The 57,671-nt window shown below is 61.0% G+C and carries 43 protein-coding genes (1 of these 43 cut by a window edge); 21 read left to right on the top strand and 22 right to left on the bottom strand.

The genetic code is table 11. The features are described from left to right. Positions 1-1,448, bottom strand: partial view of an ABC-F family ATPase gene (locus tag BLQ55_RS23935; RefSeq protein WP_092257560.1) — the 5' portion only. It extends 142 nt beyond the left edge of the window; the window shows 1,448 of its 1,590 coding nt (coding positions 1-1,448); it begins with the start codon at positions 1,446-1,448; its stop codon lies beyond the left edge, outside the window. A gap of 404 nt (positions 1,449-1,852) precedes the next feature. On the opposite strand from BLQ55_RS23935, the gene lpxO reads away from it, so the two are divergent. After that, positions 1,853-2,752, top strand: a complete 900-nt coding sequence (gene lpxO / locus BLQ55_RS23930; protein WP_092257557.1) for a lipid A hydroxylase LpxO — start codon at positions 1,853-1,855, stop codon at positions 2,750-2,752. Between the two features lie 14 nt (positions 2,753-2,766). Here lpxO and ligD read toward each other — a convergent pair whose 3' ends face one another. Continuing rightward, on the bottom strand, positions 2,767-4,755 hold the full coding sequence (ligD, locus tag BLQ55_RS23925) for a DNA ligase D (protein WP_092257554.1): 1,989 nt from the start codon (positions 4,753-4,755) through the stop codon (positions 2,767-2,769). A gap of 33 nt (positions 4,756-4,788) precedes the next feature. Then, a complete protein-coding gene (locus BLQ55_RS23920; protein ID WP_092257551.1) occupies positions 4,789-5,679 on the bottom strand; it encodes a non-homologous end joining protein Ku in 891 nt (296 codons plus the stop codon). A 199-nt stretch (positions 5,680-5,878) separates the two neighbouring features. On the opposite strand from BLQ55_RS23920, the gene BLQ55_RS23915 reads away from it, so the two are divergent. The 4 genes from BLQ55_RS23915 to BLQ55_RS23900 all read left to right on the top strand — a co-directional run bounded on the left by BLQ55_RS23915 (position 5,879) and on the right by BLQ55_RS23900 (position 9,431). Further along, positions 5,879-6,220 carry a hypothetical protein gene (locus BLQ55_RS23915; RefSeq protein WP_092257548.1) on the top strand — a complete coding sequence of 114 codons (342 nt, stop codon included), beginning with the start codon at positions 5,879-5,881 and terminating at the stop codon, positions 6,218-6,220. Positions 6,221-6,267: 47 nt separating this feature from the next. Then, complete coding sequence (locus tag BLQ55_RS23910) at positions 6,268-7,416, top strand: PQQ-dependent sugar dehydrogenase (RefSeq protein WP_092200795.1); 1,149 nt, start codon at positions 6,268-6,270, stop codon at positions 7,414-7,416. A gap of 342 nt (positions 7,417-7,758) precedes the next feature. Further along, entirely contained in the window at positions 7,759-8,766 is a 1,008-nt protein-coding gene (gene ilvA, locus BLQ55_RS23905) for a threonine ammonia-lyase, biosynthetic (protein WP_092257545.1), read from the top strand. 383 nt (positions 8,767-9,149) lie between these two features. Further along, the gene (locus BLQ55_RS23900) at positions 9,150-9,431 is read left to right on the top strand and encodes a DUF1652 domain-containing protein (protein ID WP_060742536.1); all 282 of its coding nucleotides are present in this window, start codon (positions 9,150-9,152) and stop codon (positions 9,429-9,431) included. An 84-nt stretch (positions 9,432-9,515) separates the two neighbouring features. Here the strand turns inward: BLQ55_RS23900 and BLQ55_RS23895 are convergent, their stop codons facing one another. The 10 genes from BLQ55_RS23895 to BLQ55_RS23850 all read right to left on the bottom strand — a co-directional run bounded on the left by BLQ55_RS23895 (position 9,516) and on the right by BLQ55_RS23850 (position 21,096). Continuing rightward, positions 9,516-10,454, bottom strand: coding sequence for a carbohydrate kinase family protein (locus tag BLQ55_RS23895; protein ID WP_092257542.1), 939 nt, complete (start codon positions 10,452-10,454; stop codon positions 9,516-9,518). 12 nt (positions 10,455-10,466) lie between these two features. Continuing rightward, a complete protein-coding gene (gene xylB / locus BLQ55_RS23890; protein ID WP_092257539.1) occupies positions 10,467-11,954 on the bottom strand; it encodes a xylulokinase in 1,488 nt (495 codons plus the stop codon). Positions 11,955-12,172: 218 nt separating this feature from the next. Continuing rightward, complete coding sequence (locus BLQ55_RS23885) at positions 12,173-13,654, bottom strand: mannitol dehydrogenase family protein (RefSeq protein ID WP_092257536.1); 1,482 nt, start codon at positions 13,652-13,654, stop codon at positions 12,173-12,175. A gap of 15 nt (positions 13,655-13,669) precedes the next feature. Then, entirely contained in the window at positions 13,670-14,773 is a 1,104-nt protein-coding gene (locus BLQ55_RS23880) for an ABC transporter ATP-binding protein (protein WP_092200806.1), read from the bottom strand. Positions 14,774-14,911: 138 nt separating this feature from the next. Further along, positions 14,912-15,742, bottom strand: coding sequence for a carbohydrate ABC transporter permease (locus BLQ55_RS23875; RefSeq protein ID WP_092257533.1), 831 nt, complete (start codon positions 15,740-15,742; stop codon positions 14,912-14,914). A gap of 10 nt (positions 15,743-15,752) precedes the next feature. Further along, a complete protein-coding gene (locus tag BLQ55_RS23870; protein ID WP_092257530.1) occupies positions 15,753-16,688 on the bottom strand; it encodes a carbohydrate ABC transporter permease in 936 nt (311 codons plus the stop codon). Positions 16,689-16,845: 157 nt separating this feature from the next. Further along, a complete protein-coding gene (locus BLQ55_RS23865; protein WP_092200812.1) occupies positions 16,846-18,156 on the bottom strand; it encodes an ABC transporter substrate-binding protein in 1,311 nt (436 codons plus the stop codon). 212 nt (positions 18,157-18,368) lie between these two features. Further along, on the bottom strand, positions 18,369-19,274 hold the full coding sequence (locus BLQ55_RS23860) for an AraC family transcriptional regulator (protein WP_060742529.1): 906 nt from the start codon (positions 19,272-19,274) through the stop codon (positions 18,369-18,371). Between the two features lie 70 nt (positions 19,275-19,344). Further along, positions 19,345-20,637 (bottom strand): glycosyltransferase, encoded by a 1,293-nt coding sequence (locus BLQ55_RS23855; protein ID WP_092200815.1) that lies wholly within the window; start codon positions 20,635-20,637, stop codon positions 19,345-19,347. 78 nt (positions 20,638-20,715) lie between these two features. Then, positions 20,716-21,096 (bottom strand): response regulator, encoded by a 381-nt coding sequence (locus BLQ55_RS23850; protein WP_081015440.1) that lies wholly within the window; start codon positions 21,094-21,096, stop codon positions 20,716-20,718. Between the two features lie 253 nt (positions 21,097-21,349). Here BLQ55_RS23850 and BLQ55_RS23845 point away from each other — a divergent pair, with 253 nt between their 5' ends. The 5 genes from BLQ55_RS23845 to BLQ55_RS23825 are packed head-to-tail and all read left to right on the top strand — an operon-like array spanning position 21,350 to position 27,887. Then, complete coding sequence (locus tag BLQ55_RS23845) at positions 21,350-24,832, top strand: response regulator (RefSeq protein WP_092257527.1); 3,483 nt, start codon at positions 21,350-21,352, stop codon at positions 24,830-24,832. Then, positions 24,832-25,647, top strand: coding sequence for a CheR family methyltransferase (locus tag BLQ55_RS23840; protein WP_092200821.1), 816 nt, complete (start codon positions 24,832-24,834; stop codon positions 25,645-25,647). The genes BLQ55_RS23845 and BLQ55_RS23840 overlap by 1 nt, the downstream gene beginning before the upstream one ends. Next, complete coding sequence (locus tag BLQ55_RS23835; protein ID WP_092200824.1) at positions 25,644-26,231, top strand: chemotaxis protein CheB; 588 nt, start codon at positions 25,644-25,646, stop codon at positions 26,229-26,231. The genes BLQ55_RS23840 and BLQ55_RS23835 overlap by 4 nt, the downstream gene beginning before the upstream one ends. Before the next feature lie 5 nt (positions 26,232-26,236). Beyond that, positions 26,237-27,517 (top strand): hybrid sensor histidine kinase/response regulator, encoded by a 1,281-nt coding sequence (locus BLQ55_RS23830; protein WP_092257524.1) that lies wholly within the window; start codon positions 26,237-26,239, stop codon positions 27,515-27,517. Next, on the top strand, positions 27,510-27,887 hold the full coding sequence (locus tag BLQ55_RS23825) for a response regulator (protein WP_060742522.1): 378 nt from the start codon (positions 27,510-27,512) through the stop codon (positions 27,885-27,887). Before BLQ55_RS23830 ends, BLQ55_RS23825 begins: the two co-directional genes overlap by 8 nt. A gap of 223 nt (positions 27,888-28,110) precedes the next feature. Here the strand turns inward: BLQ55_RS23825 and BLQ55_RS23820 are convergent, their stop codons facing one another. The 7 genes from BLQ55_RS23820 to BLQ55_RS23785 all read right to left on the bottom strand — a co-directional run bounded on the left by BLQ55_RS23820 (position 28,111) and on the right by BLQ55_RS23785 (position 39,734). Continuing rightward, the gene (locus BLQ55_RS23820) at positions 28,111-29,781 is read right to left on the bottom strand and encodes a response regulator (protein ID WP_092257521.1); all 1,671 of its coding nucleotides are present in this window, start codon (positions 29,779-29,781) and stop codon (positions 28,111-28,113) included. Then, entirely contained in the window at positions 29,778-31,280 is a 1,503-nt protein-coding gene (locus BLQ55_RS23815; protein WP_092200833.1) for an ATPase domain-containing protein, read from the bottom strand. The genes BLQ55_RS23820 and BLQ55_RS23815 overlap by 4 nt, the downstream gene beginning before the upstream one ends. Before the next feature lie 182 nt (positions 31,281-31,462). Further along, entirely contained in the window at positions 31,463-32,521 is a 1,059-nt protein-coding gene (locus BLQ55_RS23810) for a tetratricopeptide repeat protein (protein ID WP_092257518.1), read from the bottom strand. A 433-nt stretch (positions 32,522-32,954) separates the two neighbouring features. Beyond that, positions 32,955-34,379 carry an efflux transporter outer membrane subunit gene (locus BLQ55_RS23800; protein WP_092257515.1) on the bottom strand — a complete coding sequence of 475 codons (1,425 nt, stop codon included), beginning with the start codon at positions 34,377-34,379 and terminating at the stop codon, positions 32,955-32,957. After that, on the bottom strand, positions 34,376-37,555 hold the full coding sequence (locus BLQ55_RS23795) for an efflux RND transporter permease subunit (RefSeq protein ID WP_092200845.1): 3,180 nt from the start codon (positions 37,553-37,555) through the stop codon (positions 34,376-34,378). Before BLQ55_RS23795 ends, BLQ55_RS23800 begins: the two co-directional genes overlap by 4 nt. Positions 37,556-37,570: 15 nt before the next feature. Beyond that, positions 37,571-38,824 (bottom strand): multidrug efflux RND transporter periplasmic adaptor subunit MexE, encoded by a 1,254-nt coding sequence (gene mexE, locus BLQ55_RS23790; RefSeq protein ID WP_092200848.1) that lies wholly within the window; start codon positions 38,822-38,824, stop codon positions 37,571-37,573. A 145-nt stretch (positions 38,825-38,969) separates the two neighbouring features. After that, positions 38,970-39,734, bottom strand: coding sequence for a substrate-binding periplasmic protein (locus tag BLQ55_RS23785; RefSeq protein WP_092257512.1), 765 nt, complete (start codon positions 39,732-39,734; stop codon positions 38,970-38,972). 356 nt (positions 39,735-40,090) lie between these two features. Between BLQ55_RS23785 and BLQ55_RS23780 the strand changes: the two genes are divergently transcribed. The 4 genes from BLQ55_RS23780 (at position 40,091) to BLQ55_RS23765 (ending at position 43,568) form a co-directional block, all read left to right on the top strand. Then, positions 40,091-40,516 (top strand): VOC family protein, encoded by a 426-nt coding sequence (locus BLQ55_RS23780; RefSeq protein ID WP_092200854.1) that lies wholly within the window; start codon positions 40,091-40,093, stop codon positions 40,514-40,516. A gap of 128 nt (positions 40,517-40,644) precedes the next feature. Further along, on the top strand, positions 40,645-41,265 hold the full coding sequence (locus BLQ55_RS23775; RefSeq protein WP_092200857.1) for a TetR/AcrR family transcriptional regulator: 621 nt from the start codon (positions 40,645-40,647) through the stop codon (positions 41,263-41,265). A gap of 202 nt (positions 41,266-41,467) precedes the next feature. Next, on the top strand, positions 41,468-42,247 hold the full coding sequence (locus BLQ55_RS23770; RefSeq protein WP_092200860.1) for a thioesterase family protein: 780 nt from the start codon (positions 41,468-41,470) through the stop codon (positions 42,245-42,247). Positions 42,248-42,296: 49 nt separating this feature from the next. After that, positions 42,297-43,568 carry an OmpP1/FadL family transporter gene (locus BLQ55_RS23765; RefSeq protein WP_092200863.1) on the top strand — a complete coding sequence of 424 codons (1,272 nt, stop codon included), beginning with the start codon at positions 42,297-42,299 and terminating at the stop codon, positions 43,566-43,568. Positions 43,569-43,625: 57 nt separating this feature from the next. Here the strand turns inward: BLQ55_RS23765 and BLQ55_RS23760 are convergent, their stop codons facing one another. Together BLQ55_RS23760 and BLQ55_RS23755 are read right to left on the bottom strand one after the other, a co-directional pair. Then, positions 43,626-44,411, bottom strand: coding sequence for an SDR family NAD(P)-dependent oxidoreductase (locus BLQ55_RS23760; protein WP_092200866.1), 786 nt, complete (start codon positions 44,409-44,411; stop codon positions 43,626-43,628). A 136-nt stretch (positions 44,412-44,547) separates the two neighbouring features. Further along, complete coding sequence (locus BLQ55_RS23755; protein WP_092257509.1) at positions 44,548-46,011, bottom strand: efflux transporter outer membrane subunit; 1,464 nt, start codon at positions 46,009-46,011, stop codon at positions 44,548-44,550. 218 nt (positions 46,012-46,229) lie between these two features. Here BLQ55_RS23755 and BLQ55_RS23750 point away from each other — a divergent pair, with 218 nt between their 5' ends. The 7 genes from BLQ55_RS23750 to BLQ55_RS23720 all read left to right on the top strand — a co-directional run. Continuing rightward, the gene (locus tag BLQ55_RS23750; RefSeq protein WP_092200872.1) at positions 46,230-47,339 is read left to right on the top strand and encodes an efflux RND transporter periplasmic adaptor subunit; all 1,110 of its coding nucleotides are present in this window, start codon (positions 46,230-46,232) and stop codon (positions 47,337-47,339) included. Then, on the top strand, positions 47,336-50,416 hold the full coding sequence (locus BLQ55_RS23745; RefSeq protein WP_092200875.1) for an efflux RND transporter permease subunit: 3,081 nt from the start codon (positions 47,336-47,338) through the stop codon (positions 50,414-50,416). The genes BLQ55_RS23750 and BLQ55_RS23745 overlap by 4 nt, the downstream gene beginning before the upstream one ends. 56 nt (positions 50,417-50,472) lie before the next feature. Next, complete coding sequence (fabF, locus tag BLQ55_RS23740) at positions 50,473-51,765, top strand: beta-ketoacyl-ACP synthase II (RefSeq protein WP_092257506.1); 1,293 nt, start codon at positions 50,473-50,475, stop codon at positions 51,763-51,765. 230 nt (positions 51,766-51,995) lie between these two features. After that, positions 51,996-53,711 carry a type I secretion system permease/ATPase gene (locus tag BLQ55_RS23735; RefSeq protein ID WP_092257502.1) on the top strand — a complete coding sequence of 572 codons (1,716 nt, stop codon included), beginning with the start codon at positions 51,996-51,998 and terminating at the stop codon, positions 53,709-53,711. Positions 53,712-53,729: 18 nt separating this feature from the next. Continuing rightward, positions 53,730-55,040 (top strand): HlyD family type I secretion periplasmic adaptor subunit, encoded by a 1,311-nt coding sequence (locus BLQ55_RS23730; RefSeq protein WP_256326644.1) that lies wholly within the window; start codon positions 53,730-53,732, stop codon positions 55,038-55,040. 1 nt (position 55,041) lies between these two features. Then, positions 55,042-56,349: a TolC family protein gene (locus tag BLQ55_RS23725; RefSeq protein WP_092257497.1), complete on the top strand. Its 1,308-nt coding sequence runs from the start codon at positions 55,042-55,044 to the stop codon at positions 56,347-56,349. Between the two features lie 123 nt (positions 56,350-56,472). After that, a partial coding sequence (locus BLQ55_RS23720; RefSeq protein ID WP_143011776.1) for a M10 family metallopeptidase occupies positions 56,473-57,671 on the top strand: 1,199 nt, incomplete at its 3' end.

The following is a 57,671-nucleotide window of genomic DNA, read 5'->3' as shown; positions in this document are numbered from 1 at the left end:
GGGTAGTTTTCCAGCGCCAGGTTCAGCGCTTCGATGGATTCCATGTCCAAGTGGTTGGTCGGTTCGTCCATGACCAGCACGTTTGGCTTCTGCAGGATCAACTTGCCGAACAGCATGCGACCCTGTTCTCCACCGGAAATGACCTTGACCGACTTGAGGATCTCGTCGTTGGAAAACAGCATGCGGCCCAAGGTGCCACGCACCAGTTGTTCGCCGCCCTGGGTCCACTGGCCCATCCAGTCGAACAGGTTGACGTCGTCTTCGAAGTCATGGGCATGGTCCTGGGCGTAGTAGCCCAGTTCCGCGGCGTCGGTCCACTTCACGGTACCGGCATCCGGTTCCAGTTCATTGACCAGGGTACGCAGCAAGGTGGTCTTGCCGATACCGTTCGGGCCGATGATCGCTACGCGCTCACCAGCTTCGACAGTGAAGCTGAAGTCCTTGAACAGCGGCTTGCCGTCGAAGCCCTTGGCCATGCGTTCGACAATGACCGCCTGGCGGTGCAGTTTCTTGGTCTGCTCGAAACGGATGAAGGGGCTGACGCGGCTTGATGGCTTGACCTCGGCCAGCTGGATCTTGTCGATCTGCTTGGCGCGGGAGGTGGCCTGCTTGGCTTTCGAGGCGTTGGCCGAGAAGCGGCTGACGAACGACTGCAATTCGGAAATCTGTGCTTTCTTCTTGGCGTTGTCCGACAGCAACTGCTCGCGAGACTGGGTCGCCACGGTCATGTACTCGTCATAGTTGCCCGGGAACAGGCGCAGTTCGCCGTAGTCCAGGTCCGCCATGTGGGTGCAGACACTGTTCAGGAAGTGACGGTCGTGAGAGATGATGATCATCAGGCTCGAACGCTGGGTCAGCACGTTTTCCAGCCAGCGGATGGTGTTGATATCCAAGTGGTTGGTCGGCTCGTCGAGCAGCAGCACTTCCGGGTCGGAGAACAGCGCCTGGGCCAGCAGCACACGCAGTTTCCAGCCTGGCGACACTTCGCTCATCGGGCCGAAATGCTGCTCGATGCCAATCCCCAGGCCCAACAGCAGTTCACCGGCGCGGGATTCGGCGGTGTAGCCGTCCATCTCGGCAAATTCGGTTTCCAGCTCGGCCACGGCCATGCCGTCTTCTTCGGTCATTTCCGGCAGCGAATAGATGCGGTCGCGCTCGGCCTTGACCTTCCACAGCTCTTCGTGCCCCATGATCACGGTGTCGATCACGGTGAGTTCTTCGTAGGCGAACTGATCCTGGCGAAGTTTACCCAGGCGCACGTTCGGTTCGAGCATGACCTGGCCGCCGGAGGGCTCGAGGTCGCCGCCGAGGATTTTCATGAAGGTCGACTTGCCGCAACCGTTGGCACCGATCAGGCCGTAGCGGTTACCCGCGCCGAACTTGACAGAGACGTTTTCGAACAGTGGCTTGGCGCCGAACTGCATCGTGATGTTAGCTGTAGAGATCAAAGGTTTATCCTGCGGAACATTCAGAGTAGCTAAGGGTGCGGCAGTACCTGTTCAGTACCTGTTTGCGCACGTTCCGACCGCGCAAAGGCGTCGTGGTCGCAAGCGCAAGGGTCCATCCGGCATAAGAGGACAGCAGCATACGGAGCGCCTGGCCCGGCAGACGTACGCCGAAGCCGCGATTTGCGGTATCGGCCAAAGGGGGCGCGTGATATTTGGCGGCGATTGTACTGATCTGGCCGCATAAACGATAGGGGATTGCCCGGGCAAGACAGTTTTTCACAACTTTGGGATAACTTTTGCTTACAACCTGTGGCTAAAATGCCATCTCACCCGATGCCATCTCCCTTGCCGCTTGGCTGGCCTGGAGACGCAGCCTGTTCACTCCTGCATTGTGACGGACTTTCGTGAAGCTCATCATTGTCGCGATTTACCTCCTCTCCATTGGCTACGTTCACCTGCGCGGACGCGTGCGGCATAAGATCGGGCGCCAGTTGAGCGATCATTCGTCTTTTCTGGCGCCGATCAATTGCCTGCTTTACCTGTGCTCGAAACTGCCGAACAAGCCTTTCCTGAGCCCGGCGCAATTCCCCGACCTGAGCCCGTTGCAGGCCCATTGGGAAGAGATCCGGGCCGAAGGCCAAAGCCTGCTGCGCGCCGGGGAGATCAAGCGCTCCAATCAGTATGACGACGTGGGCTTCAATTCATTCTTCAAGACCGGCTGGAAGCGTTTCTACCTGAAGTGGTACGGCGACAGCCATCCCTCGGCCATGAAGCTGTGCCCACGCACCACGGAACTGGTGCAAAGCATCGGTTCGATCAAGGCAGCGATGTTTGCCGAGTTGCCGCCGGGATCGAAGCTGGTCCGCCACCGCGACCCGTATGCCGGGTCCTATCGGTATCACTTGGGCCTGGAAACGCCCAACGATGCCGGCTGCTACATCAATGTCGATGGCGAGCCCTATCATTGGCGTGATGGCGAAGCGGTGATTTTCGACGAAACGTTCATCCATTACGCCGAGAACACCACCGCCCAAAACCGCATTATCCTGTTCTGCGACGTGGAACGGCCGATGAGGTTTCGCTGGGCCACCGCCTTCAACCGCTGGTTCAGTCGTACCGTGATGGCGGCGGCCGGTGCGCCCAACGACGCGGGTGACAGGACGGGCGGCCTGAACCGGGCGTTCTCCAGGCTCTACAAGATCCGGTTGCAAGGCAAGGCCCTGAAGAAGCGCAACCGCACGCTGTATTACCTGCAGAAGTGGGCTTTTTTCGTTGGTTTACTAGCGATCTTCGTCTGGATTTGAACGCTGGATTGTCCTCATGCCTCGGGTTTTTGCGCATCCAGTTGCTCCCACATCCTGGCGGTAATCCGCTGGCGGTGGTTGTAGCCCTCCCAAGGATCGGCGCCCAAGCTTTTGGCCCGTTCCAGCGCGGTATACATGTCCCATTGCTGGGCATTGCGCAGGGTCGACAGCTCGGCCCGGGAAATTGGCACCGAGACCGGCAGGCCTGGCCTGGCACGTACCGAATAGGCGGCTACTGTGCTGGCTCCACGGGCGTTGCGCAGGTAATCGACGAATATTTTCCCGACGCGGTTCTTCGGTCCCATGGTGGCGGTGATGCGCTCGGGCATTTGCCGGGTCAGGAACTGAGAGATGGCTTTGGCGAACGCCTTGGTGGTGTCCCAGTCTTCATTTCTCGCCAATGGCACGATCACATGCATGCCTTTGCCACCGCTGGTCTTGAGGAAGGCCTGCAAGCCCAGCTCGTCGAGCACCGCCAAGGTCATGCGGGTCGCCTCGATCATGGCGCTCCAAGGCAGTGACGGGTCCGGGTCCAAGTCCAGGACAAACAGGTCAGGTGTCTCGATCCGATCATGGGTCGCGGCCCAGGTGTGCAATTCCACCGTGCCCATCTGCGCCGCGCCGACCAGCGCGTGGATATCATCGATCTCCATCAGGGCGGCATGGCCCGGGTCCAGTTGCGGATCCAGCTGCTTGATGTGGGGAATCTCCAGGCGATCGGCGTGTTTTTGAAAGCACAGTTCTTCGCCGATACCGTCCGGTGCCCGCAGCAGCGCTACCGGGCGCAACTTGAGGTGCGGCAGGATCCAAGGGGCGATGTCCAGGTAATACTGCGCCAGCTCGGCCTTTTGCACGCCGCTGACGCTATCGATGACCCGCTCGGGGTGGGTGATCGTTACCCCGTCGACTTTGGCGGTGCTGGCTTTTTTGCGACGCTGGGGTTTTGGCGTGGAGGGCTTTATCGGCAGGGGCTGCTCCCGAACCACTGTGCTGGCGAGTGTATGGGGCGGCAAGCCCAGAAAAATAGCTTGCCGCACCTGGTTATCGCGGGTCCACTCGGTGAATTCCACTTCACAGGTCAGGGTCGGCTCGACCCATTGCACGCCGCGTCCCTGGGTACCGTTGAGCGGCTCAGCCAGTGGCGAGGTCTCGCGCTGCTGGGTACACAGTTGCTCATGCAATTGCTTGATCTGTACCTGGCTGAACCCTGTGCCGACCCGGCCGGCATACACCAGCCCCGTTGCTCCGTTGACGGCCAGCAGCAGCGCGCCGAAACCGCTGCGCTTGCCTTGGGGGCGGGTGAACCCGACGATCACGAAGGCTTGGCGCAGGCGGCACTTGAGCTTTACCCAGTCGGCGCTTCGGCGGGACATATAAGGGCTGCCCAAGCGCTTGCCGACCACGCTGTCCAGTGAGAGCGCGATGGCGCTTTCGAACATGTCGTGTTGGCTGGCGGAAAACGACTCGGAAAAGCGCAGGCGCTTGCTGGCGTTGTTGCCGAGGGTTTTTTTCAGCGCCGCACGGCGTTCCTCCACCGGCGCCTGGCGCAGGTCGACGCCATTGAGAAAGGGCGCATCGAACAGGAAATACACCATGTCAACGGTGCGGCTGATTTCGAAGGCCTCGCGCAGGGCGGCGAAATCGCAGTGGCCCGTTTCATCGAGAAGGACCAGTTCGCCGTCCAGCCAACTGTCCCCCAGGCCCAACCCGGCCAGGGCGTCGGCATGCAGCTTTAGCCGATCGGTCCAATCCTGGTGATTGCGGTTGTATAAACGCACTTCACCGTGTTCGATGCGGGTCAGCAGGCGATAACCGTGGAACTGGACTTCATAGCGCCATTCACCGGTGGGTGGCTCGTCCACGGGCGTGGCCAGCTGCGGCGACAGACGCTCGGGCAGACGGGGGCCCGGGGCTGTCTTGCCCCCTCGGCCAGGGTTGCGGGGCGTCGTTGCGTCCGACTCGGTATTGGACAAACGAGCAGATTCACTCTCGGCGTTGGCCATGACAGATTCCCTTGTATTGCACACGCCAGGGTTTTAGCCCCGGGAGGCCTTGGTGGCTTTTTTGGCAGGAGCGGATTTACTGGTTTTCGCGGATTTTGCCGGGGGCTTGCCGGCGGATTTGTCGGTGCCCTTGCCCTTGCCGCCCAGGCTGCGCTTGAGCAACTCGGTCAGGTCGATGACATCGGCGGTCTTGCGTTGTTCTTCGCCCGGATCGGTCTCCACGGCTTCGAGGCGGCCTTCGTTGGCCTTTTTCTCCACCAGTTCCATGATCTTGTCTGCAAAACTGTCCCGGTATTCTTGCGGCTCCCAGTCGGCGCTCATGTCTTCCACAAGACGCTTGGCCATTTCCAGCTCGCCCTTGGCCAGGGTCGGATTCGTGACCTCGTCGCCCAATTCCAGGACATCCAGCTCGCGCACCTCCGCGGGCCAGCGCAGCATCACCAGCACCAGGGCCGATTCAAGGGGCATGAGGGCGGCCAGGTGCTGGCGGGTATGCAGCACGACGTAGGCCAGGGCTACCTTGTGGGTCTTGACCAGGGTTTCGCGCAGCAGGGCGTAGACTTTGCCGCCACGTTTGTCGGGGGCGAGAAAGTAGGGCGTGTCGATGTTTTGCAGGGGGATCTTCTCGCTGGCGACAAAAGAAAAGATATCGATGGTCTGGGTGGACTTGGGGTGGGCGGAGCGGATTTCCTCTTCGCTGAGCAGCACGTACTGGCCTTTCTGGTACTGGACGCCCTTGACAATGTTTTCCTTGTTCACTTCCTTGCCCGTAGCCTTGTTGACCCGCTTGTAGCCCACCGGGTCCATGCTGCGTTTATCCAGCCAGTCAAAATCCACGCCCTGTGAAGAGGTGGCCGACACCAGCGCGACGGGGATGTGAACCAGCCCGAAACTGATTGCGCCTTTCCAGATTGCCCGAGCCATGGTGGTGTTTTCCTTGCCGGTGGATGTCTTTCTGGTGACCTTCGCGCCTCGGGAAAAGTTTCCATTGCGGGGCGAGCAAGCTTGCTCACACCGGTGTTTGGAGACGCTTCGTTACATCTTCACCGGGTTATTTCGCTTAACAAGGGCGAACCTGCGGCGTAGCGTGCTTTCGATATGCCTGAACCCAAGAGGTGTCCCCATGAACAGGCTGATGCTCGTCATCATGACGCTATTACTGACTGCCGCTGCCCAGGCCGCCACGCCCAGCACAGGCCCAACGGTCCTGGCCCAAAACCTGCCGGGTAACGACAATCCCTATAACAGCCCGACGCGCCGGGCCAACCCCAATAGCATGCAGGGCACCCGGCCCAACGTGCCGACGATTCATCACAACCCGACAGTGCCGGTACCACGGCCACCGACCCTGGAAAATGGCGGCATTGGCAATGGCTATCCGCGTTCCGGCCAGCCGTCGGGTTCGCCGCGACCGACCATCGAGTCTCCTGCGCCACAGCGCAACAGCCAGAATGGCAACCGCTAGGCGCTGGTACCCGTTGTTCTCTTTCAACACCGCAGAAGGAAATGTGCATGTTGCGTAAAACACTCCTGGCCGCATTCTGCGCCAGCGCTGTCCTGACCCTCGCCACCCCGGCCAGTGCCGCGCCAACCCAGTCATTCAAGAGCGAGGAGGGCACGCTGGAAGTGACCACCGTGGTCAAGGGGCTGGAGCACCCGTGGTCCGTTGCGTTCCTGCCTGGCCAACAGGGCATGCTGGTGACGGAGCGAGGGGGCAACCTGCGCGTGGTCAGCCCCGACGGCCAATTGTCCGCCCCCTTGAGCGGCGTGCCCGAAGTGTGGGCCAAGGGCCAGGGCGGCCTGCTGGACGTGGTGCTGTCACCGGACTTCAAGCAGGATCGTACCGTCTATCTGTCTTATGCCGAGGCGGGCGCAGACGGCAAGGCCGGTACCGCCGTGGGGCGGGGGCAACTGGCCGAAGACCTCAAGAGCCTGAAGAACTTCGATGTGGTCTTCCGCCAGCAACCCAAGCTGTCCACGGGCAACCACTTTGGCTCGCGACTGGTCTTCGACCGCGACGGCTATCTGTTTATTACCCTGGGGGAAAACAACGACCGGCCCACCGCCCAGGACCTGGACAAACTGCAAGGCAAGATCGTGCGCATCTACCCAGATGGCAAGGTGCCCGACGACAACCCATTCGTCGGCCAGAAAGGCGTGCGTCCCGAGATCTGGTCCTACGGCATGCGTAACCCCCAGGGCGCCGCACTCAACCCTTGGAGTGGCACCCTCTGGGAGAACGAGCACGGGCCCCGGGGCGGCGATGAATTGAACATCATCGAGCGCGGCAAGAACTACGGTTGGCCACTGGCGACCCACGGCATCAACTACTCCGGCGCCCCGATTCCCGAGGCCCAGGGCAAGACCGTCGAAGGCGCCCTTGACCCTCACCACGTCTGGCAGGTCTCACCGGGGCTCAGCGGCATGGCGTTCTACGACCAGGGGCGTTTCAAGGCCTGGCAACACAGCGTGTTCATCGGTGCCTTGGTGTCGGGGGAACTGATCCGCCTGCAATTGCAAGGCGACAAGGTCGTCCATGAAGAGCGCCTGTTGGGCGAGCTCAAGGCGCGAATCCGGGATGTCCGCCAGGGCCCGGATGGGTATCTCTATGTGTTGACGGATGAGGACGACGGAGCCTTGTACAAAGTCGGCCTCAAATAATTGGAGAAAACTGTGGGAGCGAGCTTGCTCGCGATAGCGGTGCGTCAGTCAGCGCTCATGTTGGCTGACCCATAGCAATCGCGAGCAAGCTCGCTCCCACAGGTGATGCTGTTCACTTGAGGTCAATGCAGCGAATATCGGCTGGCACTTGATATTGCCCATTGACTTGCCGCCGCAGCACCGCTAATTTCCAGGCATGAACTCACCCGTATTGCGCAGCCAGCCAAGCATTATTACCGCCATTCCTTATTTGGCGGGCTAGCTGACGGCTGCACCGAACCCGCCCTCGAGGCGGGTTTTTTCTTTCTGTCTCCTGGGCTCCGAGCGAACCAGGAGATCGCCATGACCGCTGCCCACACCGAGCAAACCCTGCTTGAGCACTATGTAAAGAAAATCCTCGCCGCGCCGGTCTACGCATTGGCCGTGCGCACGCCATTGCAAGCGGCGCCCGCGTTGTCCGAGGCCTTGGGCAACCGGATCCTGCTCAAGCGCGAAGACTTGCAACCGACTTTTTCCTTCAAGATCCGCGGTGCCTACAACAAGCTCGTGCACCTGACCCCGGAGCAGCGGGCACGGGGCGTCATCACCGCGTCAGCCGGCAATCACGCCCAGGGCGTCGCGCTGGCGGCACGGGAGCTGGGTATTTCGGCCAGCATCGTCATGCCCGTGACCACCCCGCAACTGAAGGTGCTAGGCGTGCGCAACCGCGGCGCCGAGGCGCTGCTGTACGGCGACAGTTTTCCGTTTGCCTTGGCTCATGCGCTGGAGTTGGCCGAGCAGACCGGGCGGGAGTTCGTCTCGCCATTCGACGATCCGGAGGTGATTGCCGGGCAAGGCACCGTCGCCATGGAAATCCTGCGCCAGCATCCCGGCCGGCTGGACGCGATTTTCGTTCCGGTCGGAGGCGGGGGGTTGATCGCCGGGATCGCGGCCTACGTCAAGTACCTGCGCCCCGAAGTTCGCATCATTGGCGTCGAGTCGCAGCACTCTGCCTGTCTCCAGGCTGCACTGATCGCCGGGGAGCGAGTGACCTTGCCCGAGGTGGGAACCTTCGCCGACGGCGTGGCCGTGGCGCAGATCGGCGCCCATGGCCTGGATATCTGCCGTTTCTGTGTCGATGAGGTGATGACCGTGAGCAACGACCAACTGTGCGCCGCGATCAAGGACATCTATGACGACACCCGTTCGATCACCGAACCGTCGGGGGCGTTGGCGGTGGCGGGCATCAAGCAATACGTGGCGAACACGGGCGCGCGAGGCGAGACCTTGGTCGCGATCGATTCGGGTGCCAACATCAATTTCGACAGTTTAGGCCATGTGGCGGAGCGGGCGGCGGCAGGAGCTCTTTGAGTTTTTTACGCTACGTCACACTTTTTTTATAGCAGGCGACGGATGCCCACTTTCTTCTTCGCAATAGGGACTAATCTAGGTTGCGAACAGGATAAAAGTGATTGCAGTTTGCATGGAAAAAACAGCCTTTCCTTGCACTTTGCACGAGCTCTCTGGCGCGGGACGAAGCTAAGCGCTTGATTCATATCAATCCGGAAGGTCGTCAATACAGGCATATTTTTTGCGGGATGGTTCAGGAGTTCGCTTGAGTGAACTCGTTAACTGAAAACGCCAAGAAAGAACGAACGGCACGGTATCCAGAGTCCCAGTCCGCAGGGAAGAAAACGGACGAAAGTACCGCCGTCGTGAACATAAATTGGCCGCCTCAACAGGAGAGAGTCGCCATGTTTTTATCTGCCCTCGAAATGCGAAACATCATTGAAAGCAGCTTGCTGCCCAAGCGCTCGCAATGCACGTTGTCACCTGAGCTGACGATGACGATCAAGATCTTCGATGACCACAGGACCGACCATGTGGCCTTGCTCAAAACGAATATCGATGCCAGGAAACTCACCGGGTGCCGAGCCATCAACGACCTGATTGCCGAGTTGCGTACGGAGCTTGACCACAACCCCGCCGCAGGCAATCACTTTCATCAGCAACACCATCGAATGACCGGGCGCTGATTACGGCCTTGTCATTTTTCCCCTGACGCTCGGGTCCGGTGATGTCCGAACCCGGCGTCCAGCTTTTCAGTTATAACGCGCAAGTCAGGCCAGTTGCTGCCGATAGGGCAGGTCCGGCCCGGTTTTGCCGCACGTCAGTGCTGCGGCGCGAATGGCGAACTCAAGCATGGCGCTGACCTGCTCGCGGGTCAGTGTCTGCAAGCCCTCGATCGAATCCAATTGTTGTTCAGTCAGCCACGCAATCAGCGCGGCCTGGAAGGTATCGCCCGCACCCACGGTGTCGGCGATCTTCACCGGGCAGGCAGGCAGCGACCATGTGCCGTGCTGGCGACTGAAAACCGTAGCCCCCTGGCCGCCACGGGTCAGGAAGACCATTTGGCAACGGTGCTTCAACCAACCTTCGATGACCGCCTGGGGCTCGATTGCTGGGTAGAGCAGGCCCAGGTCCTCGTCACTGACCTTGATCAGGTCGGCATATTGCACCAGTGTCGCGATCCGCGAACGCCATAGTTCGATGTCCGGCTGAGGGTTGAGCCGCACGTTCGGGTCGAGACTGATCAGGCGCCGGCCGCTTTCCCGTTGCACCAGGGCCAGGAGCGTGTCGGCAATGGGCTGGACCACCAGCGAGAACGAGCCGACATGCAAGCCACGCACTTCAGGACCCAGTTCCGGTAAATGGGCCAGGCTCGGTTGCCGGTCGGCACACCCTTCGCCGCGAAAGCTGTAGTGGGGCGACCCATCGGCGCCTACGGCGACCATCGCCAGGGTGGTCGGCGCGTCGAAGTCCAGCAGGTATCGGGTGCTGACCCCTTCGTTGAGCAGCACCTGCTGCAAGCGACGGCCCAGGTAGTCGGTGGACAATCCGGTGAACAGCGCCGATTCAATACCCAGGCGGCGCAACCCCACCGCCACATTGAACGGCGAGCCACCGGCAATCGCCTTGTAGTTCACCTGCGAGGCAGGGCCATCCGCCTCGGTTTCACTGAAAAAATCAAACAGCGCTTCACCACACACCAGATACATAATTGCCCGCTCTCAAAGGGTTGCGACGTGTTGTCGATAACGTTCATAGGCCTGCTGGGACGCCGTGACATGGGCGGTGACTGGCCGGGTTTCGCTGGCCGCGTCGAGCTTGACGCAGCGCTCGCACAGTTCGGCGAGGCTGTCTTGCGCGCCTGAATGGCACCACGCCGCCTGGATCGCCGCACCCAACGCAGCCGCTTCGCTTTGTTCGGTGCAAATGACTGTGGTGTCCATGATGTCGGCGACGATCTGCCGCCACACCGGGCTCTTCGAGCCTCCACCGATCAGGCGAATGCTCTGGGCCTTGAGCCCGTTGGCCCGTAACAGGTCCAAGCCATAGCGCAAACCGAAGGTCGTGCCTTCGACTACGGCGCGGCACAGGTTGGCCCGGGTCAGGTTGGTGGTGGTCAGGCCCAGCAGGCTAGCGGTGGCATGGGGCAGGGCAGGTACCCGCTCGCCGTTGAGGAACGGCAGCATGCAGACACCCTCGGCACCAATCGGGGCCTGGACGACCAGGGCGTTGAAGGCGTCGATGTCCAGGTCCAGCAGCTCGCGAATCGCCCCGGTGGCGTTGGTCAGGTTCATGGTGCAAATCAATGGCAGCCAGCCACCGCTGGAGGAGCAGAACGTTGCCACTGACGGTTGCGGGCTGATCGCGGGTTCGGCGGCATAGGCATAGACCGTGCCGGAGGAACCGAGACTCATGGTGATCACGCCGGGCTGGATGTTGCCGGTGCCAATGGCGCCCATCATGTTGTCGCCGCCACCACTGGCCACCACTGCGTCGGGGTTGATGCCCAGGTGCGCGGCAATAGCCGGCAGGATGCGTCCGACCGGCTGATGGGCCTCGATCAGCTCCGGCAGCGCCGCTTGCAAACGTGCGCTGGGGTCGATGTGTTGCAACAATTGCACGTCCCATTGGCGGGTGCGCACGTTGAAATAGCCGGTCCCCGAGGCATCGCCATATTCGCTGCAATGGCGGCCGGTGAGCCAGTAGTTGAGGAAGTCGTGGGGCAGCAGGACGCTGGCGATGCGTTCGAATACCTGGGGATGCTGCTCCTGCGTCCAGAGCAGTTTGGAAACCGTGTAGCCCGGCGCGATCACCACGCCGAGGCGTTCGAGGCTGCCGTCTTCACCGCCCAGGTACGCCAGGAGCCGATCGTTTTCCGGCGTCGTCTCGGTGTCGCACCACAGCTTGGCCGGGCGCAAGACCTGCCCCTGGTCGTCAAGCAGCACCAAGCCATGCTGCTGGCCGGACACGCCGATGCCGAGGATCGCCTGGCCATCGACCCCGGCGGCGGCCAACGCCTGATGAGTCGCCTGGGTGAATGCGTCGAGCCATTGCCGGGTGTCTTGTTCACGACGACCGTTGGCCCCGCTGATCATGCTGTGGGCAGCGGCGCCCTGGCCAAGTACCTGGCCGCTGATCGCATCCAGGATCAGCGCCTTGGTGCCTTGGGTGCCACAGTCGATGCCCAGGAACAGTTGTTGGTTTGCCATAGAAATCCTTGATATCAATGAACCGTCAGCACAGAACTGTTTGGGCCGGGACATGGTGGAGCCTGTGGCGAGGGGATTTATCCCCGCTGGGCTGCGAAGCAGCCCTGACACTGACGACTCGGTGTGTCAGATTCACTGAGTTGTTCGTGTCTTGGGGACGCTTCGCGTCCCAGCGGGGATAAATCCCCTCGCCACAAAAAGCGACCGCATCCGCAGGCTTATTCTGCGTCAGCCAATACCCGCTCAAGTGTTCGTGTTACCCCGTGCTCGCGCAAGCTGTTGCAGCACCATTCGAATGCTGCCACGAACTCCGGCGAGCGGGGGATCGCCGTGCCAAAGATTTCTTCCACCTCCAGCATCCGCTGGGTCACCAGCGCATCGTCAGCCACCAATGCCTGGCAGAACGCTGCCCGCGGGTCCGGGATCGAATACGTCACGCCGTTCTCGTCCACGCCCTTCAGGTACATGGCCCAGGCCGCCACGACCAGTGCCGCACGGCGGGTTTCGCCGCCATCGGCAATCAAGCGGTTGAGGGTCGGGACGGTGAATTTTGGAAACTTCGACGAGCCGTCCGAACAGACCCGCTCCAACTGATCGGCAATCGCCTGGTTGGAAAAACGTTCCACCAGGGTGTTCTTGTAGGCGGTCAGGTCGATGCCCGGTACCGGTGCCAGTTGGGGCGTCACGTCCAGGTCCATGTAGGCGCGTATGTAACGCACGAACAGCGGGTCGTTCATGGTTTCGTGGACGAAGCGATAACCCTTGAGAAAGCCCAGGTAGGTCAACGCCAGGTGACTGCCGTTGAGCAACTTGATTTTCATCTCTTCATAGGGAGAAACGTCATCGGTAAACTGTACGCCGACCTTTTCCCAGGCCGGGCGACCGTTGACGAATTTATCTTCCAGCACCCACTGCACGAATGGTTCGCAGACCACCGGCCAAGCGTCGTCGATGCCATGTTCGTCATGCAGTTGCAGGCGATGGGCGACGCTGGTCATGGGTGTGATGCGATCGACCATGGCGTTGGGGAAGCTGACATTGCGGTCGATCCACTGCCCCAACTCCGCGTCGCGCAACACGGCGAAGGCCAGCAACGCCTTGCGGGTCACGGCGCCGTTGTGGGGCAGGTTATCGCAAGACATCAACGTGAACGCCGGGATACCGGCCGCGCGACGCTTGGCCAGGGCGGCGCAGAGAAAGCCGAAGACGGTTTTCGGTGCTTCGGGATGGGTCAGGTCGTGCTGGATCTGCGGCAGATGGGCCATGAATTCGCCATTGCTGTCGTCGATGCAGTAGCCACCTTCGGTAATGGTCAGCGAAACGATGCGGATCTGCGGCTCGGCCAGCTTGTCGATCAGCGCCTGGGCGCCATCTTCGGCCAGCAACATGTCATTGATCGCGCCAATCACCCGGACTTCGGTGTCATCGGTATCGCCCAGCTCGTACAGGGTGAACAGGTAATCCTGGCTGGCCAAGTCATCCCGGGCGCGGCGATCCTCGGTCCGCAGGCCCACGCCGCAGATGGCCCAGTCCAGGTCGGCACCGGTGTTCATCAGCGCATCGGTGTAGTAGGCCTGGTGAGCCCGGTGGAAACCGCCGACACCGATATGGGCGATGCCCTGGCGGATGTCGCCCAAGGGGTAGGCGGGCAGGGCTACGTCGGGGTTGAGGTTGTGCAGGTTTTGTCGGTTGAGTTTCATCGCAATTCTCGGCAATCAGGCGGCGGCGCGCAGCGCGCGGCTCACCGCCACGCCCTCGGCATCGAATAAGTGGCAGTGTTCGGCGTCCAGGTGCAGGCTCAGTTGCTCGCCGAAACGGCTCGCCAGGTCGCCGCGAACCCGCATGGTCAAGGCTTCGCCGGATGTCGTGACGACGTGACAGAAGGTGTCGCTGCCCAGTCGCTCGCTGACGTCGGCGGTGACTTGCAACGTGCAATCGCCCGGTTGCGCCAGGTTCAGGTGTTCCGGACGAATCCCCAGGGTCACCGCGCCGCCAACGCTCAGGCTGGCACCGCTGCGCGGCAGGTTGATACGCGTGCCGGCGTCCAGCAGCACCTCACAGCCCTGGCTGTCCAGGGCGGTGACCTTGCCTTTGAGGAAGCCCATTTTCGGCGTGCCGAGGAACCCGGCGACAAACAGGTTGGCAGGCTGGTGATACAGCTCCAGCGGTGAGCCGACCTGTTCGATGCGCCCGCCATTGAGCACTACCACCTTGTCGGCCAGGGTCATGGCTTCGACCTGGTCGTGAGTCACATAGATCATGGTCGCCTGCAGCTCCTTGTGCAGGCGTGCCAGTTCCAGGCGCATCTGCACCCGCAGGGCGGCGTCGAGGTTGGACAGCGGTTCGTCGAACAGGAAGATTTTCGGGTTGCGCACGATGGCCCGACCGATCGCCACGCGCTGGCGCTGGCCGCCGGACAGTTGCTTGGGCTTGCGCTCGAGCATCGGCCCCAGTTCGAGGATGCGCGCCGCTTCGTTGACCTTCTTCTCGACTTCGGCCTTGGGCACACCGGCCAGGTCGAGGGCGAAGGACATGTTCTTGCGCACGCTCATGTGCGGATACAAGGCGTAGGTCTGGAACACCATGGCCAGGTCGCGCTTGGCCGGGCTGACTTCGGTAATGTCCCGGCCATCCAGTTCGATGGTGCCGTCGCTGACCTCTTCCAGACCGGCGATCAGCCGTAGCAGCGTGGATTTGCCACAGCCCGACGGGCCGACGAAGACCACGAACTCGCGGTCGTTCACCTCAAGGTCGATGCCCTTGATGATGGAGAAGCCTTCGAAACCCTTTTGCAAATTCTTGATTTTCAGGTTGGCCATGATGATGGGCCTCCACTTGTCATTTATTCAGTTGACTGGGAAAGATCGCAGCCTCGTTGCACTCGACAGCTCCTACAGGGCTCGTGAAGGCTGTGGGCTGTGTGTAGGAGCTGGCGAAGCCTGCGATCTTTTGACGGTTCATTTCACCGCGCCGAAGGACAAACCGCGCACCAGCTGTTTCTGGCTGATCCAGCCAAAGATCAGGATCGGTGCGCAGGCCAGGGTCGAGACGGCCGACAATTTGGCCCAGAACAAACCTTCCGGGCTGGAATAGGAAGCGATCAATGCCGTCAGGGGCGCGGCCTTGGAAGAGGTGAGGTTCAGCGACCAGAACGCCTCGTTCCAGCACAGGATCAGCGACAGCAGCACGGTGGACGCCAGGCCGCCCTTGGCAATCGGCAGCAGCACGCGGACCATTTCCTGCCAGAGCGTGGCGCCATCCAGGCGTGCGGCCTCGAGGATGTCGCGGGGAATGTCCTTGAAGTAGGTGTAAATCATCCAGACCACGATGGGCAGGTTGATCAGCGTGTAGATGATGATCAGCGCGACACGCGTGTCCAGCAGGCCAAATTGCTTGGCCAGCAGGTAGATCGGCATCAGCACCCCCACCGGTGGCAGCATTTTGGTGGAGAGCATCCACAACAACGTGCCTTTGGTGCGCTGGGTTTCATAGAACGCCATGGAGTAGGCCGCCGGTACCGCGATCAGCAGGCAAAGGGCGGTGGCGCTGAAGGAAATCACCACGGAGTTCCAGGCGAAGCTGAAGTAGTTGCTGCGCTCGTTGATGTGCAGGTAGTTCTCCAGGGTCGGCGTGAAGATGAACTGCGGCGGCGTGGCGAACGCGTCGATTTCAGTCTTGAAGCTGGTCAGCACCATCCAGAAGATCGGGAAAAAGATCAGGATCGCGATGGCCCAGGCCAGCGTGCCCAGCAGCAGGCTTTGCAGGCGACGGGATTGTTGAAGAGTCATGGCGACGGCCTCATTGCTTGTCGGTGAGGTTTTTGCCGATCATCCGGACCAGGATGATGGCGGCGATGTTGGCAATGACCACGGCAATCAGGCCACCGGCCGAAGCCATGCCGACGTCGAACTGCACCAGCGCCTGGTTGTAGATCAGGTAGGCAAGGTTGGTGGAGGCATAGCCGGGGCCACCGTTGGTGGTGGTGAAGATCTCGGCGAACACCGACAGCAGGAAGATGGTTTCGATCATCAGCACCACGGCAATCGGGCGGGCCAGGTGCGGCAGGGTCAGGTGCCAGAAGATCGCAATGGGGCCGGCACCGTCCAGGCGGGCGGCTTCTTTCTGTTCCTGGTCCAGCGACTGCATGGCGGTCATCAGGATCAGAATCGCAAAGGGCAGCCATTGCCAGCTCACGATGATGATGATCGACAGCAGCGGGTAATGGGCCAGCCAGTCCACCGGCTGGGCGCCGAACAGCTTCCACACCGAGGCGAGGATGCCCGAGACCGGGTGGAAGATCAGGTTCTTCCAGATCAGCGCACCGACGGTGGGCATGATGAAGAACGGCGAGATCAGCAGCACGCGGACGATGCCGCGACCGAAAAACTCACTGGCCTCCAGCAGCGCGCTGATCAATACCCCGAGGACGATACTGATAAACAGCACGCTGCCCACCAGCAACAAGGTATTGGTGGCGCCGGGCATGAAACCCGAGTCGGTCAGGAAATAGGTGAAGTTCTCCAGCCCGACGAATTCGTTTTCGCCGGGGTAGAGCAGGTTGTAGCGGATCATCGAGAAGTAGACGGTCATGCCCAGCGGCACGATCATCCACAGCAGCAACAAGGCCACCGAAGGGCTGACCAGGAACCAGCCGGGGTTGGCCAGGCGGATCTTGCGCGCCGGCGGCGGGGCAATCTCGATGGGGGCTTTGGCGGTTGTAGTTGAGCTATTCATGGCATTGAACCGATTTTTGCGGGCCTATGAAGATCCACTGTGGGAGCGAGCTTGCTCGCGATGGCGTCGTGTCAGTCACTCGTGATATTGGCCGGAAGGCCCTCATCGCGAGCGAGCTCGCTCCCACAGGTATCGGGAGCGGGCCTCAATAAGCTGACTACTTGGGATACCCAGCGCGTTTCATCTCGCGTTCGGTGGTGGACTGCGCGGCGGTCAACGCCTGGTCCACGGTCTGCTGGCCGGTCAGCGCGCCCGAAAAGAACTTGCCCACCTGGGTGCCGATGGCCTGGAATTCGGGAATGGTCACCAGCTGGATGCCGATGTAGGGCACCGGTTTGAGGGTTGGCGCTTTCGGATCGGCGACTTTCAACGATTCCAGGGTCACCTTGGCAAACGGCGCGGCCTTCATGTACTCGTCGCTGTAGGTCGAGGTGCGGGTGCCTGGCGGTACGTTGGCAATGCCGTCGGTCTTGGCGACCAATTGGCTGTACTCCTTGGACGTCGCCCAAGTGGTAAAGACCGTGGCGGCTTCCTTGGCTTTGGAGCTGGTCGGGATGGCCAGCGACCAGGAGTACATCCACGAGGTGCCTTTGTCGGTTTTTTCGTGGGGAGCGAAGGTGAATCCAACGTGATCGGATACCTTGCTCTGGGTCTTGTCGGTGACGAACGAGCCGGCGACGCTGGCATCCACCCAGATCGCGCATTTGCCGCTGTTGAACAGCGCCAGGTTTTCGTTGAAACCGTTGCTGGAGGCACCCGGCGGGCCGGATTTCTTCATGTTGTCGACATAGAAGTTGAGTGCGTCTTTCCACTCGGGGCCATTGAATTGCGGTTGCCACTTCTCGTCGAACCAGCGCGCGCCATAACCGTTGGCCAGGGTGGTGATGAGCGCCATGTTCTCGCCCCAACCGGCCTTGCCTCGCAGGCACAGGCCATATTGCTCCTTGGATTTGTCGGTGAGTTTTTCTGCGAACTCACCGATCTGGGTCCAGGTCGGGTGTTCGGGCATGGTCAGCCCGGCGTCCTTGAACAGGTCCGTGCGGTAATAGGTGATCGAGCTTTCGGCATAGAACGGCAGGGCGTATAGAGAGCCTTTAACCGACAAACCATCACGCACGGAAGGGAAAACGTCGTCCAGGTCGTAGGAGGCCGGCAAATCCTTCATCGGCTCCAGCCAACCCTTGGCGCCCCAGAGTGCAGCTTCGTACATGCCAATGGTCAGCACGTCGAACTGTCCGCCTTGGGTGGCGATGTCGGTGGTCAGGCGCTGGCGCAGGACGTTTTCTTCGAGCACCACCCAGTTGAGCTTGATGTCCGGGTGCTCGGCCTCGAAGGTTTTCGAGAGCTTTTGCATGCGGATCATGTCGCTGTTGTTGACAGTGGCAATGGTGAGGGTCTGTGCGCCGAAGCTGACGCTACTGAGGGTCATGCAGGTGGAGACAAGCAGAGCTTTTACCGAAGGTTTCATCGCGCACTCCTTTTCCGCGCCCGAAAGCTGCGGAAGGACAGTTATTGTTTTTGTGTCTTCCGGATGAAGGGAAGAATGTGCGCTGATTACAGCCTTCAATGGACGGTGTGACAAATCATCCGTCGCACTTGTACTGATACTTTTTTGCACTCAAGAAAATTTCTGGTGGGGAGTTCATCTGTGGCGAGGGGATAAATCCCCTCGCCACAGGGTCAGCCCTGGTTCTGCTCGGTCAACCGCTGCACCGCCAGCCGCCGGTAGTGGGAAGGCGTCATGCCCTTGAGCTGCTGGAAGCGCCGATTGAAATTGGAGATGTTGTTGAAGCCGGACTCAAAACACACGTCCGTCACCGGTTTGTCGCCGTCGGCCAGCAATTCGCAGGATTTGCTGATGCGCAGGCGATTGACGAATTCGATGAAGCAGCGGCCAGTGGCCTGTTTGAACACCCGGCTGAAGTAGGTGGGTTTCATGCCCAGGTGTTCGGCGACTTCTTCCAGGGGCAGCTCCCGGGCGTAATGGGCAAAGATGTAGTCCACCGCGCGGTTGGTGCGGTCGATGCTGTGTTCGTCCGCCGTTTGCGGGGCGGTCGCGCCGGACAGCAGTTGGTAGTCATCCGTGGCGGCCAGCAGCTCCATCAGGATGAAAAAGTGCCCCAGGCGGCTCATGCCCTGGGAATCGGCGATGCGCTGCATCAGGCTCATGGCCTGGCGGATGGTGCGCTTGCAACGGAACTCGATGCCGTATTGGGCGCGTTCGAGCAGCGGTGCGACCGTCTTGAGTTCGGCGAATACCTGGTGGCCGCTTTCGAACAACTCGTCGGTGAAGTTCACCAACATGTCGCGCTTGGGCACCACTTCGTCCTCGGCCACCTGGCTGATCCAGTTGTGGGGCAGGTTGGGTCCGGTGAGAAACAGCGACTGGGGGTAGAAGTTGCCGATGTAGTCGCCAATGAACACCTTGCCGGAACTGGCGACGATCAAGTGCAGCTCGTATTCCTTGTGGAAATGCCAGCGCACCAGCGGGCAGGGAAAGCCGTGCTGGCGGTAGATGATGGACAGCCCGTTATGGTCGTCCATCAACTCGTAGGAGGGGTCGGTGACTCTGGCTGTTCGGGTCATGGGCCTGGCGCTTTTATTGTTATCGCCACTGGATAATGCCCCCTTCGCCAGGCAGGTGCCACCCTGGTGTCTAACCGTTGCGGTTTTTTTCTTCGATCCATTGGGACATGTATTGGGTGCTTTTGTGCTGGTGGTGACGCAGCATGCTACCGGTGAAATTGTCCCGGCGTCGTTGTGCCAGGTCCGCTCGGCAGGCGTTGATGCTGTCGATCAGCGCCGGCCCATGCACCTGTTGCCGGTAGCGGCTCGCCAGCAGCGCCAGGCCTGCGTGCTGGGCCTGGGTCCAGCGCGCCTGGTCGCTATACAACTGTACCGCCGCGCCGGCGATGCCTTCGGCGCTCTGGGCAATCGATCCGGGCCAGGGCATGTCGCCATGCATGGCTTCGGCTCCCACGGGCGTGGTGACGTTTGGGGTGCCGCAGAGCATGGCGTCGATCAGCTTGCCCTTGATCCCGGCGCCGAAACGCAACGGCGCCAGGCAGATGCGCGCCGCCGACATGACCTGCAAGGCGTCCTCGGCCCAGTTCATGATGTGAAAGCCCTGGGCCGGATTGTGCAGTGCGGCGGCTTTGGGCGGGGTATAGGCGCCGTACAGGTGCAGTTGCGCGCCGGGCAATTGCTGGCGGATCAGCGGCCAGATGGCGTTTTTCATCCAGAGCACGGCGTCCCAGTTCGGCGCGTGGCGAAAGTTGCCGATACTCAGGAAATGCGCCCGGTCCTCGAACGGTACCGACGGTTCACCGGGCAGGTCCAGCATCAACGGGCACCAGTGCAGCAGGTTGCGGGGCAGTTTGAAGTGCTCCACCAGCAGTTCGATTTCAACCTCGGACACCATCAGGTTGAGGTCGCAGCGGTACAGGGCGGCGATTTCCCGCTTGGCCAGGTCGGTGTCGGCCATCCGTTGGAATTCCTCGCCCAGGGCCGGGGCGAAGAGGTCGCTGAAGTCCTCGCTCGCCTCATCGCGCTTCAGGCGCTCTTTCAGACGTTGATGCCGGGCGTGACGCAGGCTTTGCAGGTCGGAGGTTTCCAGCACCCGCAGGGCGCCGGGGCAGTGCTTTTCGACGCGCCAGCCGAACTGTTCTTCCATCATGAACTGGTCGAACAGCACGATGTCCGGCGCAAGTGTCTGGATGAACGCGTCGAAGCTGCTGTTATTGAGTTCGATGGGCACTTCGCGGATACCCAGCGCGACCAGGTCGGCGCGCTGCTCGCCCGGGCCGGCCGGGCTGCTGAAGGTGATGTCCCAGCCTTGGCCGAGGAAGGTGTCGAGGATCTGCATGACGTGCCCACTGGCAGCCGATGAGCGCGGCTCGGGCCAGACATAGCCGATAACCAGGACTTTGGTGGCAGTGGGGTGATGCATGGGCAGGGGGTTCCTCGGAGCGAATCAGGCGCCATCGGCGCGCGGGGGCGCCGATAGTGACCAAGAATACGATCCGGCTCAAGCAAGAATGCTTTTGACCTTGTCCCGTAATTGATCGATGGAGAAGGGTTTGCCGATCACCGACATGCCTTCAGGCACATCAATGCTTTCGGCATATCCGCTGGCAAACAGCACCGGCAGCTGTGGCCGCTCGAGTCGAGCCTGCTTGGCCAATTCGCGTCCGTCCATTACCGGCAGGCCGACGTCGGTCATCATCAGGGCGATGTCCTGTTGGTGGTCGCGCAAAAAACTCAGCGCCTGCTCACAACCGTCCGCCTCCAGCACCTGGTACTCCAGTTCCTCCAGCACGTCGACGATCAACATCCGCACGATGTCATCGTCTTCGACTACCAGGATGGTGGGCTGGGTGGCGGCAGGGGTGGTGGGCATAGTCGACATTCTCGAAAGATGGGAGCGGGAGGGGCACGAAAAAAAATGGCCTCATTCATGAGTAAGTGCCAAGGCGGCACAAGTTCCCTGGGTTGTACAAGAAAGGATCTATAGTACAAGAGCTGACAAGGATAGTCGCTTCCCTGCTACAAGACGGATTGTCGTGGGATTTGCTTCTTTGACTTTGTCAGAAAATGTGGATCCAAGCGCGGTTTTTCGGGCAAACTCCACCGATTTCAACTGTCCACCAAGGCCCCTTTCCATGACTCCTTCGTCTTCGGTCGACGAGCAAAGCTTTCGCAAGCTCCTGAGCCGCAATATCAGCCTGCCGTTGGGCATGGGCGCCCTCAGCGCGGTGTTTTTCATCATCCTCATCACGTACCTGCTGTCGGTGATCCAGTGGGTCGGCCATACCGACAGGGTGATCAATAACGCCAACGAAGCGTTCAAGCTGAGTGTGGACCTGGAAACCGGCATGCGCGGTTTCCTGTTGAGTGGTGACGAGCACTTCCTCGACCCCTATGAGGTGGCCAAGCCAAGGATTGCCGTGGCGTTGGACACATTGCTGGAATTGACAGCCGACAACCCCGTCCAGACCGACCGTCTGCACAAGATCCAAGCGCTCCAGACGGAGTGGGCCAATTACGCCCAAAGCATGATCGACCTGCAACGCAGCAGCGGCGATTACCGGGGGGCGTTGAAGGCCGGGCGCGGCAAGCGCCTGACCGACGAAATCCGTCAGTCCTTCGAAGAAGTCGTCGAGACCGAGCAACAATTGCGTGCGGCGCGCAACCAGGATGTGCGCACCACGACCGTCTGGAGCATTGTCCTTTACCTGTTGTTCGTCGCAGCGGTCAGCGGGCTCCTGGCCTACGTCGGTCGCCGGGATCTGTTGAGTCTGTCCAAAAGCTACAGCGCCAGCCTGAAAGTCCAGCAACGCAGCGCTTTGCACTTGGAGAAGCAGGCCTGGCTGCGAAGCGGCCAGACGCAACTGGCCGAGCAGGTCCTGGGACAACTGTCGCTGAACCTGTTGGGCCGCAATATCCTGCAGTTCTGTGCGAAATACCTGGGCGTCGCTGTCGCTGCGCTTTATGCGCGGGAAGAAAGTGGTGTCTTGAGGCGTGTCGCCACCTACGGCCTGTCACGGGAGGATGAAGAACAACAGCAGGTGATCGTCGCCGGCGAAGGCATCGTTGGCCAGGCCGCGCAGCAAGGGCGTCTTATCCGTCTGGACGACGTACCGGACGATTACCTGAAAGTCAGCTCCGGATTGGGGCAAGGCCTGCCCAACAGCGTGCTGGTGGTGCCCACCAGTGACGATGACCGGATCAACGGTGTCATCGAACTGGGTTTCCTGCGGCCACTGACCGAGCGTGACATCGAGTTGCTGGAGCTGATCGCCGGCAATATCGGCACCTCCATCGAAGCCGCCCGTTATCGCCAGCGTCTGCAGGAAGTACTGGCCGAAACCCAGCAGTTGAACGAAGAGCTGCAAGTCCAGCAGGAAGAACTCAAGACCGCCAACGAAGAGCTGGAAGAACAGTCGCGCATCCTCAAGGAATCCCAGGTCCACCTGGAAGCCCAGCAACAGGAACTGGAGCAGACCAACGAGCAATTGGCCGAGCAGCGCGACGCCATGGACCAGAAGAACAGCGAATTGAACCTGGCCCAGATCCAGTTGCAGGAGCGCGCCGAAGAGCTGCAGCGCTCGAGCAAGTACAAGTCCGAGTTCCTGGCCAATATGTCCCACGAGTTGCGCACGCCGCTCAACAGCTCGCTGATCCTGTCCAAGCTGCTGGCGGAGAACCCGCAGCACAACCTCAGCGAGGAGCAGGTCAAGTTTGCCGAGTCGATCTACTCCGCCGGCAACGACCTGCTGAACCTGATCAACGACATTCTCGACATCTCCAAGGTCGAGGCCGGAAAGCTGGAAGTGCGTCCGGAAAACACCAGCGTGCAGCGCCTGGTGGAAGGGTTGCAGGATATGTTCAAGCCGTTGGCTGCTGACAAGGGCCTGAATTTCGAGGTCCAGGTGCTGCCCGATGCGCCGGCGATGCTCTACACCGACCGCCAGCGCCTGGAGCAGGTGATCAAGAACCTGCTGTCCAACGCCGTGAAATTCACCGAGCAAGGTTCCGTCAGCCTGTCCGTGGCCGGCCAGCCAGGCTCGGGCATCGCGTTCATCGTACGGGACTCCGGGATCGGCATCGCCGTCGATCAACAGCAAAGCATTTTCGAAGCGTTCCGCCAGGCCGATGGCACCACCAACCGTCGCTACGGTGGCACTGGCCTGGGATTGTCGATTTCCCGGGACCTGGCCATGTTGCTGGGCGGCTCGATTTCGGTCTCCAGCGAGCCGGGGCAGGGCAGTGTGTTTACGCTGGTAATGCCTGAGCGTTATGTCGAACCCGGTGACACGCCGATAACGCCGATGACCTTCACCCCGACGGCCACCGCGCCGGCGCCTGTCGCGCCCAAAGCCGCACCGGCGCCGCTGGTCGCTGACGTGGACACGTCGATTGCGCGGTTCGCCGACGACCGCGACAAGGCGCCGTTCGACACCCGGTGCATCCTGGTGATCGAGGACGAGCCCAAGTTCGCCCGGATTCTGTTCGACCTCGCTCACGAGCTCGGTTACCAGTGCCTGGTGGCCCACGGTGCCGACGAAGGCTTCGACCTGGCTTTGCAACTGGCTCCCGACGCGATCCTGCTGGACATGCGCCTGCCGGACCATTCCGGGCTGACGGTGTTGCAGCGACTCAAGGAGCAGGCCGAAACCCGGCACATCCCGGTGCACGTGATTTCCGTCGAAGACCGTGTCGAAGCCGCCATGCACATGGGCGCCATCGGCTATGCCGTCAAGCCGACCACCCGTGAAGAACTCAAGGACGTGTTCGCCCGCCTGGAGGCCAAGCTGACCCAGAAGGTCAAGCGGGTGCTGCTGGTGGAAGACGATGATCTGCAGCGCGACAGTATTACCCGCCTGATCGGCGACGATGACATAGAGATCACCGCCGTTGGCTTGGCCCAGCAGGCCCTGGACCTGCTGCGGACCAATGTCTACGACTGCATGATCATCGACCTGAAGTTGCCGGACATGCTCGGCAATGACCTGCTCAAGCGCATGTCCAGCGAAGACATCTGTTCCTTTCCTCCGGTGATCGTCTACACCGGGCGCAACCTGACACGGGACGAAGAAGCCGAACTGCGCAAATATTCACGCTCGATCATCATCAAGGGCGCCCGTTCGCCAGAGCGCCTGCTGGACGAGGTGACACTCTTTCTGCACAAAGTCGAATCCCGGTTGTCCCATGAACGACAGCGGATGCTCAAGACCGCCCGCAGCCGCGACAAGGTGTTCGAAGGCCGCAAGGTGCTGTTGGTGGACGACGATGTACGCAACATCTTTGCCCTGACCAGCGCCCTGGAGGCGAAGGGGGCGATCGTGGTCATTGGCCGTAATGGCTTGGAGGCGATCGATCGCCTGAATGAATTCGACGACATCGACCTGGTGCTGATGGATGTGATGATGCCGGAGATGGACGGTTTCGAAGCCACCACGCTGATCCGCAAGGATCCGCGCTGGCGCAAGCTGCCTATCATCGCCGTGACGGCCAAGGCCATGAAGGACGATCAGGAACGCTGCCTGGCGGCGGGTTCCAATGACTACCTGGCCAAGCCGATCGATCTGGATCGTCTGTTCTCGCTGATTCGCGTGTGGTTGCCGAATATGGAAAGAATTTAGTGGAACGTGACACTGACATTGAACTTCGTTTGTTGATCGAAGCGATTTACCTCAAGTACAGCTACGATTTTCGCGATTATTCCGGCGCCTCCATCAAGCGCCGGGTCCACCATGCGTTGAGCCAGTTCGAGTGCAAGACCATCTCGGCCTTGCAGGAGCGCGTGCTGCACGACCCGGGTGCATTCATGCAGTTGCTGCAACTGCTGACGATCCCCGTCAGCGAAATGTTTCGCGACCCTTCGCATTTCCTGGCGATCCGCGAGGAAGTCGTGCCGCTGCTCAGGACGTACCCTTCGATCAAGATCTGGATCGCCGGTTGCAGCACGGGGGAGGAGGTCTACTCCATGGCGATCCTGCTGCGAGAAGAAGGCCTGCTGGACCGCACATTGATCTACGCCACCGATATCAATCCGCGCTCGTTGGAAAAAGCCAAACAGGGTATTTTCTCCCTGGAAAACGTGCGCACCTATACGCAGAACTACCAGAGCGCTGGAGGACGGCGATCGTTTGCCGATTACTACACCGCCGCCTACGATTATGCGATGTTCGATAAAAGCCTGTGCGAGAACGTGACCTTTGCCGATCACAGCCTGGCGACCGACAGTGTTTTTTCAGAAACACAATTAATTTCATGCCGTAATGTATTGATATACTTCAATAAAAAACTGCAAGATCGTGCGTTTGGACTGTTCCATGAGTCCCTTTGCCACCGTGGTTTCCTGGTATTGGGCAGCAAGGAGACCTTGGATTTTTCGGCTTACGGTCATCGATTCGAGCCGTTGGTCAAACAGGAACGGATCTATCGCAAGCTATGAACCAGACGAAGGACAGATCCAACCCGCCCATCGAGGCCATTGTCGTCGGTGCATCGGCCGGCGGCGTCGAAGCGTTGCTCAGGGTATTCGGACACCTGCGCCAAGGTTTCGGCCTGCCCATCCTGGCGGTACTGCATTTGCCGGATGAGCGCGACAGCCAACTGGCCTCCGTGCTCGGCCATCGCCTGGCGGTGCCGGTAGAGGAAGCCCGGGACAAGCAGGACATCGCACCGGGCACCTTGTACGTCGCCACGCCCGGCTATCACCTGTCGGTCGAGGCCGACCGTTGCCTGTCGTTGAGCCTGGAGGAACCCGTACATCATTCGCGACCGTCCATCGACGTGCTGTTCGAGTCGGCCGCCGATGTCTACGGCGAGAAGTTGCTGGCCGTGGTGTTGACCGGCGCCAATAGCGATGGCGCCCGGGGCCTGGCGAAGGTCAGGGCGCTGGGCGGAATCACCGTGGTCCAGGACCCCGCTGAAGCCCAGGTCGCCACCATGCCCGAAGCGGCGCTGGCCCTGCATGAGCCCGACCATATCCTTACTTTGCAAGGCATCGGCCAATTACTGGCCGGGCTGGAATGAACCACATGCCAAGAGATGTTCAAGCCAAACTGCTGATCGTCGACGATCTGCCTGAGAATCTGTTGGCCCTGGAAGCGCTGATCAGGGGCCCCGACCGCGAGGTCTTCAAGGCCTTGTCGGCGGACGAAGCACTGTCCCTGCTGCTGCAACACGACTTTGCCCTGGCCATCATCGATGTGCAGATGCCCGATATGAACGGCTTCGGCCTTGCCGAGCTGATGCGCGGCACGGAGAAGACCCGCAGCATCCCGATCATTTTCGTCAGCGCCGCCGGTCGTGAGCGCAACTACGCCTTCACCGGTTATGAAACCGGCGCGGTGGACTTCCTGCACAAGCCGCTGGACACCCAGGCCGTCAAGAGCAAGGTCAATGTGTTCGTCGAGCTGTATCGCCAGCGAAAGGCCATAAAGGAACAAGTCGTGGCCCTCGAGCAGAGCCGGCGGGAGCAGGAGGTCCTGTTGCAGCAACTGGAGGCCACCCGTGGCGAGCTGGAGCAAGCGGTGCGTATGCGCGACGACTTCATGTCCATTGTCGCCCACGAGGTGCGCACCCCCCTCAATGGCCTGATTCTCGAGACCCAACTGCGCAAGATGCACCTGGCCCGGGACAATGCCGCGGCCTTCAGCCTGGACAAGGTGCGGGCGATGGTCGAGCGTGACGAGCGCCAGATCAAGAGCCTGATCCGGCTGATCGAGGACATGCTGGATGTGTCGCGGATTCGTACCGGCAAGCTGTCGATCCGTCCGACCCGCTTCAATTTGACGGCACTGGTGGAAAATCTGCTGCGCAACTTCCAGCCGCAGTTTGCCATCGCCGAGTGCTCATTGACCTGCCTGGCCGAGCCGGTGGTGGAAGGGCTGTGGGATGAGTTTCGCATCGAACAAGTGGTGTCGAACCTGTTGACCAATGCGCTGCGCTACGGTGGCAAGAACCCGATCGAAGTGCGTGTCTACAAGACGCCCGAGCATGCCTGCGTCGAGGTCCGGGACCACGGCATCGGCATCAGCGAGGAGAACCAGAAACGTATCTTCCAGCAGTTCGAGCGCGTATCGTCCAAGGCGGCCGCTTCAGGGCTGGGGCTGGGGCTGTTCATTTCCGAGCAGATTGTCACGGCCCATGGCGGGACGATCACGGTCGACAGTCGTCTCCATGAAGGGTCGTTGTTTCGGGTTTGCCTGCCCTTGCAGAAAACTGTCTTAGACAAAACCGCCGAACAGACGCAACCTCTGAGAGACCCTAAGGTCGTATCAGCAGCTATTGATCGAACAAAGGCTTCTCATGAGTGAAGATGCGCAAGATGTTGTATTGATCGTCGAGGATGACCCGTCGATCCTGATGGTGCTGTCGGCCTACCTGTCGGGCGAGGGATACCGGGTGTTGCAGGCCGAAAACGGTGACCAGGCGTTCGAGATCCTGGCGAGCAAGCCGCATCTGGACATGATGATTACCGACTTTCGCCTGCCGGGCGGTATTTCCGGCGTACAGATCGCCGAGCCTGCGGTCAAGTTGCGACCTGAACTGAAGGTCATCTTCATCAGTGGCTACGCACAGGAAGTGCGCGATACCGATAGCCCCATCACCCGCAAGGCCCCGATCCTGGATAAGCCGTTCGACTTGGATGAGTTACAGCGCATCATGCAGTCGATGTTGTCGTAGTAGGCCGGGTGAGGGGGCATGTCCCGGCAGATCAGGCAAAACGCTGCGGCGAGGGAGCTTGCTCCCGCTGGGCTATGTAGGAGCTGGCGAAGCCTGCGATCTTTTGATCTTTCGCTGGAGATTCAAGTGTCTGGGGAAAGATCGCAGCCTCGCTCCGCTCGACAGCTGCTACCGCGCCCGCTTGCGGGAGCCAGCGGGCTCGCCACAATGCCTGCCCATCGCCTCAAACCTTAATCATCTCCCGTACCTTGGCCGTCAACAGATCAAACGTGAACGGTTTGGTGATCATCTGCATCCCAGGGTCAAGGAAGCCGCCACGTACCGCCGCATGCTCGGCGTAGCCGGTGATGAACAGCACCCGCAGGTCCGGACGCACCTGCCTGCCGATTTCCGCCAGTTGCCGACCATTCATGCCGGGCAGGCCTACGTCGCTGATCAGCAGGTCGATGCGTTGGCCTGACTGGAGGATCGGGACCGCGCCATTGGCGTCAGCCGCTTCCACAAAGGCATAACCCAGTTCGCTCAACACCGCGCTCACCAACACCCGCACCGCCGGATCGTCCTCGACGATCAGCACGGTTTCGCCGTCCTGCGCATGGGCGGCGTGCTGGGTGGTGACCTGGGGTTCGTGGACTTCTTCACCGCGGAAGCGCGGCAGGTACAGGTTCACGGTGGTGCCTTTGTCGACTTCGCTGTCGATGGTCACGTGGCCACGCGACTGCTTGCTGAAGCCATAGATCATCGACAGGCCCAGCCCGGTGCCCTGGCCGATCGGCTTGGTGGTGAAAAACGGGTCGAAAGCGCGGCCGATCACCGCTTCGGGCATGCCACAACCGGTGTCCTGCACGCTCAGCACCACATAGTCGCCGGGCTCCAGGTTGGTGTAGGCATCGGTGAAGTCGGCGTCCAGGTGTCGGTTGCAGGTCTGTACCACCAGGTTTCCACCGTTGGGCATGGCATCCCGGGCATTGAGCACCAGGTTGAGCAGGGCGCTTTCCAGTTGGTTGGGGTCGGCCTCGGCGACCCAGAGCTGTTCGTCCAATCGCATGTCCAGGTGAATGCTTTCGTTGAGGCTGCGTTGCAGCAGCTCGCCCATGGACAGCACCAGCGTATTCATCTGGACGGCCTTGGAATCCAGCGATTGCCGTCGGGAAAAAGCCAGCAGGCGATGGGTCAGGCCAGCGGCGCGGTTGGCCGAGGTCACGCCCAGGTCGATCAGGCTGTCCAGGTCCTCGGTACGGCCGCGGGCCAGGCGCCGACGCAGCAGTTCGAGGCTGCCGATGATCCCGGTGAGCATGTTGTTGAAGTCGTGGGCGATACCGCCGGTCAACTGTCCGACCGCTTCCATTTTTTGCGACTGGCGCAGGGCCTCTTCGTTGTGGCGCAACTGGGCGGTACGTTCTTCTACCTGCTGCTCGAGGGTTTCAAGGGTAGTCTGCAAGCGCAGTTCGCTGTTGCTGAGGTCGATCAGGCGGTCGCGGGCTTCGTACTGCCTTCGACGCCCCCGCAGGGCGGTGGTTACCAGGCTGATCAGGGTCACAGGATGGAAAGGGCGCTCGAGAAAGGTCACGTTACCCAATTGCGTACCGATACGGGCCGCCGGGTTCTGTTCCGGCCCGCCGTGATGGGTCAGCAAGACAATGGGCAGGTCGGACCAGGCCGGCTGCTGTTCGATTTGCTGGAACAGCGTTTCCAGGTCGGGCCCGACCAAGGCCTCCGAAGAAATCACCAGCAGGCCGGCACCGCTTTCCAACTCTTCGCACAAATGGCCCAGGTGGCGGCAGATGAGGCCGGCAAAACCGGCCTCATTGAGAATCATCAAGGCGATCTGGCTGTCCCGTCCCAGCGGCGCGAGGATCAGCGCCCGCTCGGACAGGGGCTCGGCCGGCGTCACCGGTGTTCATCCTTGAGCAGCGGGTTGCTCTCGCCCATGTAGGTGGGGACTCCGCGCAAGACACCTTGGAACGCCTCCAGTGGCTCGCCGATGGTCATGCCCTGGCGGCTGATGCGGTATTCGCGGATGGTCGACTCGTGGCTGCCGGTGCGTTTCTTGATGATGGAGATCGCCCGGCGAACCTTGCCCAGTGCTTCGAAATAACGCAACAGAATCACCGTGTCGGCCAAATAAGTAATGTCCACAGGCGCCTGCATGTCGCCGACCAGGCCGTGCTGGGCGACGGTCATGAAGGTCGCCGCGCCCTTGCGGTTGAGATAGAGCAGCAATTCATGCATGTGCAGCACCAGGGCGTTCTCTTCCGGCATCGCCGCCTGATAGCCGTTGATACTGTCGATGACCACGGTCTTGATGTTGCCCTCATCGACGCAACGGCGTACGCGGTGGGAGAACTCGCCGGGGGACAACTCGGCGGCGTCGACCTGTTCGATCAGCAGGTTGCCGGTTTCCAGCAGGGCCTGCAGATCGATGCCGATGTTTTTCATGCGCTCGAACAGCAAGCCCAGCTCTTCATCGAAGATGAACAGTGCGGCTTTCTCGCCGCGATGCACGGCGGCTGCGGCAAAAATCAGCGCGATCAGCGACTTGCCGGTACCCGCCGGGCCCAGGATCAAGGTACTGGACCCTGTCTCGATACCGCCGCCCAGCAGCGCATCCATTTCGCCGATGCCGCTGGAGAGTTGCTGGCGCAGGTACTGCCCACGGTGCTCGGCGGCCACCAGGCGCGGGAAGACGTGCACGCCGTCGCCCATGATGGTGAAATCGTGGTAACCGCCGCGGTATTTCTGCCCGCGATACTTGACCACCCGGATCCGCCGCCGTTCGGCGCCGTAGTTGGGGGTCAGTTCTTCCAGGCGCACCACCCCGTGGGCAACGCTGTGCACGGTCTTGTCCAGGGACTCGGTGGTCAGGTCGTCGAGCAACAGGACCGTGGCGTCGTAGCGCACAAAGTAATGCTTGATCGCCAGGATCTGGCGCCGGTAGCGCAGGGAGCTTTGCGCCAGCAGACGGATTTCCGACAGGCTGTCGAGCACGACCCGGGTCGGCTTGACCCGTTCGACCACTTCGAAAATCTGCCGCGTCGCTTCACCCAGTTCCAGGTCCGAGGAGTACAGCAGGCTCTGCTGGTGCTCGGCATTGAGCAGGCTTTCGGGCGGGGTCAGCTCGAAAATATGAATATTGTCATCCAGCGTCCAGCCGTGGGAGGCCGCGCCCTGACGCAGTTCACGCTCGGTTTCCGATAGCGTGATGTACAACGAGCGCTCGCCAGCCTTGGCGCCGGCTAACAGAAAATGCAACGCGACCGTGGTCTTACCAGTCCCGGGTTCCCCCTCTAGCAGGAACACATGGCCGCGGGACAAACCACCGGAAAGGACATCATCCAGTCCTTCGATGCCGGTGGCGGCTTTTGCACTGATCAACTCGTTAGATGTAGACAAAAATAGCCCTCTCATGACTAGGGAAGTGGGCAGCAGGCGGGGTAACGCCTGAAATCGACTGCCTGAACACTTGACCTTTGGCAGTGATGGCGGTTCCGCTTGAATCGACAAAACGCGGCGTACTGCACAAACTTTGTAGGCGCTGTCGAGCGAAGCGAGGCGGCAGGCAATTGAGTGAATGCCTACAGGCCCTGTTGCAGCGCCGGGTCATCGGGGTTCAACTGTTCCAGTTGCGCCAACAGGACTTGAACGTTCTGCAACTGACCGGTTTCCTTCCAATAGTTGATCAGCAACACCCGTGCCTTGCGGTCGGCAGGGTAGCGCTGGACGATTTCCTGCAACTGTTTCTGCGCCGCTTCCACTTCCTGTTCGGCATGCAGGGTGGTCGCCAGGTCATAGCGGTAATGCCGGTTCTCGGGTTCCAGTTCCACGGCTTTTGCCAGACCGAGCACCGCATACTCGCTCTGGCCGTGTTGCAGCAGCCACATGCCCAGCGCATGTTGCAGATAAGCCGACGTTGGCTGGGTTTGCAACTGTCGGGCAAGCAGTTGCCGTGCGGCTTCGCTCTGGCCTTGTTTGTCCAGCACTTCGATCTGCATGACCAGCGCCGGGAGATTGTCCGGTTGCAGGCGCAAGGCCTGTTCGAGAGCCAATTGGGCTTTCTTCAATTCGGCGTTGTGCAGGTGCAGCCGGGCGAGCTGGTAGTGGGCGTCCGCGGTTTTCGGACCATCATCGAGCACCTGCTCCCAGGTATCGATGGCGATCTGCATCGCGCCGAAATACAAACCGAGGTCATCCGGCGATAGACCCAGCAGCGCATTCACGGCAGCGAACCGGACATTGGGGTCGTCATCATCCAGGAGTGGGCCGAGCAAGAGGCTGCGCTGGCCCGTCGGAACCAGCCCGACGATGCTGCCGATGGCGGCCCGACGCACGTCCGGTGATTCGTTGTGCAGGTCTGCGTCGGCCAGTTTCAGGGCTTGCGGGCTGGGGTAGTTGGGCAGTTCGGCGTGCAGCCACACACGGCGCTTGGGCGAGAGGTCCGGACGCCCCAGTTGCTGGTAAAGCATGCGTGCCGCTCCCGGCTGTCCGTTGCGGGCGCTTTCCAGGGCTTCACTGTAACCGCGCTTGATCGCTTCGGGGATTTGCGGCGTGGTGCTGCGTAGCCATAGCGCGACAAGACCGATCAACAACAGGACACAGAGGCTGAGGAGTAGATAGCGACGGCGAGGCGAGGGCATGCAGGGAATCCATTACCAGAAGCGTGAAATGTCGCAAGCTTCGGTCAGGTGGCGGCTTGAGTCAAACCTTGTCATAGCGGTAGCGGACCTGTGGGAGCGAGCCTGCTCTCGATGGCGTCGGATCAGCGATATCGATATTGACTGACCCACCGCCATCGCGAGCAAGCTCGGCTCCCACACCGGAATCGGGGGCGACACGAACCCTGTACCCACCCGAGCCCCCCTGTGGGAGCGAGCTCGCTCGCGATGGCGGCTGCGCATCCGACATCACCGCCAACTGAACCACCGCTATCGCGAGCAAGCTCGCTCCCACAATGGGAACTTTCATGGTGGGTGTGGGCGATAGGCAAAAAAAGCCCCGCGTCCAAATGAACGCGGGGCAAGGAATTGGTTGGTTGCGGCCAACCAAAGGAGCTCGGTTGAGCAGGGCGGGTCAGTTGCTGGCAACGGTTTCCGGTTGCCAGCCGCCACCCAGGGCCTTGTAGATCGCGACGATGCCGCGGTACAGGTCCACTTCGGCCTGGGCCTGGGTGTCTTCGGCGGCCAGGCGTTCACGTTGGGCATCGAGCAGCACGAGGAAGTCCACGGTGCCTTCGCGGTAGCGAATCTCGGCCAGGTCGGCGGCGGCGCGGCTCGATTCACTCTGGCGGATCAGCGAAATCAGCCGTTGCTGGCGCTTGCCGTAGTCACTGAAGGCGTTTTCCGATTCCTCCAGGGCCAACAGCACTTGCTGTTCGTAAGCCGCCAGGGCGCCGTCCGCCTCGGCATCGGCACCGCGCAAGCGTGCCCGCACGCTGCCCAGGTCGAAAGCGGCCCAGGTAATGCTCGGGCCCAGCGCCCAGGCGTTGGCGGCCGAGGAGCCGATCTGCGAACCGCGTCCAGCCGTGAAGCCGAGGAAACCGCTCAGGCTGACCCGTGGGAACAGATCGGCCTTGGCCACGCCGATGCGTGCCGTGGCGGCGGCCAGTTGACGCTCGGCACTGAGAATGTCCGGGCGTCGTTGCAGCAGTTCACCCGGGTCGCCGATGGGCAGGGCCTTGGCGATGGCCGGCAACTGTTTCGGACTCAGGTCCACGCTGAGTTTGTCCGGGCGCTCGCCCAGCAACGTGGCGATGCGATTGCGTTGGCGCACCTGTTCGGCCTGCAGTTGCGGCACGCTGGCTTCTACAGACGCCAGGCGGGCATCGGCACGGACCACGTCGAGCTGATCGCCGACGCCGGCATCACGCAGGCTTTCGGTGATCTTGCGCGAATCCTGCTGATTCTTCAGGTTCGCCAAGGCGATCCTTTCCCGCAGCTGGGCGCCGCGCAATTGACCGTAGGCGTCCACCAGCTCGGCGATCATCGTCACCTGCAACTGATAGAGGTCGGCTTCGACCGCCTGCTGATCGGCATCGGTGGCTTCCAGGTTACGCCGGATGCGTCCGAACAGGTCCAGCTCCCAGGCCATGTCCAGGCCCAGGTCGTAACGCTCGGTGTTGATCCGCTCGTCCGTCTGCCCTGTAGGATTCTGGCCCTTGCCCAAGTCGCTGCTGGCACGGCTGGTGATGGTTGGCATGACGTCATTGCTGGCGTCATCGCGAATCGCCCGGGCGGCCCGCAAGCGGGCGAAGGCCACGCGCAACTCGCGGTTGCCTTCCAGGGAACGAGTCACCAACGCGTTGAGGGTCGGGTCGTCGAACTGCTGCCACCAGACGCCCTCGAAGCGAGCCCGGTCGAAATTCTTCTGGCCGGCGGCACCGTCGGTGGCGGTGGTGATGTTAGCCGCCTCCGTTTGTGGTGCCTTGTAGTCCGGACCCACGGCGCAGGCGCTCAACGCCAGGGCCAGCAAGCTCGGAACGAACGCTTTCAAACTCATTGTTGCGCCTCCAGTTTCAAAGCCCGGGCCGCCTTGCGGGCCTCGCTGCGCTCGACGAAGTTGCGGATCAGTACATAGAACACAGGGGTGAGCAGCAGGCCGAAGAAGGTCACGCCGAGCATCCCGGAGAACACCGCCACACCCATGGCATGACGCATTTCCGCACCTGCGCCGCTGGAGAACACCAGGGGCACCACGCCCATGATGAAGGCGAAGGAGGTCATCAGGATCGGCCGCAGACGCAGGCGGCACGCTTCGAGGACCGCCGCCAGCGGGTTCATGCCTTCAAGCTGTTTATCCTTGGCGAACTCGACGATCAGAATCGCGTTCTTGCAGGCAAGTCCCACCAGTACGATCAAGCCGATCTGGGTAAAGATGTTGTTGTCGCCACCGGAGAGAATCACCCCGGTAATCGCCGACAGCAGGGTCATCGGTACGATCAGGATCACCGCCAATGGCAGGCTCCAGCTTTCGTACTGTGCCGCGAGCACCAGGAACGCCAGCAGTACGCAGAGCGGGAACACGAACAGCGCGGTGTTGCCCGAGAGAATCTGCTGGTACGTCAGGTCGGTCCATTCGTACGTCATGCCGTTGGGCAGTTCGTCCTTGAGCAGTTTTTCGATGGCCTTTTCAGCCTGGCCGGAGCTGTACCCCGGGGCAGCGGCACCGTTGATTTCAGCCGTGATGAAGCCGTTGTAGTGCATCACGCGATCCGGCCCCGAGGTGTCGCTGACCTTGATGAAGGTCGCCAGCGGGATCATCTCGCCACGGTTGTTGCGCACCTTGAGCTGGCCGATCTGGTCCGACTCGAGACGGAACTGCTGCTCGGCCTGGACGTTGACCTGGTAGGTGCGACCGAAGCGGTTGAAGTCGTTGGCATACAGCGAACCCAGGTAAATCTGCAGGGTGTCGAAGATGTCGCTGACGGCCACGCCGTGGGTCTTGGCTTTTTCACGGTCGATGGCGGCATCGACCTGGGGCACGTTCACGGTGTAGCTGGTGAACAACCCGGCCAGTTCCGGCACGCTGCGGCTCTTGGTGATGATGTTCATGGTTTCTTTGTACAGCTCGTCGTAGCCCAGGTTGCCCCGGTCTTCGATTTGCAGGCGGAAACCACCGATGGTACCCAGGCCCTGTACTGGCGGCGGTGGGAAGATCGCCATGTAGGCTTCCTGGATCTCCGAGTACTTGCCGTTCAAGGCACCGGCGATGGCGCCGGCCGACATGCTCGGGTCCTTGCGCTCGTCGAAAGGCTTGAGGGTCACGAACACGATGCCGGCGTTCGGGCTGTTGGTGAAACCGTTGATCGACAGGCCGGGGAAGGCCACGGCGCTTTCAACGCCCGGTTGCTTGAGGGCCAGGTCGGACATGCGCTTGATCACGTCTTCGGTGCGGTCCAGGCTCGAAGCGTCCGGCAGTTGGGCGAAGGCCACCAGGTATTGCTTGTCCTGGCCGGGCACGAAGCCGGTCGGGGTGGTGGAGAAGCCGAAGAACGTCAGCACCATCAGGCCGGCGTAGAGCACCAGGGCGATGCCGCTGCTGCGGATCACCCGAGCGACGGTACCCACGTAGCCATGGCTGGCACGCTCGAAGAAACGGTTGAACGGACGGAACAGCCAGCCACCGAATATCTTGTCCAGGAACTTGGAGAAACGGTCCTTGGGTGCGTCATGGCCCTTGAGCAGTACCGCGGCCAGGGCCGGCGACAGGGTCAGGGAGTTGACCGCCGAGATTACCGTGGAGATGGCAATGGTCAGGGCGAACTGTTTATAGAACTGACCGGTCAGGCCGCTGATGAACGCCGCCGGAACGAAGACTGCGCACAGCACCAGGGCGGTGGCGATGATCGGACCGGTCACTTCGCCCATGGCGCGTTTGGTCGCCTCCACGGGAGTGAGTCCCAGCTCGATGTTTCGCTCGACGTTCTCCACCACCACGATGGCGTCGTCCACCACGATACCGATCGCCAGGACCAGGCCGAACAGTGACAGGGCGTTCAACGAGAAGCCGAACAGATGCATCACCGCGAACGTACCGATCAGCGAAACCGGCACCGCCACCAGGGGGATGATCGAGGCGCGCCAGGTCTGCAGGAATAGAATCACCACCAGCACCACGAGAATCAGGGCTTCGAACAGGGTGTGGACCACCGCTTCGATGGAGCCGCGGACGAAGATCGTCGGGTCATAGACGATGCTGTAGTCCATTCCCGCCGGGAAGCCTTTTTTCAGCTCTTCCATCTTGGCGCGAACATCGTTGGAGATCTGGATCGCGTTGGAACCAGGGCGCTGGAAGATCGGGATCGCCACCGCCGGCTGGTTGTCCAGCAGCGAGCGCAGGGCGTATTGGCTGGAACCCAGCTCGACCCGGGCGATGTCCTTCAGGCGCGTGATCTCACCGTTGGCGCCGGAGCGAATGATGATGTTCTCGAATTCTTCCTCACTCACCAGGCGACCCTGGGTATTGATCGACAGCTGGAAGGATTGAGCGTTCGGCGCTGGCGGCGCACCCAGGGCACCGGCCGCCACCTGGCGGTTCTGTTCGCGGATCGCGGTGACCACGTCAGTGGCGGTCAGGTTGCGCGAAGCGGTCTTGTTCGGATCCAGCCAGACCCGCAGGGAGTAGTCACCCATGCCGAACAGTTGCACATCACCTACGCCGCCCAGGCGCGCCAGCTCATCCTTGATGTTGAGCAGGGCGTAGTTGGACAGGTAGAGCATGTCGTAGCGTTTGTCCGGCGAGGTCAAGTGCACGACCATGGTCAGGTCGGGCGATGCCTTGTCCACCGTGATGCCGATCCGGGTCACTTCTTCCGGGAGCTTGGGCTCGGTCCGGGTGACGCGGTTCTGCACCTGCACCTGGGCGTTGTCCAGGTCGGTGCCCAGGGCGAAGGTGATGGTCAAGGTGATCTTGCCGTCAGCGGTGGACTGCGAGGACATGTACAGCATGTTCTCGACACCGGTGATGGCTTGTTCCAGGGGCGCGGCCACGGTTTCGCCGATGACCTTGGGGTTGGCGCCGGGGAAGTTGGCGCGTACGACCACGGTCGGCGGCACGACTTCCGGGTATTCGCTGATCGGTAGCTGGAACAGCGAGATGGCGCCGGCGATCAGGATCAGCAACGAGAGCACTGCTGCGAAGATCGGCCGCGAAATGAAGAACTGGGAAAATTTCATCTTGGATTCAGTCCCTTAACCGCGTGGGGTCGCAGCGGCCAGTTTGCCTGCCGACCCTGACGCCGCCTTGGATGGCGCGACTTGGGGCAGGTTGCTGGCTTCGAGCGCTTTACGTTGTTGTGCCAGGGCGGCAATGGTTTCTTCACTGGCCATCGGTACGGTTTCAGGCGTGACCGGCGAGCCCGGGCGAGCCCGTTGCAGCCCCTTGACGATGATGGTGTCGTCCTTGCTCAAGCCGTTGCGCACGATGCGCAAGCCTTCGATCTTCGGCCCCAGCTCGACAGCGCGGTAGGCCGGCTTGTTCTCGGCGTCCATCACCAGCACGAATTTCTTGCCCAGGTCGGTGCCCACGGCTTCGTCATTGATCAGCACGGCAGAGTAGGTGCCACTGCCCACCAGCTTCAGGCGGGCGTACAGGCCCGGGGTGTAGGCGCCGTCCTTGTTGTCGAACACGGCGCGACCGCGAATGGTGCCGGTCTGCGGGTTGACCTGGTTGTCGACGAAGTTCATCTGCCCCAGGTGCGGGTTGCCGTCTTCGTTGGACAGACCCATGTAGACCGGCGTGGCCTGGCCGCGCTGGCCCTGGCGGGCGAGTTGGGTGTACTTGAGGAAGACACGCTCGTCGGCATCGAAGTAGGCGTAGACCTTGTCGGTGGACACTACGCTGGTGAGCGGCGTGACATCGGCGGTCACCAGGTTGCCGGCAGTAATCTGCGCGCGGCTGACGCGACCGCTGATGGGCGAGGTGACGCGGGTAAAGCTCAGGTTCAGCTTGGCCAGGTCCAATTGCGCCTGGATCGCCGCAACGGCGGCACGGGCTTCCTGGGCGGCGGTGGTGCGCGAGTCCGCCAGTTCGGCGGAAATGGCGTTGCTCAAGCGCAGGCGTTCGCCGCGCTGGGCTTCGTTTTCGCTGCGGGTGGCGGTGGCGCGGGCCTGGGCCAGTTGGGCTTCGAGACGACGTACTTCAGCCTGGAAAGGGCGCGGGTCGATCTGGAACAGAAGGTCGCCTTTCTTGACCAACGCGCCTTCGGTGAAGGCCACTTCGTCGATCTGCCCGGAAACCCGCGGGCGGATCTCGACGGTTTCTGGCGCCTCGAGGCGGCCGGTGAACTCATCCCATTCGTTGACAGGCTGCTCCAACACCTTGGCCACACTGACTTTGGCCGGCGGCATGGACGCTGCCGTGTCGGGAGTCTTGCCGCAGGCGCTCATCACCAGCACCGCCAGCAGCGCGAGGGGAAAACGCAATTTTGAAAGTGAATGTTCCATGGATAGCATCCGCCAATGTATTGAGAATGGGCGGATGATGCGTGGCGCAAGGCACAGGAACGAATCGAATGAAGCAAAGGTAACTATCATTCAGAATGATATAAGCCATCGATGAGGGCTCTAGTCCGGCTCCCCCCACCACAGTCTATTGCGACAAATAAAGGTCATGGACACGCTTGACGGTCCCATCCGCGCGAAGCGCTTCAACCGCATCGCGTAAATGCTCGACCATTTCCGGCGAGCATTGCTTGGAGCAGGCCAGGTAAAGGTCGGCGTAGCTGCCAACCGAACTCATGAGCAGTTTGCGCTTGGACACCTTCGGCCAGATGTAACGACTCTCCGGCACCCCGTTGAACCAGGCATCGATACGCCCCATCAACAGCATCTGGGCGGGATTGTCGCCGATGGCCAACGTATAGATCTGTTCATCGCTGAACCCTTCGCTGCGCAGGATATCTTCCTGTGCACTGCCCAGGCCGACGCCGATCTTGTGGTAGGTTTCTTTCGCTTGGGCGAAGCTGGTCACCTGCCGTTCGAGGCTGAAAAAGGCGCGCTCCATGGGCATGATCGAGGCGATCCAGGTAAAGCGATCCTCACGAGTGGGGATGCGCGACAGGGGTGTGATCAAGTGGTCATGTTCTTCACTGACATGCTTTTGCGCACGAGCCCAGGGAAGCACATGGATCTTTACGGTGTACCCGGCCCTGGCCATGGCCGCCACGGCGACATCGCCCACGATTCCGTGGCCCCTGGGATCGTCGACGAATGTCAGCGGCGGTGCGTCGAGAATGTGCAGTTCAATGACCGGAGGCTCAGCGCTCGCCTCATGGGTAGCCAGCAGCGGCAGTAACAGACAAAGCCGGTAAAGCGCTTTGGTTGAGGCGTTCAAAACGCGTGTAGTCGGGCTCATGGACGATACTTCAGGCATTGAAAGTGGTGCGCCAATCCCGGCGTACAGGGCGCCGGAAACAACGTCTACAGGCCAGCTTCTTTATAAAGTGCGGCGCATGATGCAGCGATCCAGCGGGATTCACCAGAACCGTTCCATCCCATCACGTCAATGCCGCTGCCTTGGCCCGACTGTGCTTCTGAAGGTATAGATCATTTACTCGGCGCAAGCGGCTAAGTTTGGATGCGGACCTGCGGTGCAAGGTCCCGCCGCGAAACCCCGTCCTTTCCCAGCATCGCTTGGACACGGTCTGTAGGGTTTTCTTGCCGCAAGCGCGGCGCTACGATGGTCCAACCTCACACGTAAGAGCATTCTCGATGAGCCTTTCTCCGTTTCATCTGGCGATTCCGGTCTACGATCTTGCCGCCGCCCGTACCTTCTACGGCGAAGTGTTTGGCCTGGAAGAAGGCCGCTCCAGCAGCCAGTGGGTCGATTTCAATTTCTACGGTCACCAACTGGTGATTCATGAGCAAGCCAAGACCGCTTTCCAGGAAAGTGCCCAGAGCAATCCGGTGGACGGGCACGATGTGCCGGTCCCGCACTTTGGTGTCGTTTTGGCTTGGGAGGCGTGGGAGGCACTGGCTGAACGATTGAGATCTTTCGGTACGGAGTTTGTGATTGAACCCTACGTCCGCTTCAAAGGGCAGGTTGGCGAGCAAGCCACGATGTTCCTGTTCGATCCGTGTGGGAATGCCCTTGAATTCAAGGCGTTCAAGGATATGAGCCAGCTTTTTGCCAAATGATACGGATAAATCGGGAGCCCTTGTGGCGAGGGAGCAAAGCGCGGGTAACTGACGGACGGTTGTTTTGTGACCATATTCATGGGTGGTCACAAGTTGTCATCCCTCGCCGGGATGCGTAAGCTGCGTCCATGAATCAGCCAACAGCACCTTCGCCCAGCACTCGCGGCCCAGCCGATCATGACATTCGCGACCAGATTGTCGCGGCGGCCAACGAGCATTTCAGTCAATACGGCTACGCCAAGACCACCGTGTCTGACCTGGCCAAGGCCATCGGCTTTTCCAAGGCCTACATCTACAAGTTTTTCGATTCCAAGCAGGCGATTGGCGAAGCCATTTGCTCCAGCTGTCTTGCGAAGATCGTTGCGGCCGTGGAGGAGGCCGTCAGCGAGGAAGGGCTCTCTTCGACCGAGCGCTTTCGCCGTCTGGTCAAGACGCTGATTACCACAGGGATCGACCTGTTCTTCAATGATCGCAAGCTCTACGACATTGCCGCATTCTCCGCGTCGGAGCGCTGGCCCAGTTCCCAGGTGTATGACGCACGGATCAAGCAATTCGTGGTGCAGGTCGTACGGGAAGGGCGCGAAAGCGGTGAGTTCGAACGCAAGACGCCCCTGGATGAAACCGTTGAGGCGATACACCTGACCCTTCGGCCTTTCGTCAATCCTCTATTGCTGCAGTACAGCCTCGATCATGTCGAGGTGGCGCCGACGCTTACCGCCAACCTCATCCTGCGTAGCCTGATGCCCTGAGCCACGGCTGCGACGAGCAGCCGTCCCGATTCAAAAACGACTGTCCTTGCATTCGGGTTGTACCTGACCGAGTGGTCTCTTTTTGTCTGCTATGTGACTATTGACACAAATGGTCACATGAATAAGTATGGCATCGACTTTCAGGTGATCCCTCTTGCGGTGCTTTTGCGGGTTCACGTTCAGGCCGTCGGAGGACGTCTAAATGACCAGTTTTGCCCAGGTGCTGGCGCAGTTTGATCCGAGCCTGCCGTTCATTGCTCCAGCCAATTGGCAGCAGGGTCGCACGATTTTCGGTGGTCTTTCGGCCGCGTTGTCGTTGGAAACGGTTCTGCGCGAACGGCCACAGGGCTTTCCTCCGTTCAAGTCTGCGCAGGTGTCATTCATAGGTCCGGTCACGCAAGCCCAGACATTCGATACCAGCGTGTTGCGCGAAGGGCGATCCGTGACCTCGGTGTCTGTCGATTGCAAGTCGGGCGATGAGCTGGCGTTGCGCACGACCTTGCTGTTCGCTCAACCACGAGCCAGCAGGATTACCCATGAAGCATGGGGATGCCCGATGGTGGAGCAGGCGTCGCGGTACACCACGCTGGCGCTGGACAACACCATTGCGCCTGCTTGCGCCTTCAATTTCGAAATGCGCCCTGCGGGTGGGTCACTGCCGGTGTCCGGGGCTACGAATCCGGAGTTATTGATGTGGGTTCGTCACCTGGATGCCCAGGGGGTAGACCCGGCTGTGGCTTTGATCGCCCTGGCTGACAGTCTGCCGCCCGCTGCGATGACCTGCTTCACAGAGCCGGCAGCCATCAGCTCGGCTTCCTGGACAATCGATCTGCCGCAGCCCGCCGTGGCCGGCGAATGGTTCCTCATCAGCTCTTTCAGTCAGCAAGCCTTGGAAGGCTACTCGCTACAGGATATGGAGATTTGGGACGAAAGCGGTCGGCGGGTGCTTTGGGCGCGCCAGACCGTGGCGATTTTTACCTAGTAGAAAAACAAACCGTTTCCCCCTAGCAATTGTTCCTAGAGTCCTAATAATGAAAAGAATCTTGCTCAAGACCCCCGTGAGTCTCGCCGTTGCGCTTGCAACGTCCCAAGTGTTTGCCAGCGGCTTTGCGCTGAACGAACAAAGCATCAGTGGGATGGGCTCGGGTTTTGCCGGGCGGTCCTCTTCCGCAGAAGATGCCAGTACTGTCTTTGGCAACCCGGCGGGCATGTCTCGCCTGAAGAAAGAGCAGGTCAGCCTGGGCGCTGCGACCCTGTTTGCCAAGAACGATATCAGCCAGACCCGCAGTACCTTCGGTGGCCAAGAGGACGGTGACGTCGTGCCGACCACCACGGTGCCGATGGGTTACTACGTCAAGCCGGTGGATGAGCACTGGGCTGTCGGCGTCGGTTTTTATGTGCCATTTGGTTTGATCACCGATTATGGCAGTGACTTTGCCGGGCGTTATTACGGCAACAAAAGCGAAGTGACGACGCTGACCTTCCAGCCGACCGTCAGCTATGCCTTCAACGACAAGGTGTCGATCGGGTTCGGTCCGACCATCAACCGGATCAGCGGTGAGATCTCCGGGATGGTGCCCAATCCCCTCAGCCCCGGCAGTAACGACGGCAAGCTCAAGAGCAATGGCGACGATACGGCGCTCGGCTTCAACGCCGGCATCCTGGTGCAGGCGACGGACCAGACTCGCCTGGGGCTGACTTACCACTCCAAGGTCAGTTACCACCTGGACGCCAAGTCCAAGCTCACCGGCGGCATTTTCAGCGTGTTGGGGGTAAGTGGCCGCAGCTATGACGCGTCGTTGGACGTGGATACTCCGGAGTCCGTGGACATCTCGCTCACTCATCAGCTCAATGACGACTGGACGATCTACCTGGGAAGTACCTGGACGCGCTGGAGCCGCTTCAAAGAGTTGACCATCGAGACCTCCGGCTTGCCTGCGCTGCTGAGCGGCGCGCTGAGCACCGTCAGCGAAGAACAGGACTGGCATGACACCTGGGCCCATGCCATCGGTGCCGCGTACAAGCTCAACGATCAATGGGTCCTGCGCGCGGGCTTGTCGGTCGACCAGTCGCCCGCCAACAACACCAACCGTGGGCCTCGGATACCAACCGGCGACCGCACGGTGCTCAGTTTCGGTGCCGGCTGGACGCCGGTGGAAGACGTGACGATCGACGTGGCTTACTCTTACTTGCAGGAAGAGAGTGTGCGCGTCAACGAGACCTCGTCGACTCGTGGCGCATACAGTTCCAAGTACCGGAACAGTGCCAGCGGTTTTGGTACTTCAGTCAGCTATCGCTTCTAACGCAATAGGGCGTATGCCGGGAGCCCTTGCGGCTCCCGGTCCTTCGCCGCAGCGCATTCATGCACCCATGACATTCGCCATGAGACGCTGGTGAAATCGGCGGGGCGTGGCCCAGGTCAACACCGTGAGCGCCTTGTTGCCGAGGCCGGGTACCACACTCATGCGCCCGGCTTGCAGCGCGCGGATGCCTGCGCGAACCACTGGCTCGGGTTGCATCATCACCATTTTCAGTGCTGGCGTGAGGGTCTGGTTGGCACTCTGCGCAAACCCGGTATCCGACATGCCTGGGCACAGCGCGGTCACGACGACACCGTCGCCCTTGAGTTCCTGATGCAGTGCCTCGGAAAAGCGAAGCACATAGGCCTTGGCCGCCGAATAGACCGCGAAATTTTTCACGCCTTGATAGGACAGCAGGCTGGCGACCTGCAAAATGTGGCCGCGGCGGCGGATGCGCATGTCCTGCGCAAACAGGCGAGTCATGGTGGTCAGGCTGGCGATGTCCAGATTGATCATTGCCAGGGATTGGTCAATGGCGTGGTCCAGGAACGGGCCCTGCAATCCATGGCCGGCGTTGTTGATGAGCACATCGACCGTAATACCCCGTTGAACCAGTCGCTTGTGCAGTTCGATGACTGCTGGAATCGAAGACAGGTCGACTTGTTCGTTGATCACCTCGATGCCGAAACGCTCACGCAGTTCTTTTGACAGCGCTTCCAGTTTGTCCAGCCTGCGGGCCACCAGAACGAGGGATTTTCCCTGCGCTGCGTATTGCCGGGCGAACTCTTCACCAAAGCCGCTTGAAGCGCCCGTGATGAGCACCCAGGAATTCTCGTTGGTTTTCATGTGGCTGGACTCCGGTTGTAGAGATTGAAAATAGCTGCGATTGCCCGATCGCGAGCAAGCTCGCTCCCACAGGGTTAGCGCTCATTCCCTGTGGGGGCGAGCTTGCTCGCGATGACGGCCTGGTGTTCATGTCGGATCATCGGCTCGCGATGGGCTGTGGTGGCTGCGGCGCTTGCCAGCCGCCACCGAGCGCCCTGAATGCCGCGACCGCCGCGCGTGCCGATTCCGTCCGTGCTTGTGCCCGGGCATCGGATGCCTGGAGCAGCGTCTCGTCGGCGTTGAGGACATCGATCAGGCTGGCCGTGCCTTTCTGATAGGCGATAAAGGATGATCGACGCGCCTCGCTCAATGACGCTTCGCCTGCGGTGAGCGTCGTGGCCTGGGTTTCTCGGTTGACCAGGGCGGAGAAGGCGTTCTCGACATCCTCGGTGGCGCGCAACGCGGACTGGCGATAAGCAGCCAGCGCCTCGGCTTCCTGCCCCTTGGCCTGGTCGATCTGGGCGTTGATCCGGCCAAAATCGAACAGCCTCCAGCGCAGGCCCAGCGCCCCCGACGCCTGGCTGGCGCCGCCGGAGAAGAGGTGCCCGGCAGAGACCGTCGTGGCACTGCCGAGCAATGCGCTGAGGGAAAATTTCGGATAGTACTCGGCGACGGCTTCACCGATGCGGGCATTGGAGGCGGCGAGACGACGCTCGGCGACGATGAGGTCCGGCCGGCGGCGCAGCAGATCGGCGGGTGTACCCATCCCGCTGATTTGGGGGGGCAGGGGAATGCTCCCTGTCTCGGTCAGTTGCGGGCGGTGGGTGCCTGGCGGCGTGCCGAGCATGACATCCAGCGCATTCATGGCGGCATCCAGCCCGGTTTGCAGGACCGGTACCGTTGCCTGGACCTGGGCAAGTTCGCCCTCGGTCTGGCGGACCTGATAGCTGGCGGCGAGCCCTTTGCTGTAGAGCAACCGGACTTTTTCCAGCAGGTCCTGCTGGGTCTTGACCTGGCGATTCGCAATGTCCAGTCGCGCTTGCAAGCCGCGCAGGGTGATGTAGGTGTCAGCGGTCTGCGCGGCGACGGCCAGCCTCGTGGCCGCGGCCCCGGCCTCGGAGGCCTGGTATTCGGCCAATGCAGCTTCGCGTCCGCGTCGCAGGCCACCAAAGACATCCAGTTCCCAGCTCGCGCCCAGGTCCATCGAGTAGGTATTTCCGTATCGATCATAACCGGGGGTTGAATTGAGCACCTGGCCCAGCGGCGTTTCGACGGATTGATAGGCCCGTGCGGCCTGGCCGCTGATATTTCCCGACGGCAGCAAGGCAGCGTTGGCGGCGCCCAGACCCGCCCGCGCCTGGGCAACGCGCGCTGACGCTTGGGCAAGGTCGAGGTTCTGCTCCAGCGCCTTGTTGATGAAATCGGTCAGCACCGGATCGCCAAAACCCTCCCACCAGGTTGTGAGACGGGTCTGCGCTGTGCCGGCCCTTTGTTCGACAGAAGACTGGCCCAGGAAACGATCGGAAAGCGTGGCATCGGGACGCTGGTAGTCCGGGCCGACCGCGCAGCCGGTCATCAAGCTGGCGCTTACTAAAAAAGCAAGGGGTCGCAGGGGGGGCATTGACGTTTCCTTGGGATCGACATTTGTGACCATATTATATGATGGTCACACCCTGTCAATTGGTGATGGAAGTGGCCTTCAGAATTGAAATCACAGTATTTGCTGGGCGCCTGTAAAAAATCAGTTTTTAAAAACTGTCCCGCGATATGTGACCATTGACAGTATTGGTCACGAGCGCAAGAATGAGTTCCCAATCCTCCGTTCAGTAAAGGGAACCTATGCTCCGGCTCCGACCTGTCACCCTTGCCGCTTGCTTGTTGCCTCTTGTCCTCACGGCGTGTGGCGACTCCTCCACCGCCACCGATCCGCGCACGCTTGCTCCTCTGGTGAGGGTTGCGCAAGTGCAGGGTTCTTCCGTCGGCGCTCGTTCTTTCACCGGCGTCGTGGCGGCCCGTGTCCAGAGCGACCTGGGCTTTCGTGTGTCAGGCAAGGTCCTGGAGCGGTTGGTGGATGCCGGTCAGTCCGTCAAGAAGGGCCAGCCGCTGATGCGCCTGGACCCCATCGACCTGGGCTTGCAGGCGCGAGCCCAGCAAGAGGCTGTCACGGCCGCACGTGCCCGGGCCAAGCAGACCGCTGACGATGAAGCTCGATATCGCGAGCTGGTGGCCGCCGGGGCGATTTCGGCGTCGGGTTATGACCAGATCAAAGCCGCCGCCGATACCGCGAAGGCGCAGCTCAGCGCCGCCGAGGCGCAAGCCGACGTGGCCCGCAATGCGTCCGGCTATGCGGTGCTGCTCGCCGACGCCGATGGTGTGGTGATGGAAACGCTCGCCGAGCCGGGGCAGGTCGTCAGTCCGGGTCAACCGGTGGTCCGACTGGCGCGAGCAGGGCAGCGCGAAGCCGTCGTGCAACTGCCCGAGACCCTGCGGCCGGCCGTCGGGTCCAGCGCCCAGGCGACGCTGTATGGCAATACCAGCGGTGCGGTCACCGCCAGGCTGAGGTTGCTTTCCGATTCGGCTGACCGGGTGACCCGTACCTTTGAAGCGCGCTATGTCCTGGAAGGCGCCCTGGCTAATGCACCGCTGGGCTCGACCGTCACACTGCGTATCACCGAGGGTGTGGCCCAGGGGCAGGTGCTGCAAGTGCCGATCGCGGCGCTGTACGACCCCGGCAATGGCACTGGCGTGTGGGTCATCGACGGCGAGCCGGCAAAAGTGACTTGGCGTCCCGTCCAGGTCTTGGGCTTGAGCGACGACGCGGCGCGCGTTGCAGGCCGTCTCAACGTCGGTGAGCGGATTGTCGCCCTGGGTGCACATCTGCTGCGTGAAGGCGAGCCCGTCCGGCTGCTTGCTCAAGGCGATGTGAACGTCGCGGAGAGCCGCCAATGAGCTTCAACCTTTCGGCGCTCGCCGTGCGCGAGCGCGCCATCACGGTATTTCTGATTTTTCTGATCGCTGTCGCCGGGACCCTGGCGTTCTTCAAGCTTGGCCGCGCGGAGGATCCGCCATTCACGGTCAAGCAACTGACCGTCATCACTGCATGGCCGGGGGCGACGGCGCAGGAGATGCAGGACCAGGTCGCCGAGCCCCTGGAAAAACGCCTGCAAGAATTGAAATGGTACGACCGCTCGGAAACCTACACTCGTCCCGGCCTGGCTTTCACCATGGTTTCGCTGCTGGACCGCACGCCACCTTCACAGGTGCAGGAAGAGTTCTACCAGGCGCGCAAGAAGCTCGACGACGAAGCCAGCAAGTTGCCGGCGGGTGTGGTCGGCCCCCTGGTCAACGACGAGTACTCGGACGTGACGTTCGCGCTTTTCGCCCTCAAGGCCAAGGGCGAGCCGCAGCGCCTGCTGGTGCGTGATGCCGAGGTTCTGCGCCAGCGCCTGTTGCATGTGGCGGGGGTGAAGAAGGTCAACATCATCGGCGAACAGGCCGAGCGCATTTTCATTTCCTTCTCCCATGACCGGCTGGCGACCTTGGGTGTTTCTCCCCAGGATATCTTCGCCGCACTGAACAGCCAGAACGTACTGACGCCCGCCGGCTCCATCGAAACCAACGGGCCACAGGTTTTCCTGCGGGTGGAGGGGGCTTTCGATAAATTAGAGAAAATTCGTGATACGCCGCTGGCCGTCCAGGGGCGCACGTTGAAACTCTCGGACGTGGCGACCGTTGAACGTGGCTATGAAGACCCGGCCACCTTCCTGGTGCGCAACAACGGCGAAGAGGCGTTGTTGCTGGGCGTGATCATGCGCGAGGGTTGGAACGGCCTCGATCTGGGCAAGGCTCTCGATGCCGAAACGAGCAAGATCAATGAAGGCATGCCGCTGGGCATGACGCTGACCAAGGTGACCGATCAGGCCGTGAACATCGATTCGGCCGTCGGCGAGTTCATGGTCAAGTTTTTTGTCGCGCTGCTGGTTGTGATGCTCGTGTGCTTTCTCAGCATGGGATGGCGTGTAGGCGTTGTGGTCGCAGCGGCCGTACCGTTGACACTGGCCATCGTTTTTGTGGTGATGGCGGCTTCCGGTAAGAACTTCGACCGGATCACCTTGGGTTCGCTGATCCTGGCGCTCGGGCTACTGGTGGACGATGCGATCATCGCAATCGAAATGATGGTGGTGAAAATGGAGGAGGGATATGACCGGATCAAAGCCTCCGCTTATGCTTGGAGTCACACTGCTGCACCGATGCTATCCGGTACGCTGGTGACGGCGATTGGCTTCATGCCCAACGGGTTTGCCCAATCTACCGCTGGCGAGTACACCAGCAACATGTTCTGGATCGTAGGCATCGCCCTGATCGCCTCTTGGGTGGTTGCGGTGGCTTTTACCCCTTACCTGGGGATGAAAATGTTGCCGGACATCAAACCGGTCGAAGGCGGACATGCCGCCATTTACAACACCCGCCACTACAATCACTTCCGCCAGGTCCTGACGCGGGTCATCAGCCACAAATGGCTGGTGGCCGGTACGGTGATCACGCTGTTTGTCGTGGCCGTCCTGGGCATGGGCCTGGTGAAAAAGCAGTTCTTTCCGACTTCAGACCGTCCCGAGGTAATGGTCGAGGTGCAAATGCCCTATGGAACTTCCATCGAGCAGACCAGCGCCGCCACGGCCAAGGTCGAAGCCTGGCTGCAAAAACAGGCGGAAGCGAAAATCGTCACCGCCTATATCGGACAGGGCGCGCCGCGTTTCTTCCTGGCAATGGCGCCAGAACTCCCAGATCCGTCGTTCGCCAAGATCGTCGTGCTGACGGACAGCCAGGAGGCACGGGAAACCCTCAAGTTCCGTCTTCGGGAAGCGGTTGCCGCAGGGCTTGCCCCAGAGGCCCGTGTCAGGGCGACCCAGATTGTGTTCGGTCCGTATTCACCGTTTCCGGTGGCCTACCGGGTGATGGGGCCTGATCCGACGAAACTGCGGGAGATTGCCGCACGCGTACAGGACGTCATGCAAGCCAGCCCGATGATGAGAACGGTCAACACCGATTGGGGGCCGCTGGTGCCGACGCTGCATTTCAACCTGGATCAGGATCGCCTGCAGGCGGTCGGACTGACATCCAGTGCCGTCGCCGAGCAACTGCAATTTCTGCTGGCAGGGGTGCCAATCACGGCGGTTCGTGAGGACATCCGTTCGGTTCAGGTAGTCGGTCGAGCCGCCGGTGACATCCGTCTTGACCCCGCCCGGATCGAAGGCTTTACGCTGGTAGGGGCCGCCGGGCAGCGTATCCCGCTGTCCCAGGTCGGCGAGGTGGATGTACGCATGGAGGATCCGATCCTTCGGCGACGTGATCGTACGCCGACCATCACCGTGCGCGGCGACATTGCCGAAGGCTTGCAGCCACCGGACGTCTCGAGCGCGATGCTCGAGCTGTTGCAGCCGATCCTCGACACGCTTCCTGACGGCTACCGGATCGAGCAGGCAGGGGCTATCGAGGAATCGGGCAAGGCCAACCAAGCAATCCTGCCCTTGCTGCCGATCATGGTGGCGCTGACGCTGCTGATCATCATTGTCCAGGTGCGTTCGATCTCGGCGATGCTCATGGTGTTCTTCACCGCGCCCTTGGGACTGATTGGCGTGGTGCCGATGCTGTTGATATTCCACCAGCCGTTCGGCATCAATGCCCTGGTCGGCCTGATCGCACTGTCGGGCATCCTGATGCGCAACACGCTGATCCTGATCGGGCAGATCCATCACAACGCCCAAGAAGGGCTGGATCCGTTCAATGCTGTCATCGAAGCCACCGTACAGCGGGCCCGCCCCGTGCTGTTGACAGCGCTGGCGGCGATCCTGGCGTTCATTCCCCTGACGCACTCGGTGTTCTGGGGTACGTTGGCCTACACGCTGATCGGCGGTACGTTCGTCGGCACCCTCATGACCCTGGTGTTCCTGCCGGCAATGTATTCCATCTGGTTCAAGATCCGTCCTGGCCAGCCTGCTCCAATTGAAACAGTACGGCTGGTATAAGCGAGTGTTCACGTGTGGCTGCCAGTGAGCGTCGACCGAGAAATGAAGAGGTTCTTATGAGTACTCCCGAAGGTCAAAAACGAATCGTCGTCACAGGGGTTGGCATTGTCGGCCCCTTGGGTTGCGGTGTAGAACAGGTATGGCAACGGTTGCTGGCCGGCCGCTCCGGCATTCGTGTCCTGCCTGGAGATATCACCGAGGGTACCGGTGTCGCCGTGGGCGGCCAGGTGCCGTCGTTGGAGGAAGATGCCAGCGCTGGCTACGATCCCGAGCGCGTCATCGCGCCCAAGGATCGCAAGAAAATGGATCGCTTCATCGAGTTTGCGCTGGTGGCTGCCCATGAGGCCCTGGAGCAGGCGGGCTGGCATCCGACTGAAGCCGTCGACCAGGAACGGACCGCGACGATCATTGCATCGGGCGTGGGCGGGTTTGGCGCCATTGCCGATGCCGTGCGCACCACCGACTCGCGGGGGCCGCGTCGGCTGTCACCGTTCTCCGCACCGGCGTTTCTCGCCAACATGGCGGCCGGTCACGTGTCCATCCAGCATGGCCTCAAAGGCCCGCTCGGTGCACCGGTAACCGCCTGTGCGGCCGGCGTGCAGGCCATCGGCGACGCGGCCCGGCTGATCCGGAGCGGGGAGGCGGACATTGCCGTTTGCGGCGGTACCGAGGCGGCGATCGATCGCGTGACCTTGGGGTGTTTCGCGGCGGCCAGGGCGCTCTCCACCGGTTTTGCCGACCGCCCGCAGGAAGCTTCGCGCCCCTTCGACCGTGATCGCGACGGCTTTGTCATGGCCGAAGGCGCGGGCTTGTTGGTGATCGAGTCGCTGGAGCACGCCTTGGCGCGTGGGGCCAAACCCCTGGCGGAGCTGGTCGGCTATGGCACCAGCGCCGATGCCTACCATCTGACGGCCGGCCCGGAAGACGGCAACGGCGCCCGCCGCGCAATGGAACAGGCGCTGCGCCAGGCCGCAGTCAGCCCAGCCGATGTGCAGCATATCAATGCCCATGCGACGTCTACCCAGGTCGGCGACAGCGGGGAGCTGGCGGCGATTCGTTCGGTATTCGGCGCTGACTCCGGGGTGGCGATTACCTCGACTAAATCGGCTACCGGCCACCTGTTGGGCGCGGCCGGGGGCATTGAAGCCGTTTTCACGGTATTGGCGCTGCGTGACCAGATCGTGCCGCCGACCCTGAACCTGGTTCATCCTGACGAGGCCGCCGCTGGGCTTGACCTGGTCGGCCTGAAAGCCAGGAAGATGCCGATTACCCATGCGCTTTCCAATGGGTTCGGTTTCGGTGGAGTCAATGCCAGTGTGTTGTTTCGTCGTTGGGAGGCTGAGGCTTGAGCATCTGATCCTGTGTCGCCCATCGAGAAGGGCCATTCCGCGTGGCGTATCACCCGTCGCGAGGATTTCAGTTTTTCCTTAAGAACTGAAAAAACGTGCCGATACAACGCGGTAGATCCGATTGTGCGGGCGCTCCAGCGGTGCCCGCCGAACGATATTCCAGGTGTTCGCACGCCTGTGCCCTTGTGATTTTTCAGGTTTGACCAGAATCGGACCTCAGGTGATGAACCATGTCAGCCCACGCCAGGACCGAACTGGAAGGCGCCCTTGCCGTCTGCAAAGGTAGTTTTCTTGCCGTTGGTTTTTTCAGTTTTTTTGTCAACTTGCTGATGCTGGTTCCTTCGTTCTACATGCTGCAGGTGTATGACCGCGCGGTAGGCAGCGCTAGCCTGTCGACGCTGTTGATGCTGACGCTGATCATGTTGCTGTTGATGATCACCATGGGTGGTTTGGAGTGGGTCCGTTCGTGGATTATGGTGCGGATCAGTACTCGACTGGACACGCTGCTGAGCCAGCGTCTGTTCGACGCCAGTTTCAAGCAGGCGCTCAATACCAGTGGCATGAATGCCACGGCCCAACCTCTGAGCGACCTGAACGGTTTGCGCCAGTTCCTGACGGGCAACGGCCTGTTTGCATTTTTCGATGCGCCGTGGATCCCGATCTACCTGGCTGTCATGTTCATGTTTCACTCCTGGTACGGCTGGATGGGGATCGTGAGTGCCGTGTTGCTGGGCGCACTGGCGTTTGCCAACGAAAAGCTCACCCACTCGCCGCTGCAGGCTGCCAATCGTGAACAAATGGCGGCCACTGCATTCACCAACAAAAGCTTGCGCAATGCCGAAGTGGTGGAGTCCATGGGCATGCTTGCCAGCTTGCGCGCGCACTGGAGCGGGCGAACCCATAAGATTCTCGCCCTGCAAAGCCTGGCCAGCGATCGTGCCGCGACCGTGACGTCGGTGTCCAGGACGTTCCGGCAGATCGTTCAGTCGCTGGTGTTGGGCCTGGGTGCCTATTTGACGATCAATCAAGAGATTTCGTCCGGGCTGATGATTGCCGGCTCGATTTTGCTAGGGCGTGCGTTGGCGCCCATCGATCAGTTGATCGGCGTCTGGAAAGGCTTTCTGGGCGCCCGCTCGCAATATGCCCGGCTGCACGAATTGCTGCTCAAGATTGCCGCCGAGCCTGAACGCATGCCGTTGCCGGCCCCCGACGGGGCGATTCGCGTCGAGGGTCTTTCGGCGGGATCGCCGGACGCTCGCAAAGCGATTATCCGTGGCGTGAATTTCCAGGTGGCTGCGGGTGAGGTCGTGGGCATCATTGGACCTAGCGGTTCCGGGAAATCGACCCTGGCCAGGGCGTTGTTGGGCGTCTGGCCAAGCCTGGTCGGCACCGTGCGCCTGGATGGTGCGGACATCAATCAATGGCGTCGGGAGGAGTTGGGCCCGTACATCGGTTATCTGCCCCAGGACATCGAACTCTTCGAAGGCACGATCAGCCAGAACATTTCCCGCTTCGGCTCGGTGAACCCACCTGCCGTGGTCGCCGCCGCGCGCATGGCGGGGGTGCATGAGTTGATTCTGCAACTGCCCGATGGCTACGACACCCTGATCGGTGCCAATGGCGGTGGGTTGTCCGGCGGCCAGCGACAACGTATCGGCCTGGCCCGCGCCTTGTACGGTGAGCCGCGCTTGGTAGTGCTCGATGAACCGAACTCCAACCTGGACGAAGCCGGAGAAAAAATGCTCGCCGAGGCGCTGCAAAAGCTCAGGCAGAGCAGGGCCACGGTGTTTGTCATTACCCATCGATCCGGCGTGCTGGCGCAGGTGGACAAGCTGCTGGTGCTCAATCAAGGCGAACTGAGTCTGTTCGGGGCCCGGGACCAGGTCCTGGCCCGCCTGCGAGACGTATCACCCGCGACCCGCCAGACTGCCGCGATTCAACCGTAGGAACGGATGAGCCATTTCATGCAAAACAGTCAGCACTCATCCACTGCGCTGCCCGTCGATGACAGGCCGATACGCCGCGTCGGCTACCTCATGCTGCTGGTCACCTTTGGCCTGTTCGGTGGTTGGGCGGCATTGGCCCCCCTCGACAGCTCGGCACTCGCGCCGGGCGTGGTCACGGTCAAAAGTTACCGCAAGACGGTGCAGCACCTGGAAGGTGGCATCGTGCGCGAACTGCGCGTGCACGACGGAGACCTGGTGAAAACCGGCGATGTGTTGCTGGTGCTCGACAACACCCAGGCGCGTGCGGAAATGGAAGCGACGCGCAGCCAGTTGATCGCCGCGCTCCAGTTGCAGGCCCGGTTGGAGGCAGAACGTGACGGGTTACCCGAGCCTTTGGCGGTGCCGACCCTGGATTCCGCTGACCCACGAGTGCAGGAGGCCCGGGACAGTGAGGCACGAATTTTCCAGACCCGACGAACCTCGTTGCTGGGTGAAATCGGTTTGCAAGAGAAGACCATCGGACAAATCGAGGAACAGATTCGCGGATTCAAGGCCATCATCGCCAGCAAGCAGATGCTGGCGGCCTCTTATCAAGACGAAATAGTCGATCTGCGGGCACTGCTTGCCGAAGGCTACGTGGACAAACAGCGCCTGCGCGAGCAGGAGCGCAGCCTCGCCCGCCTGCAAACCGAAATAGCCGAAAGCCAATCCGAGATCGCGCAAGCGCGGGTGCATGTCGACGAGGCGAAGTTGAAGATCCTGCAATTGAAAAAGGCCTTCGCCAGCGAAGTCGCTGGCCTGCTGGGCGATGCACGGACCAAGGTGTATGAGTTGCGCGAACGACTGGCCACCTTGCAGGATCGCGATCAGCGTACCGATATCCTCGCGCCCGAGTCCGGAATGGTCATGGGCATGACTGTCCATACCCTCGGCGCCGTGGTCAGCCCGGGCACTGCACTGCTGGACATCGTCCCGGCCAACGAGGAACTGATCGTCGAGGCGCAAGTGTCGCCGATGGACATCGACCGCATCGCGTTGGGCAAGTTGGCGGACATTCGCTTCAGCGCATTCAAGAGCAGCACCACGCCCGTCATCGAGGGGCGGCTGGTGCAGATTTCCGCCGACCGTCTGATCAACAAGGACACGGGCACAGCTTATTACCTGGCGCGCGTGGCCTTGACCGACAAAGGGCGCCGGACATTGGGCAACCTTACCCTGGTGCCGGGAATGCCGGTCGAAGTGCTGGTCAATACGGGGGCGCGGACGCTGTTGCAATACTTAATGCAGCCTGCGAGCAATGTGTTCGCCCGTTCGTTGATCGAGGACTGAGATGAAGCGCCTGATCATCCTGTGCCTGGCCCTCATGCCACTGGGAGTCTGCGCTGACGACACTTATATCGACCTGTGGCAATTGCACCAGGAAGCGCAAGGGGCCGATCCGCGCGTCCTGCGGGCACAAGCCCTGACCCGAAGCGAAGAGGGCAAGGAGCGGGCGGCCTTCGGTCAATTGTTGCCGCAACTCAACGCCAGCGGCAGCATCAACCGCAGCCGGCGCGACGACGACCTGAACCGTATCCAGTACAACGGCAAGCGCATGGCCGTGGTGCTCAATCAGGTGATCTACGATCCGCAGGTCTGGCGCAGTTACCAGAAGTACATCGAGTTGGTCCGGCAGAGTGGCTACGAGTCGACCGATACCCAGGTGCAGGCCAGCATCGATCTGTCCGAGCGCTATTTCGCCGTGCTTGCCGCGGAAGACGAGCTGTCGCTGGTGCGCAGCGAACGGCAGGCGACGGAGCGTAACCTCAAACGGGTCAATGCCCTGTACGCGCGACAGATGGCGATGGTAACCGACACACTGGATCTTGAAGCGCGGGTGGATGCGCTCAAGGCTGACGAGATCGAAGCCAGCAACAAGGTCCTGGTCAGCCGTGAAGCGATTTCCGAACTGGTGGGGCGCGAGGTCAGCGAGCGGTTCAAGCGTATCGGCGACAATCCAGCCTTCAGCCTGCCAGCGCAAGCGCAGGACTACTGGGTCCAGACGGCACTCGACAGTAACCCGGCGCTGCACGCCCGGGAGCACAGTGTCCTCGCCGCCGAGGCGGCCATTGCTGAAAACAAGGCAGGGCATCTTCCCCGGCTGGGCCTGAATTTGACGGCGCAACGCAGTGACATTGGCTATGAAGGCGCCGTGACGCCTCGCTCGGACAACCTCGTGGCCTCCCTGGATTTGCAGATGCCGCTCTACAGCGGCGGTTCCACCCGTGCACGGGTATCGAGCTCCGAAAGTGACAAGGAAGTCGCCCAGCAAGAACTGGAGGCCTTACGTCGCCAGGTCATCAAGGAAACCCGCACGGCTTATCTCGGCATGAGCGCGGAACTCAGCCGAATCAAGGCAACGCGGCGTGCGCTGGAGTCTGCCGAGAAGTCACGCATGGCCACGGAAAAAGCCTTTGGCTACGGTGTCAAGAATGCCGTCGATGTGCTCGATAGCATCAAGGAAGAGTTTCGTGCACGGCGTGATTTCTATCAGTCCCAATACAAGTTCGTGACCAGTTTACTAGTGCTGCATCGCTGGAGCGGACGATTGGGCGATGGGGATATTCGCCGGGCCAATGAGTGGCTGGTTACGCCATAATTAGCGGATTCAAGGCATCGAGTGGTGGCTAAGTGATATCAATTTCGCTGTTTCTGATGCAAAATAACCCCTTTGTAGCGGCCGCATTTCGGAAGGCCGCAGATTGCTTACAGGAAGCTTCACATGCCTAGTCCCGTTGGTTATTCATTTTCTTCGTCGGCAACGTTGACCGGCAATGCGCAAGTCGACAGCTTGCTGGCCGGTACCTATTGGATGGGCAACACTTGGAGCACCGGTACGTTCACCACGCCGCTGACGTACAGTTTCATGACTGAGACTTCGCGTTTTGCCAGCATCTACAGCAGTGAAAATGAGTATGAGGCCGGCTACGTCCTGACTTCAGCCCAGCAAAGTGGCATTACCAGTGCGCTCAGCATGTGGAGCTCGGTTGCCAATATCAAATTCACCCAGGTCAGCGAGTCCACCACCACCGTAGGCGACCTGCGATTCGGCGGTTATCTGAACATGGATAGTGACACCGCAGCCTGGGGCTATTTTCCCGCTGATACCCCTAGCGGCGGTGATGTCTGGCTCGGGCCAGTGACGAACAACCCGGCCCCCGACAAGGGGACTTACGACTACCTCGTTTTCATGCATGAGATCGGCCATGCACTTGGCCTCAAGCATCCGTTCTCTCAAAACCTGTCAAATTCCACGGTGCTCGCAGCACAGTTCGATGACGTTCGTAATACGATTATGAGTTACAACACCTCGTATTCTTATGAACCCACCACCCCCATGGTGCTGGACATTGCTGCCATCCAAAGTCTTTACGGCGCCAATACTCAATGGCAGAACGGCAATAACACGTATCGCTGGTCGCCCAGCCAATCGGTTTTCGAAACGATTTGGGACGCCGGCGGCACTGATACGATCGATGCGAGCAATCAGATCGCAGCGGTGCGCATCAATTTGAATGAAGGTCAGTTCAGCAAAATTGGCCAAGCGTTCATGGACCTCAGCTCCCAGAAGGCCTTCAATGAAGGGCTGGCGATCGCATATGGCGCTAAAATCGAAAATGCCGTCGGATCAGCCAATGACGACACCCTGATCGGCAATGCACTGGGGAACGTTCTGAATGGCCTTGCCGGCAAGGATGTCATGACCGGTGGGGCCGGCAACGACACCTACGTGATTGATAATATTGCGGACATTGTCAGCGAAACCAGCACCCTGTCTAGTGAAATCGACACCGTGCTCTCGTCTGTAAGCTGGGGCCTGGGTGCTAATCTGGAAAATCTCACGCTGACCGGCAATGCCCAAGTCAACGGCGGGGGAAACTACCTGAATAATGTGCTGACCGGCAATGCTGCCAACAACGT

It is taken from the genome of Pseudomonas sp. NFACC13-1 (assembly GCF_900104425.1).
Classification (GTDB): Bacteria; Pseudomonadota; Gammaproteobacteria; order Pseudomonadales; family Pseudomonadaceae; genus Aquipseudomonas; species Aquipseudomonas fluorescens_AA.
This window is presented reverse-complemented; position numbering and strand designations above follow the sequence as displayed.

What these genes read in the sequence shown, in the direction of transcription:
- BLQ55_RS23865 (WP_092200812.1), bottom strand. Translation starts at nt 18,156, where the DNA reads ATGAAACCTTCGGTAAAAGCTCTGCTTGTCTCCACCTGCATGACCCTC.
- BLQ55_RS23825 (WP_060742522.1), top strand. Translation starts at nt 27,510, where the DNA reads ATGAGTGAAGATGCGCAAGATGTTGTATTGATCGTCGAGGATGACCCG.
- BLQ55_RS23910 (WP_092200795.1), top strand. Translation starts at nt 6,268, where the DNA reads ATGTTGCGTAAAACACTCCTGGCCGCATTCTGCGCCAGCGCTGTCCTG.
- BLQ55_RS23855 (WP_092200815.1), bottom strand. Translation starts at nt 20,637, where the DNA reads ATGCATCACCCCACTGCCACCAAAGTCCTGGTTATCGGCTATGTCTGG.
- BLQ55_RS23915 (WP_092257548.1), top strand. Translation starts at nt 5,879, where the DNA reads ATGAACAGGCTGATGCTCGTCATCATGACGCTATTACTGACTGCCGCT.
- BLQ55_RS23770 (WP_092200860.1), top strand. Translation starts at nt 41,468, where the DNA reads ATGACCAGTTTTGCCCAGGTGCTGGCGCAGTTTGATCCGAGCCTGCCG.
- BLQ55_RS23765 (WP_092200863.1), top strand. Translation starts at nt 42,297, where the DNA reads ATGAAAAGAATCTTGCTCAAGACCCCCGTGAGTCTCGCCGTTGCGCTT.
- BLQ55_RS23725 (WP_092257497.1), top strand. Translation starts at nt 55,042, where the DNA reads ATGAAGCGCCTGATCATCCTGTGCCTGGCCCTCATGCCACTGGGAGTC.
- BLQ55_RS23780 (WP_092200854.1), top strand. Translation starts at nt 40,091, where the DNA reads ATGAGCCTTTCTCCGTTTCATCTGGCGATTCCGGTCTACGATCTTGCC.
- BLQ55_RS23885 (WP_092257536.1), bottom strand. Translation starts at nt 13,654, where the DNA reads ATGAAACTCAACCGACAAAACCTGCACAACCTCAACCCCGACGTAGCC.
- BLQ55_RS23835 (WP_092200824.1), top strand. Translation starts at nt 25,644, where the DNA reads ATGAACCAGACGAAGGACAGATCCAACCCGCCCATCGAGGCCATTGTC.
- BLQ55_RS23775 (WP_092200857.1), top strand. Translation starts at nt 40,645, where the DNA reads ATGAATCAGCCAACAGCACCTTCGCCCAGCACTCGCGGCCCAGCCGAT.
- BLQ55_RS23750 (WP_092200872.1), top strand. Translation starts at nt 46,230, where the DNA reads ATGCTCCGGCTCCGACCTGTCACCCTTGCCGCTTGCTTGTTGCCTCTT.
- BLQ55_RS23845 (WP_092257527.1), top strand. Translation starts at nt 21,350, where the DNA reads ATGACTCCTTCGTCTTCGGTCGACGAGCAAAGCTTTCGCAAGCTCCTG.
- ilvA (WP_092257545.1), top strand. Translation starts at nt 7,759, where the DNA reads ATGACCGCTGCCCACACCGAGCAAACCCTGCTTGAGCACTATGTAAAG.
- BLQ55_RS23875 (WP_092257533.1), bottom strand. Translation starts at nt 15,742, where the DNA reads ATGACTCTTCAACAATCCCGTCGCCTGCAAAGCCTGCTGCTGGGCACG.
- BLQ55_RS23755 (WP_092257509.1), bottom strand. Translation starts at nt 46,011, where the DNA reads ATGCCCCCCCTGCGACCCCTTGCTTTTTTAGTAAGCGCCAGCTTGATG.
- BLQ55_RS23795 (WP_092200845.1), bottom strand. Translation starts at nt 37,555, where the DNA reads ATGAAATTTTCCCAGTTCTTCATTTCGCGGCCGATCTTCGCAGCAGTG.
- BLQ55_RS23880 (WP_092200806.1), bottom strand. Translation starts at nt 14,773, where the DNA reads ATGGCCAACCTGAAAATCAAGAATTTGCAAAAGGGTTTCGAAGGCTTC.
- BLQ55_RS23730 (WP_256326644.1), top strand. Translation starts at nt 53,730, where the DNA reads ATGCAAAACAGTCAGCACTCATCCACTGCGCTGCCCGTCGATGACAGG.
- xylB (WP_092257539.1), bottom strand. Translation starts at nt 11,954, where the DNA reads ATGGCAAACCAACAACTGTTCCTGGGCATCGACTGTGGCACCCAAGGC.
- BLQ55_RS23920 (WP_092257551.1), bottom strand. Translation starts at nt 5,679, where the DNA reads ATGGCTCGGGCAATCTGGAAAGGCGCAATCAGTTTCGGGCTGGTTCAC.
- mexE (WP_092200848.1), bottom strand. Translation starts at nt 38,824, where the DNA reads ATGGAACATTCACTTTCAAAATTGCGTTTTCCCCTCGCGCTGCTGGCG.
- BLQ55_RS23800 (WP_092257515.1), bottom strand. Translation starts at nt 34,379, where the DNA reads ATGAGTTTGAAAGCGTTCGTTCCGAGCTTGCTGGCCCTGGCGTTGAGC.
- BLQ55_RS23900 (WP_060742536.1), top strand. Translation starts at nt 9,150, where the DNA reads ATGTTTTTATCTGCCCTCGAAATGCGAAACATCATTGAAAGCAGCTTG.
- BLQ55_RS23830 (WP_092257524.1), top strand. Translation starts at nt 26,237, where the DNA reads ATGCCAAGAGATGTTCAAGCCAAACTGCTGATCGTCGACGATCTGCCT.
- BLQ55_RS23860 (WP_060742529.1), bottom strand. Translation starts at nt 19,274, where the DNA reads ATGACCCGAACAGCCAGAGTCACCGACCCCTCCTACGAGTTGATGGAC.
- BLQ55_RS23760 (WP_092200866.1), bottom strand. Translation starts at nt 44,411, where the DNA reads ATGAAAACCAACGAGAATTCCTGGGTGCTCATCACGGGCGCTTCAAGC.
- BLQ55_RS23810 (WP_092257518.1), bottom strand. Translation starts at nt 32,521, where the DNA reads ATGCCCTCGCCTCGCCGTCGCTATCTACTCCTCAGCCTCTGTGTCCTG.
- ligD (WP_092257554.1), bottom strand. Translation starts at nt 4,755, where the DNA reads ATGGCCAACGCCGAGAGTGAATCTGCTCGTTTGTCCAATACCGAGTCG.
- BLQ55_RS23735 (WP_092257502.1), top strand. Translation starts at nt 51,996, where the DNA reads ATGTCAGCCCACGCCAGGACCGAACTGGAAGGCGCCCTTGCCGTCTGC.
- BLQ55_RS23745 (WP_092200875.1), top strand. Translation starts at nt 47,336, where the DNA reads ATGAGCTTCAACCTTTCGGCGCTCGCCGTGCGCGAGCGCGCCATCACG.
- BLQ55_RS23785 (WP_092257512.1), bottom strand. Translation starts at nt 39,734, where the DNA reads ATGAGCCCGACTACACGCGTTTTGAACGCCTCAACCAAAGCGCTTTAC.
- BLQ55_RS23895 (WP_092257542.1), bottom strand. Translation starts at nt 10,454, where the DNA reads ATGTATCTGGTGTGTGGTGAAGCGCTGTTTGATTTTTTCAGTGAAACC.
- BLQ55_RS23870 (WP_092257530.1), bottom strand. Translation starts at nt 16,688, where the DNA reads ATGAATAGCTCAACTACAACCGCCAAAGCCCCCATCGAGATTGCCCCG.
- fabF (WP_092257506.1), top strand. Translation starts at nt 50,473, where the DNA reads ATGAGTACTCCCGAAGGTCAAAAACGAATCGTCGTCACAGGGGTTGGC.
- BLQ55_RS23850 (WP_081015440.1), bottom strand. Translation starts at nt 21,096, where the DNA reads ATGTCGACTATGCCCACCACCCCTGCCGCCACCCAGCCCACCATCCTG.